We start from the raw sequence: 55,821 nt of genomic DNA, 5'->3' as shown, positions 1-55,821 counted from the left end.
TCTGGCCCTCGACCGGGTGGACCTCGTCTGGCGGGACGGGCCGCTGCCCTGGCTCGCCGTGGCCGCGCTCTGCGCTCTCTTCCTGCGGGCCGCCTTCCTGGGGTCCGTACGGCTCTCGCCCGCGTCGCCCGGCCCGGCCCCGGCGGCCCTGTGGTTCGCGTTCGGCCCGATGCTCCTGCTCGCCGGCATGTACGGCGGCGGCTCGGGTCTCCTGCCGCAGGAGGCCGGGCAGCACAGCGGGGCCTACACCGCAGTGATGGTCGCGTTGCAGGCCGGGGCGTGGTGCGCCGCCGCGGTGTGCGCCTGGACGGCGCCGTGGAACCGGACGGCATGGCACTGGACGGCGGGGCTCTTCCTGGTCGCCGGGGTGGCGGGGACGGAGGCCGGTCTGACCGGCCTCACCGCCCTTGCCGCGACCGTCGCTATCGGCGCCTGCGCCGCCACCATCGGACAGGACACGGGCCCACAGGACACGGGTGGACAGGACACGGGTGGGCGCCCGGAGGTGGCGGCCCGGCGTGCGGGCGTCGCCGTGCTCGGCGGGATGCTCGTGTTCCTGGTGGCGGTCTTCCTCTACTACGCGGCCTTCGACGCCGATCTGGGGTTCCCCAACGCGGTGGTCCCGGTCGCGGTGGCCGCCCTGGTCGCCGTCGTCGCCTTCCGGCGCGGCCGGCGGCACCGGTCCGCCCCCGTGCGGCGGGCGCCGCACCGGTGGGGCTCGATCGCGCTGTCGATCGCGCTGCTGACCGGGCTCGTCACCTGGCAGCCCCTCCCCCCAGAGAGGCCGATCACCGGGAACGAGTTCACCCTCGTGGCGTACAACATCCGGATGGGGTTCGGGCTCGGCGGCCGGCTCGACCTCGACCGGATCGCCGCCTGGGCCGCGTCTCGGCGTCCCGATGTGGTGCTGCTCAGCGAGGTCGACCGGGGCTGGCTGCTCAACGGCGGGCACGACGACCTGGCGCGGATCGCCCGGGGCCTCGGGATGCGCTATCACTTCGCCCCCGCCGCCGACCGTCTCTGGGGCGACGCACTGCTCACCAACCTGCCCGTCACCGAGATCGGCTCCACCCGGCTGAACCGGCACGGCTATCCGACCGGCGCCCAGGCCCAGTCGATCGTGCTGGAGGTCGGCGACCACGAGGTGGGGATCGTCAACACCCATCTGCAGGAGCCGCGGGGCCAGGCGCCCGAGGTCGCGGCGATCGCCCGGCGGCTGGCCGCGGCCGCCCTCCCGCCCGGCGTAGGCGTGGCCGATCCACGGCCGGTGATCGTGGCGGGCGATCTCAACACCACGCCGTCCGATCCCCAGATGCGCGTGCTGGAGGCCGCGGGCCTGACCGATCCGCTGCGGGCGCTCGGCGACCCGCCGACCTCGCCCGCCGACGCTCCCGTGCGGCGGATCGACCACGTGCTCATCTCGAAAGGGCTCACGGCGGTGGCCGCCGACGTCCCCCGGGTGCCGTTCTCCGACCACCTCCCGGTCGTCGTACGCCTGCGGGTGGGGTGATGCGAGGGACGGAGTGGGGTGAGACCAGGGTGAGAACGGAGGCCGCGTCCTACCGAGGCCAACCAGGCGGGATAATCGGCTACATGCGACTTTCTGCCCGTGTCGACTACGCCCTCCGTGCCGCCGCCGAGCTCGCCGCCGCGGGCGAGGGACCCACAACGGTGGGCGAGCTGGCCAAGGGGCAGGAGATGCCCCCCAAATACCTGGAGAACATCCTGCTCCAGATGCGCCGCGCCGGCCTCGTACGCGGTCAGCGCGGGCCCGAGGGCGGCTACGTGCTGGCCCGCCCGGCCGCCGCGATCTCCCTCGCCGACGTGATCCGCGCGGTGGACGGCCCGCTGGCCAACGTCAGGGGCGAGCGGCCCGAGCACGTCGGCTACCAGGGCGCCGCCCAGGCGTTGCAGCAGGTGTGGATCGCGCTGCGGGCGAGCGAGCGGGCCATCCTGGAGGAGGTCAACCTGGAGCAGATCGCCAAGGGCGAACTGCCCGAGAGGGTGACCGAACTGGCCGCGGACCCGGCGGCCTGGGACTCGCACACGCCGGTGTGAGCCGCCCGTCACTGGTCGGCCCCTGATCGACGCGGGAGGATGGCGTGCCGGAGGGTGACTCGGTCTATAGGGCCGCGAAGCGCCTGCGGGAGGCCCTCGACAACCGGACGCTGACCCGCAGCGACTTCCGGGTGCCCCGCCACGCCACCGCCGATCTGCGCGGCCGGGCCGTGCTCACCACGATCCCGCGCGGCAAGCATCTCCTGACCCGGGTGGAGGGCGGGCTCACCGTCCACACGCACCTGCGCATGGAGGGCAGCTGGCGGATCGGCCCGGCGGGCCGGCCGGTGCCCCGGGGCGACGTGGTGCGGCTGGTCCTCGCGAACGCCGAGTGGCAGGCGGTCGGAACCCGGCTGGGGATGGTCGACCTCGTGCCCACCGGCCGTGAGGACCGCGTCGTCGGGCATCTCGGCCCTGATCTGCTCGGGCCCGACTGGGACCCCGCGCAGGCCGTACGCAATCTGCTGCTGGAGCCCGGGCGGACCATCGGAGAGGCGCTGCTCGACCAGCGCGTGCTGGCCGGGATCGGCACGATCTGGCGAGCGGAGACGCTGTGGGCCGCGCGCCTGTCGCCGTGGCGTGCCGTGGGGTCGATCCCGCCGGAGGTGCTGGAGTCGCTGGTCTCGACCGCGCACCGGCTGATCGACGCGAGCAAGGACGCACCGTTTCCGGTGACGAGCGGTGATCCGCGTCCCGGCCGGTCATTGCTCGTGTACGGCAGGGCACGCCGTCCGTGCCGGCGGTGCGGCAGCCCGATCGGCAGGGGGGAGATGGGTCCGCAGCCGTCCGAACGGCTCATCTACTGGTGTCCCGCCTGCCAGCGCCCATAGCGGCGCGAGGGGAACACGAACACGGGGAAAAAGCACAGGGAACAATCGTGATACAGCCCGGCACATGCCGGACACTGTGCCGCGGCACTACGGGTGCCAGGGCAATACCGATCACACACCCGGGGCTGGGCGTCTGGCGTCGGGCACGGCGACACGACCTTGCCACGGGGCGAGGCCCGGGCGGCGGAAGCGCCGTCTACGCGGCGACCATGTCCTTGACCTCGGGGAAGCCGTCGAACTCGGGACCGGCGGGCACGGTCTCGGGAATCGGCAGCCGCTCGTGCTCGGGCAGCTCCGCGAGCATGGGGGCGGCCTGCAGTTCGGCGAGCGCGAACTGGTCGGACACCTCACGCAGCACCTGGGACAGTGGGACACCCAGTGCGCCACAGATCGAGGCGAGCAGCTCGGAGGAGGCTTCCTTCTGGCCGCGTTCGACCTCGGACAGATAGCCGAGTGAGACACGGGCCACGGTGGAGACCTCGCGAAGGGTGCGATTCTGCCGCACCCGCAGCCGCCGCAGTACGTCACCGAGCAGCTGACGCAGCAGGATCATCTGTCGCTCCCTCCCCAGGGGGGGCGCCTTCACGACGCCTCGCACGGTGGGCTCATGTCGCCCCTTCTTCATCTGCCCTTCGTACATACGCCTCGCCGTCATCATTGGTTCGCTCGGCCCCTTCGCCGGGCGTGCGCCTGTCTTGCTCCTCGCCGATGGCTCACGGACCTCACTCACAGCTCCACCGTACCTGTAGAGGGCGACACCGCGGCAGACCGTGGCGAGCATGTTCGCTGGGGACGTAACGCGGTAATCACCCGAGATGTTCCCCCAAATTTGCCTGGAGCACACCTTCCAACAGGTCCAAAGCCTCCCGGCAGGTCGCCTTTCTGATCTCGTCCCTGGTCCCGGTCAAGAGCAGGTCACGGTGCCATAGCCGCTCCCCCGGCCCCGCCAGGGCGATGTGGACCGTGCCGACCGGCCTGCCGTCCTGCGGCTCGGGGCCGGCGACCCCCGTCACCGCCAGACCGTAGTCCGAATCTGTCAGTTTACGCACCCCGGTCGCCATGGCCGCCGCCACGTCCGGGTGCACCGCCCCCTCCCGCTGCAGCAGGCCGGGCGGAACGCCGAGGATGCCCGCCTTGAGGTCGGTGGCGTAGGCGATCACCCCTCCTCGGAAGGCCGCGGAGGCTCCCATGGGCTCGGTCATCGCGGCCCCGATCAGGCCGCCCGTCAGCGACTCGGCCACGGCGGCCGTCGCTCCCCGGCGGACCAGCAGGGACAGCACCTGCGTCGCCACGCTCGTCATCCCGCCACGCTCGTCATCCCGCCACGCTCGTCATCCCGCCACGCTCGTCATCCCGCCACGCTCGTCATGTCGCCACGCTCGTCATACGGTCCGCGCCCTCTTCGCCACCTGCCGCAGCCGCACCGCGCGCACCACGTAGTCGGCGCCGGTCCCCACCGTGACCACCAGGGCGAGACCCATCGCCGTCCACCTGGCCAGGTCGGGCACGGCGGGCACGATGTAGAGCGCGATGGCCACGATCTGCAGGACGGTCTTCACCTTGCCCCCGTAACTGGCCGGGATAACCCCGTGCCGGATCACGAGGAAGCGCAGCAGCGTCACTCCCGCCTCACGAGCGATGATCACGAGGGTGACCCACCAGGCGATGTCGCCGAGGTACGAAAGGCACAGCAGCGCCGCGCCGATCAGCGCCTTGTCCGCGATCGGGTCGGCGATCTTGCCGAAGTCCGTGATCAACGCGTACTTCCTGGCCAGCCAGCCGTCGAGCTGATCGGTGACGGAGGCGAGCAGGAACACCCCCAGCGCCGCCAGTCGCCAGGCCTCGCCCTCGGCGAACAGGAAGACGACGAAGACGGGCACGATCGCCAGGCGGGCGATGGTCAGGGCGTTCGCGATGTTCCAGGTGCTGACGCGGCGGGCCGCCCCCTCCTCGCCGTCGGCGGGCGGCGGCGCCACGGGCGCGGGGGGCGTCACGGGCGCGGGGGGCGTCACGGGAGCCGGTGTCGCGGGCACAGGGGTCGCGGGAGCAGGGGTCACCAGCGCAGGAGGCGCGACGGGGACGGCGGCGGCCGGCGACGGCCCGATCTCCGCGGTCGCCTCCACCGTGGTCTCTACTGAGGCCTCTACCGCGCCCGCCACCTCCACCGGCGGCTCGCCGCGCTCCGTCATGTGCCTGCCTTGATCCGGGCGATCAGGTCGACCCCCTCGGAGTCGACCGCGACCGCCTGCACGATCTGCCCGGGGACCAGGCCGATGCCCTGGACCGTGACCGCCCCGTCGACCTCGGGGCCCTGGTGCGCCGCGCGGCCCTCGTAGCCGCCGTCACCGAGGTCCTCTTCGATGAGCACCTCCAGCTCGGTGCCGATGCGCTCCTCGGCCCGCTGGGCGGTCAGCTCCTCGGCGAGCTCGGTGAGCGTCGCCACGCGTTCGTCGATCACGTCCTGGTCGAGCTTGCCCTCGAAGCCGTACGCCTCGGTGCCCTCCTCGTCGGAGTAGCCGAAGACGCCGATGACGTCGAGCCTGGCCTCCTCCAGGAAGCCCACCAGCTCCTCGAACTGCTCCTGGGTCTCCCCCGGGAAGCCGACGATGAAGTTCGACCTGACGCCCGCCTCCGGCGCGCGCTCGCGGATCTGGTCGAGGAGGTCGAGGAAGCGCCGGGGGTCGCCGAAGCGCCGCATCCGCCGCAGCACCGGCCCGCTCGCGTGCTGGAAGGACAGGTCGAAGTAGGGCGCGATCCCCTCGGACGAGGCGATCACGTCGAGCAGCCCCGGCCGCAGCTCGGCGGGCTGCAGGTAGCTGACCCGCACCCGTTCGACGCCCTCGGTCTCGGCCAGGCGCGGCAGCAGCTTCTCCAGCGCCCGCAGGTCGCCGAGGTCCTTGCCGTACGACGTGGAGTTCTCGCTGACCAGCACCAGCTCCTTGACGCCCTGTCCGGCCAGCCAGGCGGCCTCGGCGAGCAGGTCCTCCGGCGCGCGCGAGACGTACGAGCCGCGGAAGGCCGGGATGGCGCAGAAGGTGCAGCGCCGGTCGCAGCCCGAGGCGAGCTTGAGCGAGGCGACCGGCCCGGAGCCGAGCCGCTTTCGCAGCGTGCGCGGGCCGCTCGCGGGGGCGACGCCCCGCGGCAGCGGGTCCTCCTGGGCGTGGCCGGGGATGTGCGCCTGGGCCGCCGAGCGCTCCACCGGGCTGATCGGCAGCAGCGTGCGGCGGTCCCGCGGGGTGTGCGGGACCAGCGGCCTGCCCGCGAGGACGTCGTCGAGCCGCTCCCCGATCTCCGCGTAGTCGTCGAAGGAGATGACGGACGCCTCCGGCAGGGCGTCGGCGAGCTGCGCGCCGTACCGTTCGGCCATGCAGCCCGCCGCGACCACCTTCGCGCCCGAGTCGGCCGCGGCGAGCAGGGTGTCGATGGAGTCCTTCTTCGCCGAGTCGATGAAGCCGCACGTGTTGACGACGACGACGTCCGGGTCGTCGTCACCGGTCTGCCACCCGGCGGCTTCGAGCCGCGCGGCGAGCTCCTCTGAGTCGACCTCGTTGCGGGCGCAGCCCAGCGTGATCAGCGATACGGTTCGGCGAGAAGACATGATGCGAACTACGGTATCGGCAGTCGGCGATTAACGGGGACTCGGGCCGCCCGCGGCGAAGGTCCGCCGCACCATCTGGCCGTCCTTGCCGGGAGCGCCGAGGTCCCTGCCGTTGACCACGAGCCGCACCGCCCCGGCGTCGGCGATGACCAGTTTCACCCGGTCCCTGGCCGAGTACGTGGTGGTCTTCCCCTCCGGCAGCGTGCCCTCGAAGATCGGCTTGCCCTTGGCGTCCTTCACGGCGATCCAGGACGGCTTGCGCGTGGTGACCTTGACCACCACGAGGCCGGGCCCGAAGGCCTCCTCCAGGCTCCGGCCCTCCCGGGCCCCCTCGTGATGCGCCTGCCCGTGCTGAGCGGGCGCCGGGACCCGTACGGCCGTCGGGCCCGTCCTGTCTCCCGAGCCGCCGAGCATCCGCGCGACGACAACGATCACGACGATGGCCAGGGCGACCGCGACGGCCATCGTCCAGCCGGAGCCCCGGCGCCCCCGCTCGCGCAGCACGGCGGCCCCTCCGAACAGCGCCGACGTCCTGACCGGGGAGTCGCCGCCCGGGTGCTCCTGCGCGTACTGCCGCACGAGCTCGTCCGGGTCCAGGCCGAGGTCGGACGCGATGGTACGGAGGTGGCCGCGCGTGTAGAAGTCGCCCACCGAGAAGTCGTCCCCCTCGAAGCGCTGAATGACGGTCTCGCGGATCCGCGTGCGCTCGCTGAGCTGACGCACGGACAGCCCGGCGCGCTCACGGGCCTCGGCCAACGCAGCACCTACGCTCATCGTTAAGCCCCCTGTCTTCCAGACCGCCCCACAATGCGTAGTTAGTCCCATTCAATCAGCTACCGACTACGAAGGGTAGTCATAGGGGGGCATAGAGTACGCGATGGGGTCCGGACGGCCCCGCTGCGCGGGGTGACGAAGGCTCTAGGACTCGCCGCGCAGGTCGGCGAGAAGGCCGGGCAGGTCGTCGGGCTGGACCAGCACCTCGCGGGCCTTCGATCCCTCGCTCGGGCCGACCACGTTGCGGCTCTCCAGCAGGTCCATCAGCCGTCCGGCCTTGGCGAAGCCGACCCGCAGCTTGCGCTGGAGCATCGACGTGGAGCCGAACTGGGTCGACACGATCAGCTCGGCGGCCTGGACCAGCAGGTCGAGGTCGTCGCCGATCTCCTCGTCGATCTCCCGCTTGACCGCGGCCGGCGCGGCCACGTCCTCGCGGTACTCGGCCTGCATCTGGACCTTGCAGTGGCCGACGACCTCCGCGATCTCCTTCTCGGAGATGAACGCGTTCTGGAGCCGTATCGGCTTGCTCGCGCCCATCGGCAGGAACAGCGCGTCGCCCTGCCCGACGAGCTTCTCGGCGCCCGGCTGGTCGAGGATGACCCGGGAGTCGGCGAGCGAGGAGGTCGCGAACGCGAGCCGGGACGGCACGTTCGCCTTGATCAGGCCGGTGACCACGTCCACGGACGGCCGCTGGGTGGCGATGACCAGGTGGATGCCCGCGGCCCGGGCGAGCTGGGTGATGCGGACGATCGAGTCCTCCACGTCGCGCGGCGCGACCATCATCAGGTCGGCCAGCTCGTCCACGATCACCAGCAGGTACGGGTACGGCTGGTAGACCCGCTCGCTGCCCGGCGGAGGCACCAGCTTGCCCGCCCGGACGGCCTTGTTGAAGTCGTCGACGTGCCGGAAGCCGCTGGCGGCCAGGTCGTCGTACCGCCGGTCCATCTCGCCTACCACCCATTCGAGGGCCTCGGCGGCCTTCTTCGGGTTGGTGATGATCGGCGTGATGAGGTGGGGAATGCCCTCGTACGAGCTGAGCTCGACCCGCTTGGGGTCGACCAGCACCATGCGGACCTCGTCGGGGGTGGCCCGCATCAGGATCGAGGAGATCAGCCCGTTGATGCAGGTCGACTTGCCCGCGCCGGTGGCGCCCGCGATGAGGATGTGCGGCATCTTGGCCAGATTGGCCACGATCGTGCGGCCCTCGACGTCCTTGCCGAGGCCGACGATCATCGGGTGGTGGTCGGCCTGGGCCACCTGCGAGCGCAGCACGTCGCCGAGCGACACGAGGTCCTTGTCGACGTTGGGGATCTCCACGCCGATCGCCGACTTGCCCGGGATCGGGGACAGGATCCGCACGTCGGCCGACTTCACCGCGTACGCGATGTTCTTGGTGAGGGCGGTGACCTTCTCGACCTTGACCGCCGGGCCCAGCTCGATCTCGTACCGCGTGACCGTCGGGCCGCGGGTGAACCCGATGACCTGCGCGTCGATGGAGAACTGCTCCAGCACGCTGGTCAGCGCGTTCACGACCGTCCGGTTGGCCTTGGTCTCCTGCTTGGGAGCGCTGCCCGGCCGCAGCAGCGCAAGATCGGGCACCGTGTAGGGCCCCTCCTGGCTGGACAGGACGAGCTGCTCGACCTTCCGCGGCGCCGGGGTCGGCAGCGGCGGCTGCGGCGGAGCCTTGGGAAGCTCTATCTCCGGCTCGGTGGGCTCGCTCGGCGCGGCCAGGTCGGCGGCCGCGTCGGCCGCCTCGTCCACCAGGCCGGGGACGATCTCCGGCGAGTGCTCCTTCTCCGACAGGACGGGCGTGTCGTACGGCTTGACCCGGTCGCCGCCCTCACCTGCGTCGCCCTGCGACTTGCGGGTGCGCTTCTTCGGCCCGGCCGGGGACCTGCGCGGCTCCCCTGCCCTCTCCGGCCGCTCGAAGAGCATGTGCCGGATCTCGGCGAGGCGCTCGGGGACGCGGTGCACCGGGGTCGCGGTGATCACCAGCAGGCCGAAGCCCGACAGCATCACCAGCAGCGGGATCGTGATGAACGCCGGCAGGATGCTCGACGGCGGCGCCGAGACGATGAAGCCGACCATGCCGCCCGCCGCCGACACGTTGTCCATGCCGTCGGTCGGCCCGCCCGAGGGGTACGGCGTGCCGTGGGCGACATGCACGATCCCGAGGATCCCGGCCAGCAGCGCGGTCCAGCCGATGCCCATCCTGCCGGTCTCGGAGTTCTGGTCGGGGTGGCGCAGCAGCCGCCAGGCGAGCAGCGCGAGGAGCACGGGGACGGCCCAGGTGAGCGAGCCGACCGTGCCGCGCACCACGGCGTCGACGACCGCGGCGAAGCCCGTCGTGGTGTCGCGGCGCCAGGTCAGGGCGGCGAGCACGATGGCGCCGGCCAGCACCGACAGGCCCTGCCCGTCGCGCCGGTGCACGGGGTCGAGGTCGCGGGCGTTCTGCCCGAGCGCCCGGGCCGCCATGCCCAGGCTGTTCGCCACCACCATCCACAGGCCGATGACGACCTTGCCGATCACCAGGAAGACCCAGCTGATCGGGTCGTGTCCGGTGGCGGGCGGGCGCTTCCTCGGCGCGGGCCGGGGCGCCGCCCTGCCTCGGGAGCCCGCCGGGGACCGTTTCGGTGCTGCCGTACGGGACCCCGAGCGCTGCCCGGAGCGGGGCGTGGAGCGCTTGCCGGACCCCTGTCCGGACGTACGGGTGGCCATGATGCCGAAGTTACTCGTAAGGCGCGGAGATGTCCGGAAGGCTCGCCGAGGGGACCGGCGCGCGGGTGGGTCAGTAAGCGCGGCGCTGGCGCAGGGCGGAGCGCTCGATGCGCTCGCGCGCCTCCAGGAGGCAGGAGGCGATCTCCTTCTCCCGATCCGGGGTGAGGCGCGGGATCGGCACCGAGCAGCTGATGGCGTCTCTCGGCGGATCGCTGATCCTCAGCGCCACGCCGAAGCACCGCAGCCCCTCGGTGTTCTCCTCCCGGTCGACGGAGTATCCCTGCTTGCGCACCCGGCGCAGGTCGACCAGCAGCTCCTCGGCGTCCACGATGGTGTGGGCCGTCAGCGAGGGCAGCTCGGCGGGCAGCAGCGCCCGCACCTCCTCGTCGTCCCGGCTCGCCAGGATCGCCTTGCCGAGGGAGGTGGTGCTCGCGGGCAGCCGGCGCCCGACCCGGGAGAACGGCCGCAGGTAGTGGCGCGAGGCGCGGGTGGCGAGGTAGACGACGTCGAAGTGGTCGAGCCGGGCGAGGTGCACGGTCTCCCCCGTGACCTCCGCCAGCCAGTCGAGCGCGTCGTGCGCGAGCTGGACCACCGGGTCCCCGTCGATGTACGTCGCCCCGACCAGCAGCGCCCGCATGCCGATCCGGTACAGCGTGCCGGTGACGTCGGTCTCGATCCAGCCGAGGTCGACCAGGGTGCGCAACAGAGCGTGCAGGCTGCTCTTGGGGTAGCCCAGCTTGCCCTGCAGGTCGGTGAGGCTGTGCAGCCCGGGATACTGCGCGAAGAAGTCGAGCAGCTCGACCGTCCGGAGCGCCGACTTCACATGCGGCACGGGTTCCGCCATTTGGTACCTCCCTGACCCGCCTGTCCGCCTCCTATTGTGAGCCGGTTCCCCAGGAGGCGACCGTACGGGAGGCGATGTAGTCCACATCCAGATCATCCCCCAGCCCGGGGGCATCCGGCATCCGCACCTTCCCGTCCACGAGCGGGTCGACGATCGACCGCAGGTGCGGGGCGGGGGTGTCGTAGTCCGAGTGCGGGTGCAGCAGGCCACGCTCGTACCACCGCCCGCACAGCGTGGCGCCGATCACGGCCAGGGCACCGGACCCGTTGCCGTGGATCTCGCAGTCCATGCCGAACGACTCGGCGAGGTGCACGGCCTTGACCGCCGGGATGATCCCGCCGGAGCCGACCACGCCCACTCTGAGGATGTCGCACGCCCCGGCGGCCACCCACTCGGCCCGGGCCATGTGCTTGCCCCAGGAGGTCTCCGGGCCGAGGATCGGCGTCCTGAGCTGGTCGGCGAGCCACCGGTACGACTGCACCGACGCCTCCTCCATCGGCTCCTCGTACCAGGCGAAGCCGAGCTCGTCGAGGGCGCGGCCGAGGGTGAGGGCCTCGGAGCGGGAGTACCAGTGGTTGCTGTCGAGCATGAGCGCCACGTCCGGGCCGACCGCGTCGCGGACCGCCGCGCACGCCTCGATGTCGCGGTCCACGCCGTACGGCATGGGCGGCATCCAGGTGTGCAGCTTGATCCCGCGGTAGCCGCGGGAGACCAGGTCCTTGGCGAAGGCGGCGTAGTCCTCGGGGGTGGCCAGGCCGCCGGGGATGTCGTCGCCGCACATGGTGCTCGCGTACGCCGGCACCTCGGCGCGGGCGCCGCCGAGCAGCTTCCAGACCGGCAGGCCGAGCCTGCGCCCGGCGAGGTCCCACAGGGCCTGGTCGGCGGCGCTGAGCGCGCGGTCGGAGAGGTTGCCCTGGGCGCCGCGCTGACGGCGGGCGACGCGGTGCCACAGCCGCTCCCGGTCGAGGCTGTCCTGGCCGGCCAGCGCCGGCCCGATGTGACTCGTGATCACCGCCTCCCGTACGGTGTCCGGCGCGGCGAGGCAGTGCCCGGTGACGCCGTCGCTGTCGGTGATCGTGAGCAGCGCCTCCCGCACCTCGCGGGGCGGGCCGGGGTGCCGGTGGCCGTGCCCGTCGACCACCGACCTGGTGACCGTGGTGAAGACCGTGACGCCGACGCGTTCGACGACCGCCATGGAACCTCGCCTCCTCAGAGTTGGGAGGGCCGGTGCGCGGTCAGGGACGCACCGGCCCGGTCCGGGGGTGGCCGCTCAGCCGCCGTTGGCCTTCTTCCATTCGGCCTGGGCGTCGGTCAGCTTCTGCGCCAGGGTGTCGAGGAACTCCTGGGGCTTCATCTGGCCGAGCAGCACCTTCTGGAAGAGGGGCTCGGTGTCGGCCTTGGTGATGGAGGAGAACTGGGGCAGGTAGTAGGGCGGCGACACGACCTGGGTGCTCGGATCGTTCAGCGTGTCGACGGCCGTCTTGAGGTGGTCGAGACCCCGCACCCAGGAGTCGCCCTGCGCGTCGGTGTTGGCCGGGATCTGGCCGGTCTGCTGGTTCCAGTAGCTGTTGCCGTCGTGGGAGACGAGGAACTCCACGAACTTCCAGGCGGCGTCCTTGTGCTCGCTGTTCTTGAACACCGCGAAGCCGTCCACCGGGTTGGCGACGACGGTCCGCTTCCCGCCCGGGCCGGTCGGCAGCGCGAACGCGCCGATCTTGTCCTTGCCATGCGCCTTCACATGGTCGTTGTACGACCCCAGGTTGTGGTGCATCATCGCGATCTTCCCGGTGCCGAAGGCGGCGACCATCTTCGGGAAGTCGTTGGTGACGTCGGCCTCGGGCGTGTCCTTCTTGTACAGCCCGGCCATCCTGCCGAGGAACTCGGCGTTCTTCGGGTCGTTGACCGTGCTCTTCCCCGAGGCGTCGAAGAACTCGCCGATCCCCGAGTAGGAGTACATCTCGGCGAGGATCTGGAAGATCGATCCGGCGCCGCCGCGGATGGTGTAGCCGTACTGGTCGGGCTTCTTCGTCAGCCGGTCGGCGTCCGTGAAGAACTCGTCCCAGGTCGCCGGCGCCTGCTGGAGCTTGTCCTTCAGGTACCAGACCACGTCCATGTTGGAGGTGTTCGGCACCAGGTAGAGCTTGCCGTCGGGCACGGTCCTGCGGACCGAGTCGAGCATCGGCGTGGCCAGCTTGCCGTTCACCGCGCTCTTGGCCAGCCACTCGTCGGCCGGCTCCAGCGCCTGCTGGCCGGTCAGGTTGGCCAGGTACGAGGTGGTCACGCCGCCGACGTCGGGGGTGTCGCCGCCTGCGACGGCCGTGTCGTACTTCTGCTGGACGGAGGCGATCGGGACGCCGACGTACTCGACGTGGATCGCAGGGTTGGCCGCCTCGAACCGCTTGATGAGCTCCTGGTAGATCGGGGTGCGGGCGCCGCCGTTGTTGTCCCAGAACGTGATGGTCGTCTTGCCGGAGCCGTCGCCGGAGCCCGAGCCGGACCCGCACCCGGTGGCGGTGACGGCGAGAACGGCGAGCGCCGCCCAGGCCACCTTCATCTTCATGGTTCCTCCTGGTCAGGAGAGGCTGTGTAGAGCTTGGGGGGATCGCTATCCCTTGACCGCGCCGGCGCTGATGCCGTGCACGAGATAGCGCTGGACCACTGCGAACACGCAGACCACCGGCAGAGCGGCGACGACGCCACCGGCCGCCAGAGCCCCGAAGTCGGCGCTGTACTCCCCGATCGTGTAGCTGAGCCCGACGGGGATCGTGAAGCTGTCCTGCCTGCTGACGAACATCAGCGCGAACAGGAAGTTGTTCCACGTGTGGATGAACGCGAACGACCCGACCGCGATCAGTCCCGGCCGCAGCTGCGGCAGCACGATCGCGAGGAAGCCGCGCAGCCGGCCGCACCCGTCGACCATCGCGGCCTCCTCCACCGTGAACGGCACGGCCGAGACGAACCCGCTCATGAGGATGATCGACAGAGGCAGGTTGAAGACGGTGTCGGCGACGATCAGGCTGCCGAGGCTGTTGATGAGGCCGAGCGTCTTGAAGATCGAGAACAGCGGGATCAGCATCATCGCGCCGGGGACGAACTGGGTGCACAGCAGCACGACCATGAACAGGCTCCGGCCGCGGAACCGGTAACGCGACAGGGCGTAGCCGCCCATGACCGCGATCACCGTGGTGACCAGCAGCGACCAGACCCCGACGATCACACTGTTCCGGAAGAACACCGCGTAGCCGATGTCGTTCCAGACGGTCTCGAAGTGCTCGAACGTGATCGGCCACGGCACCGGGTCGGCCGATCCCGCCGGACGCAGGGCGAAGACCAGCATCCAGTAGAACGGCACGAGGGTGAAGACCAGGTACAGCCCGAGAGGGACGTAGAGCCGCAGCACCCGGCCGGGGTCCCGTCTCGGCCGCCCGCGGCGGGCCGCGGGCACCGCTCGCGGACGCGGGCGGGTCATGACGTCGGCGCTCATCGCCGGAGCCCTCCTCATCGGTCCTCACCGAACCGGCTGAGCCGGAGGTAGAGGACGGAGCAGAACAGCAGGATCACGAAGCCCGCCATCGTCAGCGCCGAGCCGTACCCGAAGTCCTTGGAGTCGACGGCCCGCTGCGCGACGTACAGCGGCAGCGTGGTCGTGACCTGCGCGGGACCGCCGCCGGTGAGCGTGTAGAGCAGGTCGACGTTGTTGAACTCCCAGACCCCGCGCAGCAGCGTGGCCAGCACGATCGCGTCGCGCAGGTGCGGCAGCGTGACGTGGCGGAAGCGCCTGAGGCGCCCGGCGCCGTCCACCGCCGCGGCCTCGTACAGCTCGCCCGGGATGCCCTGCAGGCCGGCGAGCAGGAGGATCGCGAAGAACGGCACGCCGCGCCACAGCTCGGCCACCACCACGGCCGGGAAGACCGTGTCGGGATTGCCGAGGACCGCCGCCTCGGGCTGCCCGAGGAAACGCAGGACGCCGGTGCCCGGCGTGTAGAGCAGGATCCAGATCCCGGTCGTCAGCACTCCGGAGACGGCCCACGGGGAGAACACCAGCGACCGGGCGAGCCCCCGGCCGATGAAGCTTTCATTGACTATCAGCGCCAGCGCCAGCCCGAGGACCAGCTGGAGGCCGATCTCGGCGATCACCCATTTGGCGGTGAATCCCAGGCTGTGCCAGAAAACCTCGTCCTCGAACAGCATGTGCCGGAAATTGTCCAGGCCGGCGAAGCCGTCCGCCCACGGGCGGGTGAGGTTGCGGTGCTGCAGGCTGTAGTAGGCGACGCTGCCGATCGGATAGACGAGGAACGCGGCGATCAGCGCGACCGTGGGTGAGATCAGCAGGTACGGCACGGCCCTGCGGCGCATCGTCGTCACCGGCCCATCTCCTTCGCGACACTTCTCCAGGGGATCGGAACATATTCCTGAACGCCGTTCACACACATGGACGACGACGGATCAACGGTGATATTCCGCACTCGTCCTGTCAAGGACTCGTGTCCTATTCGAGACATTCACTCTTGACACTCCGGCACGCCTTGACCATCACCACAACTCGCCGTACGGTCCGGGTGTTCATGAATATGAATCATGTTCAGAGGGATGAAGGCGCGACCGCGAACGGAGACCGTCATGCCCGCAAGATCCCTGCTCGTGCCCGCCGTCCTGACGCTCACGGCGCTGACAGCGGCCGTCCCGGCGCCTGCGGCGAACGCCGCCGCGATCGATCCCCCGGCGCCCGATCTCGGGCGGCAGACGCTCCCGGCGGGGGACGGCTGGGGCTCGGCCGGCGCCGGCACCACCGGCGGCGCGGCGGCGCCCGCCGCGAACATCCGCGTGGTCACCGACCGCGCGGGCCTGGTCGCGGCGCTCGCCTCCCCCGGCCCGCGGATCATCTACGTCAAGGGCGTCGTCGACGTGGACAAGACCTGCGCGGACTTCGCCACCGGCGGCTACACCCTCGCGGGCTACCTCGCGGCGTACGACCCGGCCGTGTGGGGCCGCGACGCCGAGCCGTCCGGGCCGATGGAGGACGCGCGGGCGGCCTCGGCGGCGGCGCAGACCAAGTACGTCAAGCTCAAGGTGCCGTCGAACACCACGATCGTGGGCCTGCCCGGAGCGACCATCCGGCACATCAACCTGCACGTGGACAAGGCCGACAACGTCATCATCCGCAACATCCGCTTCGAGGACGCGGCCGACTGCTTCCCCCAGTGGGACCCCACCGACGGTGACGAGGGCAACTGGAACTCCCTCTACGACAACATCTCGGTCACCGGTTCGACCCACGTGTGGATCGACCACAACACGTTCACCGACGGGGACAACCCCGACGCGGACCAGCCGGTCTACTTCGGCCGGCCGTACCAGGTGCACGACGGCCAGGCGGACATCACCAGCGCGTCCGACTTCGTGACCGTCTCCTGGAACAGCTTCCGCGACCACGACAAGACGATGCTGATCGGCTCGACCAACAACCCCGCGAACGACCGGGGCAAGCTCAGCGTCACCGTGCACCACAACGAGTTCTACGACAACCTGCAGCGCCTGCCACGGGTGCGGTTCGGCAAGGTGCACGTCTACAACAACTACTACCAGGCGCCCGACGCGGCGACCTTCGTGTACGCACTGGGTGTAGGCGTGGAGTCCCAGATCTACGCGGAGAACAACTACTTCCGGCTCAGCCGGGCCGTGGACCCGGCCGCGCTGCTGTACGACTGGGGCGGCACCGCCCTGACCGCCAAGGGCAACCTGCTGCGCGTCGGCGGAACGGAACGGCCGATCGACCTGGTCGGGGCGTACAACGCGAAGCACGACCCCGATCTCGGCGCGGACGCGGGCTGGACCCCGGCCCTGCACACCGGGATCGACCCCGCCGCGGCGGTGCCCAGGGAGGTCTCCCGGCACGCGGGCGCCGGGAAGATCCGCTGACGTCCGCGCGGGCTCCGCGTCGTCCCCCGCGGCCCGCCTGGGACGTGCCCACCTGAGACGGGCGCGCCTGAGGTGGGCACGCCTCAGGCGGGCAGGCGGAGCCCGAGCTGGACGCACAGCTCAAGCTGGTCGTAGAAGACCTCGCTGCAGCCGATCAGGCCGCACCCGACGTCGATTTCGAACATCCAGCAGGAGCGCACGCTGACCCGCCGCCCGGTGGCCTCGACGACCTCGCCCGTGGTGAGCGGGAACGGGCCGGCGTGCGTGCCGGTGCCCACGGCGGCCACGGCCACGGCCGCCTCCGTGACGATCTTCTGCCACACGGTGACGCGCACGTCGGGGAAGGCATGCCAGACGGACGTGTGGTACGACGCGACCTCCGAGCGGCCCTCCGCGGGCCCGCCGGGCCCCACCGCCCTGGGCTCCGGGCCGTAGCAGGCCATGACCTCCCCGAGGTCGTGGGCGTTGTAGGCGGTGAAATACCGCTCCACCACATCGAGCACGGCGAAACCCCCGTTTCCCGCACATCCGGGAGTCCAGGTTACGTGGGCATACGGCCGTCAGGAGAGGCGCGGGCGGCCGTTCACCCGCTGGGGCACGCCGAGGGGGTTGCCGTCGCGCAGCTCCGGCGGGAGCAGGTCCTCCGGCCAGTCCTGGTACGCCACCGGGGTGGTCCAGCGCCTGATTGCGGCCGCGCCGACGGAGGTGTGCGCCGGGGTGGTGGAGGCGGGCCAGGGGCCGCCGTGGTGCATCGCCCAGCAGACGGCGACCCCGGTGGGCCAGCCGTTCCAGATGAGCCGCCCGGCCAGCCGGCGCAGCACCGGCAGCAGGTCGCGGGCCTCCTCCGGCCCGGCGGCGTGCACGGTCGCGGTCAGCGACCCGGGCAGCCGCCGCAGCACGGCGGGCAGATCGGCGGGGTCGCGGTAGCGGATCACGATCGCCGAGGGTCCGAAGCACTCCTCCCCCAGCTCGGGCAACCCGTCCGCGAACGCTTCGAGGTCCGCGGCGAACACCCGCGGGGTGATGCCGTCCACCTCGCCTCCGCCGGCCAGCACGGTGAGCCGTTCGGCGAGCCTGCCGGACGCCCGCAGGTAGCCTTCCCGGATCTTGGCGGTCAGCATGGGCCCGCCGCTGGTGGTCGCCACCGCCTCGGCTACGGCCTGCTCGAACCCTCCCTCGGCCGGGACGAACACCAGTCCGGGGTTGGTGCAGAACTGCCCCACCCCGAGCGTCAGCGAGGCCGCGAACCCGGAGGCCACGGCGGCGGGATCGGCCGACGGCAGCACGACGACGGGGTTGACGCTGCCCAGCTCGCCGTAGAACGGGATGGGGTCGGGCCGCTCGTCGATGAGCTTCTGGATCGCCTTCCCGCCCGCGATCGAGCCGGTGAAGCCGGCCGCCGTGACCAGCGGGTGCCGGACCAGCGGACCGCCGGCCTCGAACCCGTGCACGAGCCCGAGCAGGTCCGGGTCGGGCAGGGCCCGCCGTACGACGGAGGCGGTGAGGTCGGAGGTGCGCGGATGGCCCTCGTGCGCCTTGACCACGACCGGGCAGCCGGCCGCGAGGGCCGACACCGTGTCGCCGCCCGCAACGGAGAACGCGAAGGGGAAGTTGCTGGCCGCGAAGACGGCGACGACGCCGAGCGGATGGTTCATCCGGCGCACGTCGGGACGCGGCGGCGTGGCGCCGGGGTCGGGATGGTCGATGACCGCCTCGACCCACCCGCCGTCGCGCAGCACGTCCGCGAACAGCCGGAACTGCGCGGCCGTACGGGCGACCTCCCCGCGCAGCCGCGCCTCGGGCAGGCGGGTCTCCTCCGCGGCGACCGGCCACAGCTCCTCGGCATGCTTGAGCAGGGCGTCGGCGACGGATTCGAGCACGGCGGCGCGCTCGGCCGCGGGTGCCGCGCGCCACGCCTCGCCCGCCGCCGCGGCCCGCCGGACCGCCTCGTCCACCGCTTCGTTCATCGGGCTGGTCATCTCATCCCTCCGCCGTGAGATTGTCCACGTCGTAGTGGGGGCCGCAGAACGCCCCGCCCACCACGGAGTGCGGCAGGTCGCCGAGGTCCGGCTCGCCGTGCTCGGCGACGAGCGTATCGGCGAAGACCTCGGCGTCGTCCTTCGGCTCGTAGCCGATGGCCCTGCCCTCCTCCAGGGACCACCAGCGGCGGGTGTTGGCCGACACGCCCCAGACCACGTGGAAGCCGTCGGCCGCCAGCGCCGCCTCGGCCAGCCGCGCGCAGTCGTCGGGCGACAGCCACGTCGACAGCATGCGCACGTCCCTCGGCCGCTCGAAGCAGGAGCCGATGCGCAGGCACGTCACCGCGAGACCGTAACGGTCGTGGTAGAGCGAGCCGAGCGCCTCCTTGGTGACCTTGCTGACGCCGTAGAAGGTGTCCGGGCGCGGGAACAGGTAGTCGGGGGCCTCTCCCTCGCCGCGCGGGGCGAACCCGACGGCGTGGTTGCTGCTGGCCAGCACGACGTGGCGGACCCCGGCCCGCCGCGCGGCCTCCAGCACCACGTAGGTGCCGTTGACGTTGACGTCCAGGATCTGCGCCCAGGGGCGTTCGAGGCTGTGCCCGCCCAGGTGGAGCACGGCGTCCACGCCGTCCATCGCGGCGGCCATGGCCTCCTCGTCGGTGATGCTCGCGGTCACCGCCTCCTCGCCCGGCCCCGCCTCCAGGGGCGTGACGTCGAGCAGACGCAACACGCGCCCCTCCTTGGCCAGCCGGGGTCGCAGCAAGGTGCCGACGCCGCCCGCCGCGCCGGTGATGAGAATACGCATATGCCTCCTGTCGCGATCTGTCCTGGTTTCTGCGCCGATACCACTTTGCAGTTTCACAGTAATGCCCACGTGTTCACAACAACGGGCGCTGTTCGTGTATATGAACCGGGGTGCCCTTCGTGAGACGGCTCCGCTCTTCGTTGACTTCACATTCAGGGCCCGACTAGCGTCAATAACAGGATCAAGAACAGTGTCCACATATGTGGACGGGAGGGCTGGCGGATGCGTCTCGAGGGCGTTCTCTTCTTTCCCGTGACACCGTTCGACCCCGGCGGCGACGTGGCCGGGGACGTACTGGCCCGGCACGTGACGCGCGGAGTCGCGGACGGCGCGGGCGGGGTGTTCGCGGCCTGCGGCACCGGCGAGTTCAACGCGCTGGGCATCGACGAGTACGAGCGGGTGGTGCGGATCTCCGTCGAGTCGGCCGGCGGGCGGGTTCCCGTCCTGTCCGGCGCGGGCGGGCCGCTCCCGTACGCCCGCGAGTGCGCGCGCAGGGCCGCGGCGGCCGGCGCGGACGGGCTGCTGCTGCTGCCGCCCTACCTGGTGAACGCCCCCGCCGAGGGCCTGGTGCGCTATGTCCGCGAGGTCGCGGCGGCCACCGACCTGCCGGTCATCGTCTACCAGCGGGCCAACGCCCGGTTCACGCCCGCCACCGCGGCGGCGCTGACCGGGATCGCGAACGTCACCGGGTTCAAGGACGGCCTCGGCGACGTCGACCTCATGCAGCGGATCGTGCTCGCCGTACGGGAGACCGCCGGGCGGGAGTTCACGTTCTTCAACGGGCTGCCGACGGCCGAGATGACCGTGCCCGCCTACCGGGGGATCGGCGTGAGCCTGTACTCCTCCGCCGTGTTCTGCTTCCTCCCCGAGGTCGCCCTGGCCTTCCACAAGGCCGTGAACGCCGGAGACGACGACCTGGTGCACCGCCTGCTGAGCGGCTTCTACCGGCCGCTGGTCGAGTTGCGCGACCTCGTGCCCGGCTACGCCGTCTCGCTGATCAAGGCGGGCGTCACGCTGCGCGGCCTCGACGTGGGCGGGGTGCGGCCGCCGCTCGTGGACGCGGCCCCCGAGCACGTCGCCCGGCTGGAGAAGCTGATCGCGGCCGGGCTGGACATCGTCGGTTGAGCGGCCCGATGAGGATTCGCGAGATACACGTCACGCCGGTCGCCTTCCGCGACCCGCCGCTGCTCAACGCCGCCGGCGTCCACGAGCCCTGGGCGCTGCGCACGGTCGTCGAGGTCGTCACCGACGAGGGGCTGACCGGCCTCGGGGAGACCTACGGCGACATCGACCATCTCGTACGGGTGCGGGCCGCGGCCGAGGCGCTGCGCGGTCACGACGTCTACGGCGACAACGCCATGTACGCCACGGTGGCCCGCCTCGTCGGCGCCGATGTGGTCACCGACCTGCACGGCCTGACCGGCACCTCCTCCCGGGCCAAGACCGTCGACCGGATCTTCTCCCCCTTCGAGGTCGCCTGCCTGGACATCCGGGGCAAGGCGGCGGGCCGGCCCGTCGTGGACCTGCTCGGCGGCCGGGTGCGCGACTCCGTGCCCTACAGCGCGTACCTCTTCTACAAGTGGGGCGGCCACCCCGGCGCCCCGGAGGACGGCTTCGGCGCCGCGCTCGACCCCGAGGGGGTGGTCGAGCAGGCCCGCCTCCTGATCGGCCGGTACGGCTTCGGCTCGATCAAGCTCAAGGGCGGGGTGTTCCCGCCCGACCAGGAGATCGAGGCGATCCGCGCGCTGCGGGACGCCTTCCCGGAGCATCCGCTGCGCCTCGACCCCAACGCCGTGTGGAGCGTGGAGACCTCGATCCGGGTGGGCCGCGAGCTCGACGGCCTGCTGGAATACCTGGAGGACCCCACCGAGGGCATCGAGGGCATGGCGCGGGTCGCCGCCGAGGTGCCGATGCCGCTCGCGACCAACATGTGCGTCGTCACCCCCGAGCACCTGCCTCCGGCGCTGCGCGCGGGGGCCATCGGGGTGCTGCTGACCGACCACCACTACTGGGGCGGCCTGGTGCGCTCGGCGCACATCGCCACGCTGTGCGCGACCTTCGGCGTCGCGCTGTCCATGCACTCCAACTCCCACCTCGGCATCAGCCTGGCCGCCATGACCCACCTGGCCGCCGCCACCCCGGCGGTGACTCACGCCTGCGACACCCACACCCCCTGGCAGGACGGCCAGGACGTGGTCGCCCCATCTTCGGACGGTAAAGGCGCGCTGCGGTTCGTGAACGGCGCGGTCCCGGTGCCGGACGGCCCGGGACTCGGGGTGGAACTCGACCGCGACGCCCTCGCAATCATGAACGAGCAGTATGAGAAGTGCGGGGTCCGCTCCCGTGACGACACGACGTACATGAGGTCCGTCGACCCGTCCTTCTCCGCTCGGAGGCCACGCTGGTGAACGTCATCTACGCCTACCCCTGGGACATCGCCGGCGACCCGGGCGCCGCCGGCCGCCTGGCGGCGCTCGGCGTCGACGCCGTCGCGCTCGCCGCGTCGTACCACACCACCCGCGCCGCCACCCCCCACCACCCGGCCCACCGGCTGGTCGACGCCCGGCACTCCGCCTGCTACGTGCCCGTACGGGAGGAGGCGTGGAAGGGCGCCCGCCTGGTGCCGGGCAGGCCGTCGTGGATGGACTCCGCCGACCCGTTCGGGGAGGCCAGGGACGCCCTGCGCGCGGCGGGCCTGCCGGTGCGGGCGTGGACCGTGCTGACCCACAACACGCTGCTCGGCTCGGCCAACCCCGACCTGGTCGTCGTCAACGCGTTCGGGGAGAGCTATCCGTACGCGCTGTGCCCGGCGGCGGCCGACGTGCGCGACTACTGCCGCACGCTGGTCCGCGAGATCGTGGAGGCCGGCGACCCGGACGCGCTGATCCTGGAGGCGTGCGGCCCGCTCGGCTTCCGGCACGGCGGCCACCACGAGAAGACCGACGGCGCGGACTGGTCGCCCGCGCAGGTCGCCCTGCTGTCCCTGTGCTTCTGCGCGAACTGCGTCGTGCGGTACGAGACGGCGGGGGTGGACGTGGCCGAGGCGCGGGCGCGGGTGCGCGCGGGCGTGGACGGCCGGCCGGGCTCGGTCGAGGAGGCGCTGGGCGACCTGGCGGACGTCCTGCGCGGCCTGCGCACCGGGCTCGCGGGCGAGCTTCGCGCGCTGCTGCTGGCGGAGGCCAGGGCGGCGCGGCCCGGCCTGGAGGTCGCCCTGCACGCCAGCGCCGACCCGTGGGCGACCGGCCCGTTCGCGACCGTCCCCGAGGGCGTGGACGCCGACCTGCTCGTCGGCAACTGCTGGAACTCCCCGGAGGTGGACGAGGCCGGGCTGCGGGCCCTCGGCCGGCTCGGGCCGCGGGTGGGGGCGTACGTGCTGGCCCTGCCGCCGCGCCCGGCCGACGCCGGGGCGCTGACGTTCCTGGCCGAGGCGTACACGGCGGCTGGCGCCTCCGAGATCCACTGGTACCACGGCGGCCTCGCCTCCGCCGCCCGCCTCAAGGCGATCACCGCCGCCGTACGGCGCTGATCTGTACTAGCAATAATCTGGGCGGCGCTGAGCCGGGCTCAGGTCACGAGGGACAGCCAGCGGTCGTGGGCGCCGTCGAACGGACCGGTCCGGGCGGCCACCGACTCCATCAGCCAGGCGGCCGACCGCTCCGCCTGGCTGATGACCTCCCGCGGGTACGCGTACCGCACCTGGTGGTCGGCGAACTCGTCCTCGTCGTCCAGCAGCACCCGGCCGTCGCGCATGCGCAGGACGTCGAGGTCGAGGTCGGCCATGGTGATCCGGCCGTCACGCCGCACCGGCACCGTCGTGATGTCGCAGTAGATCTCCGCCTTGTGCGGCGGGGCGTTGAACGACGCCGTCCACCACGCGTCGCGCGGGAACAGCATGACGGACGGGATCTCGAAGACCGTCTCCGGCTCGTGCCCCCGCTGGGCGATGGTCTGGGCGGGGTAGCCGGCCCAGACGCCGTGCTCGTCCTCGCCGAGCAGCCGGGCGAAGTGGTGCCAGTGCAGCGCTCCACCGTACTTGCGGTAGACGATCCTCACCTCGGACACGGGCGGGACGTTACGCCACGCCCGTATCCGAGTTCAACGGGATTTGGATTGTGCGCTACACCTCGACGACCACCGGGATGATCATCGGCCGGCGGCGGTAGGTGTCGCTCACCCAGCGCCCCACCGTACGGCGGATGGTGCGCCGGATCTGCATCTCGTCGGCGACGCCCGCCGCGGCGACCTCCTGCAGCGCGGACTCGATCAGCGGGATGACCGCGTCGAAGGCGTCGGGGTCGATGCCCGAGCCACGGGCGGTGATCTCCGGCCCCCCGGTGAGCTTGCCGGTGGTGGAGTCCACGACGACGACGATGGAGATGAATCCCTCGTCGCCCAGGATGCGCCGGTCCTTGAGCGCCACGTCGGTGATGTCGCCCACCGAGGTGCCGTCCACGAAGACGTACCCGCAGGGGACCGCGCCGGCGATCCTCGCCCGGCCGTCGACCAGGTCGACGACCACGCCGTCCTCGGCGATCACGATGTTCTCGCGGGGCACGCCGGTCAGCTCGGCCAGCCGGGCGTGGGCCCGCAGGTGCCGCCACTCCCCGTGCACCGGCATGAAGTTGGACGGCTTGGTGAGGTTGAGCACGTACAGCAGCTCACCCGCCGCCGCGTGGCCCGAGACGTGCACCCGTGCGTTGCCCTTGTGGACCACCCGGGCGCCCCAGCGGTTGAGGCCGTTGATGACCTTGCTGACCGCCGTCTCGTTGCCGGGCACCAGCGACGAGGCCAGCAGGACGGTGTCGCCCTCGGCGATCCTGATCGGGTGGTCGCGATTGGCCATGCGCGACAGCGCCGCCATCGGCTCGCCCTGGGAACCGGTGCAGATCAGCACCACGTCCTCCGGCGGCCACTCCTCGATCTCCCGGGAGTCCACGAGCAGGCCCGCCGGTACCTTCAGGTAACCGAGCTCGCGCGCCACGCCCATGTTGCGGACCATCGACCTGCCGATGAGCGCGACCTTGCGGCCGTGCTTCTCGGCGGCGTCCATGATCTGCTGCACGCGGTGGATGTGCGAGGCGAAGCTGGCCACGATGATCCGCTTCGCGGCGGTGCGGAAGACGTCGTCGATGACCGGCGCGATGTCCCGCTCGCTGGTGACGAAGCCCGGCACCTCCGAGTTGGTGGAGTCGGACATCAGCAGGTCGACGCCCTCGGCCCCGAGCCGCGCGAACGCCCCGAGGTCGGTCAGCCGTCCGTCCAGCGGAAGCTGGTCCATCTTGAAGTCGCCCGTGTGCAGGACGAGACCCGCGGGGGTCCTGACCGCCACCGCGAGCGCGTCGGGGATCGAGTGGTTGACCGCGACGAACTCGCACTCGAACGGCCCGAACGAGCGCCGCTCTCCCTCGATCACCTCGACCTTCACCGGCTGGATGCGGTGCTCGGCCAGCTTGCTCTCGATGAGCCCGAGCGTCAGCCGCGAGCCGACGATCGGGATGTCGCGCCGCTCCCGCAGCAGGTACGGCACCGCCCCGATGTGGTCCTCGTGGGCGTGCGTGAGCACGAGCGCCTCGATGTCGTCCAGGCGCCCGCGTATGTAGTCGAAGTCCGGAAGGATGAGATCGACGCCCGGCTGGTCCGGCTCGGGGAACAGCACGCCGCAGTCCACCACGAGCAGGCGGCCGTCGTACTCGAACACCGCCATGTTCCGGCCGATCTCGCCGAGGCCGCCCAGCGCGACGATGCGCAGGCCGTTCTCCGGCGGCGGCGGAGGCGGGCCGAGTTCGGGATGCGGATGACTCATGCCGCCCCCTCAGCTCGGCGCCGCCCGGTCACGGTCACGCCGCCACCCCCGGATCGTCTGTTCTTCTTCCTGGTCAAGTCGCTCATTCGGCTCCATCTGTTGATCTAATCCACAAGCTTGAGACCCCCTGTGATGAGGTCCTCCCGAAGCGCCGCGATCTGCTCCCGGGTGGCGTCCACCAGCGGAGGCCGGACGTAACCGCCGTCCTGGCCCACCAGCGTCAGCGCCGCCTTGACCATGATCGCGCCCTGGGTGCGCGTCATGATCGCCGAGACCACCGGCAGGAGCCGCCGGTGGGTCTCCAGCGCGCCCGCCACGTCACCGGTGCGGTACATGTCGCACATGGCGACGAGATCGGGGCCCACGACGTGGCCCACCACACTGACGTAGCCGACCGCCCCCACCGACAACCAGGGCAGGTTCAGCAGGTCGTCACCGGAGTAGAACACCAGGTCGGTGCCCGCCATCACCTGCGAGCCGGCGAACAGGTCGCCCTTGGCGTCCTTCACCGCCGTGATGCGCGGGTGCTCGGCGAGCCGGAACAGGCTCTCCGTCGTGATGGGCGTGGCCGCACGCCCGGGAATGTCATAGAGCATCACCGGAAGGCCGGTCGCGTCGGCGACAGCGGTGAAGTGGCGGACCAGGCCCTCCTGCGGCGGCTTGTTGTAGTACGGCGTCACCACCAGCAGACCGTGCGCCCCCGCGCGCTCGGCGGCCCGGGCCAGCTCGACACTGTGCCGCGTGTCGTTGGTCCCCGCGCCCGCGACGACGGTGGCCCGGTCGCCCACGGCCTCGACCACCGCCCGCAGAATGCGGTCTTTCTCCTCGTCGGAGGTGGTGGGGGACTCACCGGTGGTGCCGCTCACGACCAGTCCGTCGTTGCGCTGCTCGTCGACGAGATAGGCGGCGATCCGCTGGACGCCCTCATAGTCGACGGCGCCGTCAGAGGTGAACGGTGTGACCATCGCGGTCAGCGCGCGGCCGAAGGGGGCGTCGGAGGTTCCAGTTGGCGATGCCATAGACCGAACGGTACCCGGATCCGCGCGGGTCATGGACGTCGCCACCCCGATATGTCCCGTCCCGTGACGCCCGCCGGGGACAGAGCCGAGACAGGGCTGGGGACAGAGAAAGAGGCCGCCGATATGTGCTCGGGGGTACACACATCGGCGACCTCTACCGAAGAATCGGCGTTCCTTACGCGGACGTTACACACCATCGCGCGAATTTTTTCCCGGAGGCCGCGAACGGCGGGTCATACCCCGTATGACCAGGAAAGTCGTGGTTCAGCGGTTCCAGGCCCCGGGCAGGCTCAGCGGGCCTCCCCCGTCAGCAGCTTCGTCCACAGGGGCACGATCCTGACGGTGATGAGGCGCTCGGTCTCGCGGACCTTCACCTCGGGCTCCCGTTCGGTGCGGCGGACGAACAGCAGTCCGCCCGCCTGGCACAGCTCGTAGATCGTGGGCTTGCACTCGCAGGTGTGACGCCGCACCCGGACACGGTCGCTGCGAGGGGTCGGTTTCAGCCATGTGATGCGCTCGTGGTCGTCCCAGGCGGGACCCACATGGATGCCGTGATAAGGGGGCGGGAGCGGAATGTCTACACCCGACCCCTTAGCGGCACAATCGCCCATTGGCGGACCTTTCACCAGGCAAAGTTGGGGTCACAGGACACTTCCGTCACTCTGTGTCGCCCGGCGGATACGTCAAGATTTGGAGGACCCGTCACCCCCTCAGGGATGGATTGATGGCAAACTCTGATCCGGTCTACCTGCGCGTAGTCGAAGACATCCGCCGCCAGATCATCGACGGCACGCTCCCACCGGGCGCACCGATCCCGTCGCGGCACCAGATAACCCGGAAGTACAGCGTCGGAGAGACGGCCGCGCGCCACGCGCTGCGGGTGCTCGCCCAGGAGGGCCTCATCATCAGCCGGGTGGGCTCCGGGCACCGGGTGCGGGAGAAACCGATCCTGCTCCCGCTCCACCGCGGCCGCTCCCCCGAACCCCACACCGCCTTCGCCAGCGACATGCACGCGGGCGGCCGGCATCCGAGCTGGAGCTGGCGCAGCGAGCTCGCGGACGCGCCGCCCGACATCGTCCACCGGCTGCGCCTGGGAGAGTCCGGCCCGGTGATGCGGACCCGCCACATCTTCCGCGGCGACGGCAGGCCCCTCCAGCTGCTCACCACGTACGAGCCGATCGAGCCGGGGCAGGGCCAGGGCGCGGAGGAGGGCACCTACGAACGCAGGAGCGCGGCCTTCCGCCTCGCGGCGAGCGGCACCCCCATCACCGAGATCAGCGAGGCCGTGCACGTCCGCGTGCCCCAGCCGACCGAGAGCGATCTGCTGGAGCTGCCCGCCGGCGTGCAGGTGCTCCAGATCGAGCGGACGTACTGGTCGGGTGACCGGCCGGTCGAGACCAGCGACGCCGTGGTGCCCGGTGATCGCTTCCGCCTGGTCTACGGCATTCCCAGCCCCCTCTGACTGTCGGTGCCCGCTGGTACAACCGATCCGGATCCCCCGTCCGGAGGTGCCGATGCGCGTCAAAGACCTGCCCCTGGCCGACCAGCCCCGCGAGAGGTTGCTGGCCTCCGGAGCGGCGGCGCTCGCCGACAGAGAGCTGCTCGCCCTGCTGCTCGGCTCGGGCAGCAGGGGCGTGAGCGCCGTGGAGCTCGCCTCCCAGGTCATCGCCCACTGCGGGGACCTCGGCGAGCTGGCCCGCTCCGAGGCCCACCGGCTGCTCGCCGTGCCGGGGGTGGGCCCGGCCAAGGCGGCCAGGGTGGCGGCCGCCTTCCACCTCGTACGGCGGGCCCAGGCGGAGCCGGAGCGGAGCAGGATCACCTGCTCGGCCGACATCGCCTCGGCCGCCGCTCCCCTGCTGCACGGGCACCCGCGCGAGCGGCTCGTCGTGATCGTCTGCGACGGCCGCGGCGCGGTGCTGCGGCGCTCGGTGCTCAGCGAGGGCGGCAGCGACCACACGCCGGCACCGGTCCGGGACATCGTCACCACCGTCCTCCTCTCCGGCGGGGCCGCCTTCGGCCTCGCCCACAACCACCCGAGCGGATCGCTCGATCCCAGCCCCGCCGACGTCGAGGTCACCGCCCGCCTCCACGAGGCCGCCGACACCGTCGGCCTCCGCTTCCTCGACCACGTGATCGTCACCGACACCGCCTGGCGCCGCGTTCCGTAGCCATAGTACGTCTAGTTGTATTGCCTTGACCAGGACAAGTCTTAACGTCTAATCAGGCATATTCATACAGAGAGGTGCGTAATGGGTCGTCTACGCTTCGAGCGTGCTCGACCACGACGGTGACACCCATCTGTACGTGCAGATCGCCGAGATCATTCGGGAACAGATCCAGCGAGGTGAGCTCGCGCCTGGACGGCCCATCCCAAGTGAGGCCGCCATCCAGACCGAGTTCGGGGTGGCACGGACGACCGCTCGGCGAGCCGTCCACATGCTGCGCGAGGAAGGCCTGATCTACACGGTGCAGGGTGAGGGCACATTCGTCGCCGCACCGGACAGCGCGCCGAGGGAGCCACGCAAGCTTCCGATGTATCGGAAGATCGCCGAGGACATCGTCCAGGAGATCCGGAGCGGAGACCTGCAACCTCGGCGTCCCGTACCCAGCGAGACGGCTTTGGTGCAGAGATACGAGGTGGCACGCGAGACGGTCCGCAGGGCGATGGGCCGTCTTCGCGATCAGGGCTGGGTCTACACCGTCCCTCAACGAGGGACCTTTGTCTCAGCAGAGGACAAGTGGCCGAAGGATTAGTTGTTTCCTTCGTCTAGTCGTCTGACGCCGTCTAGGGTCGACCACATGCTCGACCGCGAGGGTCCGGTACCCGTCTACAAGCAGATCGCCGAACTCATCCACGCACAGATCCGCGATGGCGAGTTGATCGAGGGTGACCCCATCCCGAGCGAGGCGGAGATGGAAGCGGAGTACGGCGTGGCTCGCCTCACGGCACGGCGAGTCGCCCGGGAGCTGAGGGAGCTCGGTCTCGTTCATACTGAGCCAGGCCTGGGTACCTTCGTCGGCGACGGCGTCGTCTACCGCCCCCGCCGGAGACCACTGCTTTACCAGCAGATGGCGAAGGAAATCGCGGAGCGTATCGAGCGCCGGGAACTCAAGGCGAACCGGCCGATCCCGAGCGAGAAGTCGCTCATGCAGCAGTATGGCGTGGCCAAGGCGACGGTGCGGCAGACCGTCAAGTTTCTCCGGGATCAGGGGTATGTCTTCACCGTGCCGCATCGCGGGACGTACGTGTCCTCGCCGGAGAACTGGCCGCAGGGCTGACCGCGCGGAGCTTGGAGATTCACCCTGTGTGATCTGCGCGGCACCCCTAACCTGTCGGGCATGCCACACACCGAGGAGCGCGTCAATCTGAGCAGGGGTCAGCACGCACTGGGAGCGGGACTGGAAGACATCCGCACCATCACAGCCGACATCCACTCGATCTTGGAGGAGATCCGCTCCATGCTTCAGGTCCTGGTTGAAGAGATGCAGGCCCAGAGGGCATGGCGCGAAAAAACGTCGGGCATGCTCGACCAGTTGTTCGCTCGTGTGATCGCCAAGAGTGAGGGCGTCGACGCGTAGCCACTGACGTCGGGCGGCCCCCCGGAACCCCTCCGCGCTTCCTCGGGCATGGGGAGCCGCCCGACGAGTCGTACGTCTCCAAGGCCGCCGCCGAAGGGCGGCGGCACACTGCCGGCTATACGGCGGCAACCGGCGTCGTCCGTGACCGGACGACGGGGCCGTACGCCGAGTCGCGTACGTGCGGGGTCATCCCCCGGTGGATGCCGGAGCGGGCCGTGGGCTGACAGGCTGCGGGCATGCGGAGACGGACGGCATGGCTGATGTTGATCGTCGCGGTGGTCGCCGCTTCGGTGCTCGTCTACCCGTACCTGGGTCTCGACATCGACGACAGCCGCCTCGACGTGGGCGGCAGCGTGCACTACTACGTCCTGGTGGGCCATATCGGGACCGCCGCCGTCGCGCTGGTGCTCGGTCCCCTGCAGTTCATGCCGCGGGTGCGGGCCCGCCGGCGGATCCACCGGATGATCGGCCGGGCCTATCTCTTCGCCGGGGTGCTGCCGTCCGCGGTGGCCGCGATCCCGGTCGCGATGTGGTCGGGCCGCGTCGTGACGCAGATCGGCCTCACGACCGCGGCCGTCCTGTGGCTGGTCACCGGTGGGCTCGCGTTCCGGGCCGCCCGCCGGCGTGACTTCGTGAGCCATCGCGACTGGATGACGCGCAACTACGCGCTGACGTTCCTCGCGGTGACGTCGCGCGTCCTCGTTCCCCTGCTCCTGCTGGCCCAGATCCCCTTCCGCGGCGCCGGGGCGGTGGGAGAGCTCGCGACCTCGGTGATCCCGATCGGTCAGACGCTGGGCTGGATCGTCAACCTGGTCGTGGCCGAAAGCATCATCAGAGGGCGGACTCGCGTACCCGAAGCCCGGCTAGACCGTGTCTGAGGTTCTGCCGCCGACTGATCTCGCGGCGGCGGCGCAGCGGTCCTCGCCGGGCGCCGCCCGGGTGGCGGCGTGCTCCAGCAGCGCCGTGAGGACCCGCCGGTCCTCGGGCACGAGACCGGAGAGCAGTTCGTCCTCGGCCCGGGCGACGCGCGCGTCGAGCTCGGCGAGGACGCGCCGGCCGTGCTCGGTCGGCACGATGCGCCGCGCCCGGCGGTCGGCCGGGTCCTGCCGGCGCTCCACGAGACCGCACCCCTCGAACTTGTCGAGCAGGTACGTCATGACGGTGCGGTCGATGCCCAGGCGGGCGGCGAGCGCGGCCTGTGTGGGCGGGGCCTCGTGCACGACGGCGGAGAGCACCTGGTAGCCGCGCACCCCGTGCGGCAGGTCACGTGAGATGTCCTCCACGCGCGCGCTCCACTCCCGCAGCAGCACGGCGAGGGCCCACCCGACCACGGATCCCTGCGTGGACGGCGCCGGGGAGCCGGTCGGTTCGTGGTCGGTCACATCGTCCACCCTAACCCGGAATACGCTGTCACCTCGATAAGTTGCGTCACATATCGTCTGCTCCACAGATTAGTTGTGACACAGAGAGGCCCGGCGATGACGGACTACGGCCACCAGCCGACCTTCGGCACGTTTCTCACCCCGCAGAACCACGACCCGCAGGAGCCGGTCCGGCTGGCGCGGATCTCCGAGGCGGCCGGGCTCGATCTCGTGACGTTCCAGGACCACCCGTACCAGCCGGGGTTCCTGGACACCTGGACGCTGCTGTCCTGGGTGGCCGCGCGGACGGAGCGGATCACGGTCTCGGGCAACGTGCTCAACCTGCCGCTGCGCCCGCCGGCGGTGCTGGCCCGCGCCGCGGCGTCGCTCGACCTTCTCTCCGGCGGCCGGTTCGCGCTCGGCATCGGCGCGGGCGGCTTCTGGGACGCGATCGAGTCGATGGGCGGCACCCGCCTGACACCGGCCGAATCCGTGACCGCGCTCGAAGAGGCCATCGAGATCATCCGCGGCATCTGGGACGCGGGTGAGCGCCGCATCCTGCGCGTCGACGGGGAACACCACCGCATCGCGGGGGCCAAGCGCGGCCCGGCGCCCGCGCACGACATCCCGATCTGGGTCGGCGCCTACAAGCCGCGGATGCTGCGCCTGGTGGGGCGCGCGGCCGACGGATGGCTGCCCTCTCTCGCCTACCTCAAGGACGGCGACCTGCGGCGCGGCAACGAGATCATCGACGCGGCCGCCGAGGAGGCCGGGCGCGACCCGGCGCGGGTGCGCCGCCTGCTGAACATCGGCGGTGAGGTCACCGAGACCCGCGAGGGCTTCCTGCGGGGGCCGGTCGAGCAGTGGGTGGAGGAGCTGACCGCTCTGGCGCTGGAGGACGGCATCGGCACGTTCGTCCTCGGCTCGGACGATCCCCGGCTCATCCAGGTCTACGGCGAGGAGATCGCCCCCGCCGTACGGGACGCGGTGACGCGCGAGCGAGCCGCCACCGGCACGGTCCCCGCTGCCGCCCGCCGCGGAGCCGCCGCGATCGCGCTGCGCCGCGACGGGATCGACTACGACACGGTCCCGGCGAGCCTCGCGGCCGACGCCGTCGAGCCCGGCGACCGCGCCTACGAGTCGGTGCGGCACAACTACCTGCGCGCGGGGTCGCCCGGCCTGGTGCTGCGCCCCCGGACGGCCGAGCAGGTCGCCGAGGGGCTCGCGTACGCCAGGTCCCAGGGCGTGCCACTCGGCGTGCGCTCGGGCGGGCACGGGATCAGCGGCCGTTCCACGAACGACGGCGGCATCGTCCTCGACGTCGGCGCGCTCGACACCGTCGAGGTCGTCGACCCGGCCACGCGCCGGGTGCGGCTGGGCGCGGGCGCGACCTGGGGCCAGGTCGCCGAGGCCCTGGTGCCGCACGGATGGGCGATCAGCTCGGGCGACTTCGGCGGCGTCGGCGTGGGCGGCCTCGCGACCACGGGCGGCATCGGCCTGCTCGGGCGCCGCTTCGGCCTGACGATCGACCACGTCGTCGCCGCGGAGGTCGTGACCGCCGACGGGCGGGTGCTGCACGCCTCGCGGGAGGAGAACCCCGACCTGTTCTGGGGCCTGCGCGGCGCCGGGGGCAACCTCGGCGTGGTCACCTGGGTCGAGATCGAGGCGATGGAGCTCGGCGAGGTCGTCTTCTCCCAGATGACCCTGGACGCCCGCGACACGGCGGGGCTCCTCGAGCGCTGGGGCGCGGCGATGGAGAAGGCGCCGCGTGAGCTGACGAGCTTCCTGATCCTCTCACCGGCGCGCCGCGGCCAGGACGCTGTCGCCCAGCTCATGACCGTGTACGCCGGCGCGGACACGGAGGCCGCGGTGAGCGAGCTCGAACGGCTCGCCGAGGCCGGCCCACTGCTGGGGCACCAGGGATATCTGCTGCCCTACTCGGGGGTGGTTCAGCCGGCCGAGAGGCACCACACGGGCGGTGGGGACCCCGCCGTACGCTCCGGCCTGGTCACCCACCTCGACGGTGACGTGAGCCGCGCGTTCGGGCGGGTCGCGAGCTCCCGGTCGTCCTATTTCCTGCAGATACGCGCCACCGGCGGGGCCGCGCACGACCTGGCTCCCGACGCGACCGCCTATCCGCACCGGCACCAGAACTTCCTGCTCACCGCCATGGGCGCGGCGCAGCCGGCCCTCGACGCCGCGTGGGACGCGGAGGTCGCGCCGTACACCGACGGTCTCTATCTGTCCTTCGACACCGACACCCGGCCCGAACGGCTGCTCGACGCGTTCGGCGAGGCCGGCCTCGTCCGGCTGCGGCGGGTCAAACGCGCCTACGACCCGGACAACGTGTTCCGCGCGAACTTCCCCGTCGAACCGGCGGACGACGTCAGATGAGGGCCATGGCCCTCTCGGCCAACCCGGCCTGTGCGGTCTTCGGGCTGCCGGCATCGAAGGGGGGCTGGGGGTCGTACTCGATGGCGAGCTGCACGGACTGCGCGGTCTCCTCGTCGCGCAGCGCGGCCAGCAGGGTGAGGGCCATGTCGATGCCCGACGACACGCCGGCCGCCGTCACGATCTTCCCGTCGGTCACCACGCGCTCGCCGACCGGCTCGGCGCCGAACCCGGCGAGCTGGTCGAGCCATCCCCAGTGGGAGGTCGCCTTCCGGCCCGTCAGCAGTCCGGCCGCGCCCAGCAGGAACGAGCCGCTGCACACCGAGGTGGTCCACCGCGTCCGCTCGTGCGCCCGCGCGATCCAGCCCAGCAGCGCGGAGTCGGACAGCGCCTCGATCGTCCCGGGCCCTCCGGGCACGACGATCACGTCCGGCTCGGGCAGGTCGGCGTACGACGCGGTGGCCGCGAGGCTGAGGCTTCCCCGGTCGTCGAGCACCGGCCCCGGCTCGGCCGCGACGAACGTGACCGTGCAGCCGGGCGCGAACGCCAGCACCGTGTACGGCCCGACGGCGTCGAGCGCGGTGAACCTCGGGTAGAGGGGGATCGCGATGTTCATGATCTGCTGTTCTCCTTCGATCGGAACCGGCGGCGGTAGTCGCCGGGTGAGACACGCCAGTGGCGGCGGAAGACGCGGTAGAGGGTCTCGGGAGCGCCGAGCCCCGTCTCCCTGGCGACCCTGTCCAGGGGGTGGGCGGTCGTCTCCAGCAGCCGCCGGGCCGCGTCGGCCCTGCTGCGCTCGACGTACCTGCCGGGCGAGACCCCGGTCTGCTCGGTGAAGACGCGGGAGAAATGCCGCTCGCTCATCCCCGCGCGCCGGGCGAGCGCGGGCACGCTGAGGTCCTCGGCGGGGTTGGCGTCGATGAACGCCTGGATCTCGCGCAGCGGCTCGGCCCGTGGGACGGCGGCCCGCATGGGGGCGCTGAACTGGCTCTGCCCGCCCGGCCGGTGCAGATACACCACGAGCCCCCGGGCCACGTTCCGGGCGAGCCGGTGGCCGTGGTCGGCGGCGACGAGCGCGAGGGCGAGGTCGACGCCCGAGCTGACCCCGGCCGAGGTCCACACGTTCCCGTCCTGGATGTAGATCGGGTCGGCGTCCACCTCGACGTCCGGATAGCGGTCGGCCATCTCCCCCGCCACCAGCCAGTGGGTGGTCGCGCGCCTGCCGCCCAGCAGCCCGGCCTCCGCGAGGACGAAGCTCCCGTTGCAGACGGAGGCGACCCGGCGCGCCCCGGCGGCCAGCCGGGCGACGCCGCCGATCAGGTCCCGATCACCCAGGTGTTCCGGCACGGACAGCCCGCCCACGACGAGCAGCGTGTCGATCGGGCCCGCGACCTCGCCGATCGCGGTCTCCGCGAGCGTGACGATCCCGTTCTGCGCCGGTACGGCCCCAGCACGCACTGCCGTCACCTCGACGCGGTAATCCCCCTCGCGGGCGAGCAGGTTCGCGGTCGAGAAGACGTCCGCCGGCCCGGCCAGATCGAACATCTGGAAGCCGTCGAAGACCACGATGACCACACGCCGGACCGCACGTCGCTGCATGCCCTCGATGCTTCCCGGCGGGCATCGTGGCGTCAACGACACGAACATTGCGTATTACGCCATCGGGCCTGCGCGATCCCGGCGCCGGGCGGAAACCGCGGAGATCAGTGCGTGTCGAGGTGGGCGTCGGTGCGCAGGGCCCTGGCGCAGAGGGTCAGACCCTCCCTGAGGGTGCCGCGCAGCGTGGTGTCTACCTTGGCGAGCATGACCGTCTCGATGTCGTCGAGCGAGCCGTCGCACCGCTGCAGCACCGACACGCCCTCGGAGGTGAGGCGGGCGCACAGCACCCGTCCGCCGGCCGGGTGCGGGTCGCGGCGGATCAGCCCGCGCCGTTCGAGGTCGCGGATGACCAGGTTCATCGCCTGCGGCGTGACGAAGGCGATGCGGGCCAGTTCCGCCGACGACAGCCCGTCACGTGTGCGAAGCTCGCTCAGGGCCATGTACTCCGTCGTGGTGACGCCGTGCCGGGCGAGTGAGTCGTCCAGGTGGGCGCGGATGCGACGCTCCAGTCGGAACACCAGGTAGCTCAGACGGGGCGCAGGAGCGCTCTGCGGGGCGGCCGGAGGGGTGCGGGAGGCGATCACCAGCATGACGATACCTCCCGGCCCTCCGGATGTAAGTTTCGCACTCCTATATCAAGTCACTTGATAGCAAAGTGCTTGATATGCAGCGAAAACTCGATTCTCGCGGACGCGCCCGATCATGGCCCTTCGGGCCATCTCTTGACCACGGGCCATACCTCCTCATATACCGGCTGACGTCATGTTTTGCCAACGCACGGCGCTTCCGGAAAAAGGCGCGCCGGAAAGCGGGACCTCCGCACGTCCAGCAGAGGAGGAGCGAATGAAGCGATTACTCGCGGTACTCGCCGGTGTCTGTGCCGCGGTGCTGTACGCCGCCGTGACCCTGGTGTCCGCGCAGTCGGCCGCCGCGGCCACGCTGACCGAGGTGACGAACTTCGGCGCCAACCCCGGCAACCTGCGGATGTACGTGTACGTGCCGAACGGGGTGCAGTCGAACCCGGCGATCGTGCTGGCCATGCACCCGTGCGGCGGCTCCGGGCCCGGCTTCTACTCGTCCAGCGAGTTCGCGTCGCTGGCCGACCGGTACGGCTACATCGTCATCTACCCGTCGGCTTCCAAGAAGGGCAACTGCTTCGACAACTGGTCCGACGCGTCGAAGGTGCGCGGGGGCCAGACCGACCCGGTGTCGCTCATGTCGATGATCACCTACGTCGAGAACCAGTATCACGGCGACCCGAACCGGGTGTTCGCGACCGGCAGTTCCTCCGGCGCCATGATGACCAACGCCATGCTCGGCCTCTACCCGGAGGTCTTCAAGGCGGGCGCGGCGTTCATGGGTGTGCCGTTCACCTGCTTCCCGAACGAGGCGGCGTACAGCCCGGGCGGCAACTCCGCGCCGTGCGTCGGCAAGACCGCGCAGCAGTGGGGCGACGCCGTGCGCAACGCGAACCCGAGCTACCGGGGACCGTGGCCGCGGATGCAGCTCTGGCACGGCACCAACGACACCGTCGTCGCCTACTCGGAGCTGGAGGAGGAGATCAAGCAGTGGACCAACGTGAACGGCCTTAGCCAGACGCCGACCAGCACGGACACCCCGCAGTCGGGCTGGAGCCGCCGCCGCTACGCCGACTCCTCCGGCGCGGTGAAGGTCGAGGCCTACACCATCCAGGGCGCGGGTCACAGCCTCCCGTCGACCGGGATGGCCGCCGTCGCCATCCAGTTCTTCGGTCTCACGGGCGCCAGCCAGAGCCCGAGCCAGAGTCCCAGTCAGAGCCCGAGCCAGAGCCCCAGCAGGACGCCCAGCTCGACCCCGAGCGTGACGCCCTCCGTGACTCCCTCGGTGACTCCCTCGGACCCGCAGACGGGCGCGTGCCGGGTCAGCTACCGCCCCAACACCTGGAACAACGGGTTCACGGCGGACATCACGGTCACGAACACGGGCGCCGCGGTCAACGGCTGGACGGTCACCTGGAGCTGGCCGGGCAACCAGCAGGTCACCAACGCCTGGAACGCCACGGTGACCCAGTCCGGCACGCAGGTGACGGCGCGCAACGTCTCCTACAACGCCTCGATCCCCGCCGGAGGCAGCACCAGCTTCGGCTTCCAGGGCACCTACAGCGGGACCAACAACGCGCCGGCCGGCTTCACGCTCAACGGCACGGCCTGCGCCAACGGATAGCCCATCGGACACCAGGTGCGTGCCCGCCCCCGGGCACGCACCACCCGCCCGCCGCGTCCTCCGTACGTCAGCTCGTCCCTCAGAGGGCGAGGGTGTCCAGGACGGCGGCGGCCGTCTCGGCGGCACGCGGCTGGTAGTCGCGGGCGAGCGTCTGGAAGACCTGCTCGGCCCGGATCGCGGGCCAGTCCCCGGGCAGGTGCTCGGCCGGCAGGTGCGGATCCTGCCGGACGAGCTGCAGCCAGTCGGTGTGCAGCAGCAACTGCCGGGCGAGGTCGTCCGGCGCCTCCGGCAGGGGCAGGGAGGCGTCCCATCGGGCGAGGAAGGCCCGGTAGCGGGCGGCGATCTGCTCGATGTCGAAGGCCTTGCGGACGAGATCGGCCGCCTCGGTCGGCTTGAACGCCCGGGCGTTCAGCACGGTGACGTGGTCGGCCATGTCGAGGCCAGGGTCGTGGGAGGCCTGGTCAGGGGAGGCGTGGTCGAGGGAGGCGTGGTCGAGGGAGGCGAGGATCTCGGTGACGTCCTTGGCGCCCGGCGCTATCCACAGCCCGCTCTGCAGCAGGCCGAACCCGCCCCAGACGAGCCGGGACCGCAGGTCGTGCCGGGTGCTGCGCCGGCTGTCCGGCAGGGAGAACCCGACCACGGTCCAGGTGCCGTCCCAGTCGCGGTTCACCGCCCCGGTCTCCCACACCCGCCTGCGCCCGTCCTCCAGCACCTCGGCGGCGTGCGGGGTCAGCGCGAAGTACATCTTGCGTCCCCGCCGGTGCCGTTCCAGCAGGTTCCGCTTCACCATGCGGGCGAGCGTCGACCGTACGGCCTCCTCGGAGACACCGAGACGGGCGAACACGTCGATGACGCTGCCCGAGTAGATGGCGGTGCGGCGGTCCAGCGCGTAGATCCCGAGAAAGCTGAACATCAACGACTGGGGGCGCATGGAACCCGCCGTCTGGTCGTGGTCGCCGGTGCTCACAGCAGAAAGCGTAGACGCTTCCCCATGGAAGGCAAATCTTTGACGATGGTCACATAACTGCCATAGATTCGAACGGCGTCACGCTGCCCAATCGAGAGGTGGAGCACATGGATCTGTCGGGCAAGGTGGCCGTCGTCACCGGCGCGGGCCGGGGCCTCGGGCGCGCGTACGCCGAGGCGCTGGCGGCGGCCGGCGCGGCGGTCGTCGTGAACGACGTGGACGGCGACTCCGCCGCGCGCGTCGTGGACGGGATCACCGCGAGGGGAGGCAGGGCGGCCCTGGTCGCCGCCCCGGTCGGCTCCGCCGAGGTCGCCGACCGGCTGGTCGACACGGCCGTGAAGGAGTTCGGCCGGCTCGACGTGATGGTCACCAACGCGGGCATCCTGCGCGACCGGGTGCTGTGGAAGATGTCGGACGACGACTTCGACGCCGTGATCGGAGTGCACCTGCGCGGCACGTTCACCTGCGCCCGCGCGGCGGCGGTCCGGATGCGGGAGCAGGGGACCGGCGGCCGCCTGATTCTCGTCTCCTCCCCCGCGGGCCAGCGCGGCAACTTCGGCCAGACCAACTACGCCGCAGCGAAGGCCGGCATCGTCGCCATGGCCCGCACCTGGGCGATGGAGCTGGCCAGGGCGAACATCACCGTCAACGCGATCGTGCCGGTCGCGGCCACCGAGATGACCCGGACGATCCCGGCGTTCGCCCCGATCATCGAGGAGGCGGAGCGGACCGGCCGGTCGTTCCCCGCGTGGCTGCGCCAGGGCGAGGGCATGGGCACCGTCGAGGACGTCGCCCCGCTGGTCGTCTTCCTCGCCTCGGACGCCTCCGCGGACGTGACGGGCCAGGCCATCGGCATCGGCGGCGACCGGCTCGCGCTCTGGTCCCATCCGAGCGAGAAGTCGGTGGCGTACACCTACGGCGGCTGGTCGGCCGACGCCATCGCCGCCGCGTGGCCGGAGGGCGTCGGCGCCGAGCCGGAGACGTACGGCATTCCCGCGCCGAACGTGCCGGACGCACCGCAGGCACCGGGCACGCCGAAGGGAGGCTCGTGAACGTCGAGGAGCTGGTCGCGATCGACGTGCACACGCACGCCGAGGTGTCGGCCGACGGGCACGCCTCGCTGAGCGCGGAGCTGTTCGGCGCCTCGGAGAAATACTTCAAGGAACATCCGCGGCCGACGATCCCGGAGATGGCCGCCTACTACCGCGAGCGGAAGATGGCGGCGGTGGTGTTCACCGTCGACGCCGAGCACGCGACCGGGCACCCCCGCATCTCCAACGAGGAGGTCGCCGAGAGCTGCGCCGCGCACGCGGACGTGCTGATCCCCTTCGCCAGCGTCGATCCGTGGAAGGGCCGGGCCGGCGTCCGCGAGGCGCGCCGCCTCGTGGAGGAGTACGGCGTGCGCGGGTTCAAGTTCCATCCGAGCATCCAGGGCTTCTCCCCCGACGACCGCATGGCCTATCCCCTCTACGAGGTGATCGAGGAGCTCGGCGCGATCGCGCTGTTCCACACCGGGCAGACCGGCATCGGCGCGGGCGTCCCGGGCGGGGGCGGCATCCGGCTGAAGCACTCCAACCCCATGCTGGTGGACGACGTCGCCGTGGACTTCCCCGACCTGCGGATCATCCTCGCCCACCCGTCCTTCCCCTGGCAGGACGAGGCGCTGGCGGTCGCCACGCACAAGCCGTACGTCCACATCGACCTGTCCGGATGGTCGCCCAAGTATTTCCCGCCACAGCTCGTGCGGTACGCGAACACGCTGCTCAAGGACAAGGTGCTGTTCGGGTCCGACTATCCGGTGATCACCCCGGACCGCTGGCTCGCCGACTTCGACCGGCTCGACATCAAGCCGGAGGTCCGCCCGAAGATCCTCAAGGACAACGCCGCACGCCTGCTCGGGCTCGGCGGGCAGAAAGGGACGCGACAACCATGACGACATCGGCCCACGGGCTCGACGAGATCACCGCGCTCGCCGGCAAGGACCTCGGCCACAGCGGGTGGCTGGAGATCACCCAGGACCGGGTGAACACCTTCGCCGACGCGACCGGCGACCACCAGTGGATCCACGTCGATCCCGAGCGGGCCGCCAAGGGCCCGTTCGGCGCCCCCATCGCGCACGGATATCTGACCCTGTCGCTGGTCATCCCGCTGTTCAACGAACTGCTCGACATCCGCGGCGTGACGATGAGCGTCAACTACGGCCTGGAGAAGGTCCGCTTCCCCAGCCCGGTCAGGGTGGGCGCCAGGATCCGCCTCGCCGCCACCGTGGTGTCGGTGGAGGAGGTCCCCGGCAACGGCGTCCAGATGCTGCTCGACTTCACCGTGGAGGTGGAGGGATCGGCCAAGCCCGCCTGCGTCGCCCGCGCCGTCTACCGGCACTACGCCTGACCACGCGGCCTGATCACGCTGCCCGCGGCCCTTCAGGCCCGTACGGCGTGTTTCGGCGTGCCGAAAGACGGGCGCGAGAGGGCGCCACGGGCGTTCCGGCAGGCGGGAGGAGCACCTCTCTCCGGCCCCCTGGCCAATATTTGGCAAAGTCTTGACCTCCGTTATCGATCTGCCTAACCTCCGGACAGGAAAGCGACACAGCTCGCTCCCCGGACGAGGAGCTCGGTCATGCCAGAGACACCCCCCAGCCAGACCCAGCCCAGCCAGACCCAACTCCGACGCGCGGTGAGCTCCAGCTTCATCGGGAGCGTCATCGAGTACTACGACTTCCTGCTGTACGCCACGGCCTCGGCCGTGATCTTCAACAAGGTCTTCTTCTCCTCCCTCGACCCGCTCGCCGCGACGGTCGCCAGCTTCGGCACGTTCGCCACCGGCTACCTCGCCAGGCCGCTCGGCGGCGTGCTCTTCGGCCACTTCGGCGACCGCCTCGGCCGCAAGCGCATGCTGGTGCTGACCATGACGCTCATGGGTGTCGCCAGCTTCCTGATCGGCCTGCTGCCGACCTACGACCAGATCGGCTCCCTCGCGCCCATCACGCTCGTCCTGCTGCGGATCCTGCAGGGCATCGCCGTCGGCGGCGAATGGGGCGGCGCGGTGCTGATGTCCGCCGAGCACGCGACCAGCCGCCGCGGGCTGTGGGCGAGCTTCACCAACGCCGGCGCCCCGTCCGGCATGGTGCTGTCCACCGCCGTGCTCACCGGCACCGGCGCGGTCATGAGCGAGCAGGCGTTCCTGAGCTGGGGCTGGCGGGTGCCGTTCCTGCTCAGCATCCTCCTGCTGGCGGTCGGCCTGTTCGTCCGGATGCGGGTCACCGAGACCCCGGTCTTCGAGGCCGCCAGAAGCGAGGCCGCAAGAGACGCGGCCGCCTGGACCCCGGCCGCACGGCGCCGGAAGACACCGCTGTTCGACGTGCTCCGCAACCACCCGAAGACGCTGCTGCTCGCGGTGGGCGTCGGGCTGTCCGCCTTCGTGGCCCAGGGCACGCTCACCACCTATCTCATCGCGTACGGCGTGCGGGCCGGCTTCCCCCGGCAGGCGGTGCTCAACGGGCTCACGCTCTCGTCCGCGCTGGCCGTCGTCGGTATCGTGGGATGCGCGGCGTTGTCGGACCGCGTCGGGCGCCGTCCGGTCGTGCTGACGGGAGCGCTGCTGATGGCGGTGTTCGGATTCGTCCTCTTCCCGATGGTGAACAGCGGCAGCACGGCCGTGCTCACCCTCGCCCTCGTGCTGGGCCAGTCGATCCTGCACCCGTTGATGTTCGGCCCGCTCGCGGCCCTGTACACGGAGCTGTTCGCCACCAGGAGCCGCTACACCGGAGCCTCGCTCGGCTACCAGATCGCCGGGCTCGGCGCCGGTCTGGCTCCGTTGCTGTTCGCCCAGCTCGACGCGTCGTCCGGGGGCGGCGGGACCACGACGACCTCCACGATCATCGCCGCGTCATGCCTGCTGACCGTGCTCTGCGTACTGGCCCTGCGCGAGACCAGGGGTCAGGACCTGACCTCGGTCGCGGTGGTCGCGCCCTCCTCCGGCGACGTGCCCGGCGCGGCGAAGCCGTCCTCCGCCTGACGCCGTCCCTCCTACACCGTCCCTGAGATGACGCGAAGGGGTTGCCACCGATGCGGAACGCCGGACTGGGAGGCTGGCCCGCCCGCCGGGCCCAGATGAGCCCGAACCGCACCGCGTTCGTCTTCGCGGACCGGCCGGTCAGCTACGCGGAGGTGCACGAACGGACGACGCGGCTCGCGTCCCGGCTGCGCGAGGCCGGGGTGCGGGCCGGTGACCGGGTCGCCTACCTCGGCCCCAACCACGTCGCCTTCGCCGAGACCCTGTTCGCGACGCACCTGCTCGGCGGGATCTTCGTCCCGCTGAACTTCCGCCTGACGGCGCCCGAGATCGCCTACATGCTGACGGACTCGGGCGCCTCCGTCCTCGTCTACGCCCCGGAGTGCGCGGCGGTCGTCCGCGCCCTGCCCGCCCTGCCGGGCCTCCGTACGGTCGTGGCGCTGGCGTCGCCCGCGCCCGGCGAGACGGAGTTCGAAAGCTGGCTGTCGCAGGGCGACCCCACGCCGATCGACATCCCGGTGGCGCTCGACGACGTCGCCCTGATCCTCTACACCTCCGGCACCACGGGACGGCCCAAGGGCGCCATGCTCAGCCACGCCAACCTCGCGTGGAACTGCTTCCACATGCTGATCGGCGTCGACGTGGCGAGCACCGAGGTGACCCTGGTCAGCGCGCCGCTCTTCCACGTGGCGGCGCTGAACCAGACGCTGCTGCCGACCTTCCTCAAGGGCGGCACGTCCGTGATCATGCCGTCGTGGGACGTCGACCAGTGCTACGACCTCATCGAGAAGCACCGTGTCACCTGGATGTTCGGCGTCACCGCGATGTTCGCCGCGTTCGCCAGGTCGCCGCGGTGGGCCCACGCCGACCTGTCCTCGCTGCGTACGCTGATGTCGGGCGGGGCGGCGATCCCGGTCGCGTTGATCCGCGCGTACCAGGCGCGGGGCCTGACCTTCTGCCAGGGCTACGGGCTGACCGAGACGTCGCCGGGCGCAACCTTCCTGGAGGCGGGCGAGAGCGAGCGCAAGGTGGGCTCCGCCGGAGTGCCGGTGTTCTTCGCCAACGTGCGGGTGGTGCGGCCCGACCTGACGCCCGCGGCGGCGGGCGAGCCGGGCGAGGTGCTCGTGCAGGGGCCGAACGTCACGCCGGGCTACTGGCGGAACCCGGAGGCGACCGCCGCCGCGCTCACCGAGGGCGGCTGGTTCCACTCGGGCGACATCGGCGTCCTGGACGACGAGGGCCACCTCCACATCGTCGACCGGGTCAAGGACATGTACATCTCCGGCGGGGAGAACGTCTACCCGGCCGAGGTCGAGAACGTGCTGTTCGAGCATCCCGACGTGGCGGAGGCCGCCGTGGTCGGGGTGCCCGACGAGCGGTGGGGGGAGGTCGGCCGGGCCTTCGTCGTCCCTCGCCCCGGGGCCGCCGTCATCCCCGGCGACCTGCGGGAGTTCCTCCTCTCCCGGCTTGCCAAGTACAAGATCCCCGTCTACTTCGACATCGTCGACGCCCTGCCGAAGACCGGCTCCGGAAAGATCCGCAAACCCGACCTGCGCGGGCGGCCCCTCGCCGCCGGCACCGAGGAGTGACCAGTGATCGTCACGGAATTCGCGCGCGACCAGTGGTACGTCGCCGCGTACGGCCACGAGGTGGGCCGGCGGCAGCTCGGCCGTACCATCCTGAACGAGCCGATCCTGCTCTGGCGCACCGAGGACGGGCGGGCGGTGGCGATGGCCGACCGCTGCGTCCACCGCAGGTTCCCGTTGTCCGAGGCGCCCAGCCACCTCGTCGGCGACCGGGTGGTCTGCGGCTACCACGGCTTCACCTACGGCCCGGACGGCGTCTGCGTCGCCGTGCCCGCGCAGCAGCGCATCCCGCGTACGGCACGGCTGCGCACCTACCCGGTGGTGGAGCAGGACTCGTTCGTCTGGGTCTGGATCGGCGACCGCGAGCCGGGCGCCACCCTGCCGCCGCGCGCGCCCTGGCTGGTCGCGCCCGAGTACGCCACGGTGTGCGGCATGGAGCCGCTGAACGCGCGGTACGGCCTGCTCGTGGACAACCTCCTGGACCTGTCCCACGAGACCTACCTGCACGGCGGATACATCGGCACGCCCGAGGTGGCCGAGACGCCGATCACGACCGAGGTCGACGAGGACGAGGGCGTCGTCTACGTCAGCCGGCACATGGACGACGCGGCGTGCCCGCCGTTCTACGCCGAGTCGACCGGCATCAAGGGACGGATCACCCGGTGGCAGGACATCGAGTATCACCCGCCGTGCCTCTACCTCCTGCACAGCCGGGTCGCCCCCGTCGGGTCGCCGCCGCCCGCCGCCGACGGCGCCGACCCGCACGCCTTCCACGTCGAGGTCGTCTACGCGATCACCCCGTCGACGGACAGCAGCACCTACGACTTCTGGGCCGTCGCGCGGGACTTCGCGCTCGACGACGAGAAGGTCTCGGACTTCCTCCGGGAGAGCAACCGGACGGTGGTCCTGCAGGACGTGACCGCGCTGAACACGCTGGAGCAGGTCATCGCCGCCGAGCCGGACCGTTACCAGGAGCTGTCGGTGAACATCGACACCGGCGGCCTGGCCGCCCGGCGACTGCTCGCCCGGATGGCCGGCTCCGCCTCCTCGCGGGCCGCCGCCCGATGAACCCGGGCGAACCCGGCGCACGGACGGGCCGCACAGCCAGCACCGGCCGCACCGTCTACCGCATCCGCTGGGTGCCGGGCACCGACCGGCTGCACGCCACCTGCTTCTGCGGCGCGGAACGGGAGTTCGACGATCCCGTGGTCCTGTGGGACTGGCTGCTCGGCCACCCGGAAGGACACCGGGCCCGGCCAGCCGGGGCGGCGAACTCCCCCGCCCCGGCCGCCGCGCTCGTCTGAGCACACGCCGTTCGTTCACCCACTCAGCCGGAGGACCCGCGCGCCATGCCCCTGACGGAACCGGAGCTCGACCTGAAGGTGGCGGACAGAACGCCCGTCGCCGAGGGGGTCGTGCTCCTGCGCCTCGTCCGGCCCGACGGCGGCCCGCTGCCCTCCTGGACGCCGGGCGCGCACGTCGATCTGCTGCTCGCGCCGGGCCTGGTCAGGCAGTACTCACTGTGCGGCGACCCCGGCGACGACCGGGCCTTCGAGGTGGCGGTGCTGCGGGAGCCGATCGGGCGCGGCGGCTCCGCCCATGTGCACGACCGGCTCGCCGAGGGCGACACGGTGCGGGTGCGCGGCCCGCGCAACCACTTCGGCCTCGCCGAGTCACCCCGCTACCTGTTCGTGGCCGGCGGGATCGGCATCACCCCGCTCCTTCCGATGATCGCCGAGGCCGCGCGCCGCCGTACGGACTGGCGGCTGGTGTACGGCGGACGTACCCGGGCCTCGATGGCCTTCGCCGACCGGCTCGTACGGGACCATCCGGACCGGGTCGAGCTGTGCCCTCAGGACGAGACGGGCCTGCTCGACCTGGACGGGCTGCTCGGTGTTCCCCTCTCCGGTGCCCTCGTCTACTGCTGCGGCCCGGAACCACTGCTGAGGGCGGCGGAGGAGCGCTGCGCGTCCTGGCCGAAGGGCGCGTTGCGCGTCGAGCGGTTCACCCCCGCGGCCACGGACGGCGGCGAGGCCTCCGCGTTCGAGGTCGAACTGGCCCTGACCGGGACGACGCTGACCGTGCCGGAGGACCGCTCGATCCTCGAGGTGGTCGAGGAGGCGGGCGTCCCCGTGCTGTCCTCCTGCCGGGAGGGGACCTGCGGCACCTGCGAGACGGTGGTGCTGGACGGCGTGCCCGACCACCGCGACAGCCTCCTCACCGAGGAGGAGCGCGCGGCCGGCGACGTCATGTTCATCTGCGTGTCGCGCGCCCGCTCGCCCCGTCTCGTCCTCGAACTCTGAGCCGCCGTCCGATTGTGAGGCCGTCTAGCGGCAGACGTCGCGGTAGGGCACGTCGGGAAGGTACGTCGGCCAGTCCCGCTCCGGCAGGGTGCGCCCCACCCGGGCGCACACGGCGGCGGCGATCCGCTCCGGATCCACCGGATAGTCGTGCACGCCCCCGGACCCGTCGGCGGCGTACAGGGTGGTGCCGTCGGGGCTGAAGGCGAGGCTGAGGATCTCGCTCCCGTACAGATCGATCGCGGGGCCGAGACGGCGCCCGGCGGCGACATCCCAGAGCTGCACGGTGCCCTCCCCGCCGCCGGTGGCGAGCACCTGCCCATCCGGCGCGAAGGCCATCGCGCCCACCGGCTCCAGTGCACCGTGCAGCACCGGCGGCCGCGGCGCCGGGCCACGAGTGCTCCACAGCATGATCCTGCCCATGCCGTCGCCCAGCGCCATCAGCCGCCCGTCAGGCGCGAACGCGAGATCGCCGAGATCGGAGCCACCCTGTGAGGACGGGTCGTAGTTCCCGCCGAACGGTCTCGCCGAGGCGGCGTCGACGAAACGGCCGGGCCCGGAGCCCGCGGGCGCCATGTAGTGCCCGTCCGGGGAGAAGACGTACGGCCCCGCGGGCTGGGCGAGGCGCACGGTCGTGCGCACCGCGCCGGTCCCAACGTCCCACAAGCGCATCCAGCGCTCGTCCTCCTGACTCGCCGACCGGATCAGCAGGGGGGTCATCTCGGCCACGAGCGTGCGGCCGTCCGGGCTCAGCGCCGCCGATTCCAGTCGCCGGTCCTTCGGCGCCCTGATGGTGCGCGACGCCGTACGGGTGGCGACGTCCCACACCGTGTACGCCCCCGCGCCGTCGCCGGTGAGCAGGTGACGGGCGTCGCGGCTGAACTGGGGCGGATCGGAGCCCGCGGCGTCGGGGCCGGGCTCCGACCCCCGGAGGGGTTCCCCGGCAAAACGGCGCCCGCGGACGTCCCACAGCCGCACCGCATCGGTCTCACTCATCCGGACGGCCAGCAGGCGCCCGTCCGGGCTGAGCGTCGCCGCGTACGGCTTTCCGGGGAGCCCGCCGCCCGCCAGGCGCTGCCCGAGGTCCACGGTGACGACCGACTGGTCGACCAGGTACCTGAGCGAACGCCCGCCGGAGTCGAACCGGACGTCCAAGGCCACTCCGTCGAGCCGGTAGTCCAGCAGCAGATGGCGGTCGGCGACCCGCCACACCTGGATCCGGTTGTCGGCGAACGAGGCCAGCAGCCCGCCCGGGCCGTACCGCAGCATGGGCATGCTCGCGAGGTCCAGGTTCACCGGTCCGGCGGCCGCCAACTGCCCGGGCAGGCGCCGCGCCGTCCCGGTGTCGACGAGGGTGACCGACCTGGCGCCCCGGCAGGCCAGCGTACGACCGTCCGGGCTGAAGGCGAGGGAGATCGGAGCGCCGGGGCAGGCGGCGCGGAACCGGGCGTCCTCGGTCCCGGCCGGCAGTCGCCGGAGGTGGACGCCGGGCTCGCCTCCCTCCACGGCGTACGCCGCGAGCCGCCCCGAGGCCGCGACGGCCGCGTGACCGAGTTCCCAGTGGGGAAGGACGCGGCCACTGTCGATGTTCCAGAGGAACAGGCCCTGGCCCTCGTGCACGACGAGGGTCGCGTCGTCGTCGCCGAACTCCAGGAGCAGGTCCAAAAGCGACCGGCGGTCCTCGGGGTCGGCGGAGTCGCCGGCCTGCGGGTCGTACTCCCGCCTCCGCTTCCCGGTACGGGCGTCCCACACGACCACCTTCGCGCCGAGCGCCGCCGCGAGATAACGGCCGGTCGGACTCAGCGCGACACTCTGCAACACCTGACCGGTGCCTATGCCGGTGTCGGCCCAGCCGCCGGTCCTCCGGCCGGTGCGTACGTCGTAGAGGCGGACGCCGTCGGCGCTGACGCTCGCCAGGACGCGGCCGTCGCCGCTCAGCGCGCGGAGCGTGGTGCCGGTCGCCTGAGGGTCGTGGAAGACGGCGGTCTCGGGCTGGTAAAGGGACGTCGTGAGGGCCGAGCGGGTGTCGGCGCCGGGAGCGAGGCGCCAGCCGGCGACCGTCAGCAGCATCGCGGTGGCCGGATCGGTCGTGCGCAGCGTCCCCGCCTGGGAGGCGACCTGCCGTCCGGTCGCCTGGTCGCGCTGCTCGGCGATCCTGCGGCCCTGGTACGCCGACAGCCCGCCGCCCGCGAGCGACAGCACGAGCAGGACGGCCAGGACCAGCGTGAGCAGCCTGCGGCGGTTGGCGCCCCTCCTGACCAGGGCCGAACCGGCGGCGAGATACTCGCGTTCCAGGGCGTTCAGGGCGAGGTGGCGCCGCCCGCCCGCCGCCCACGCGAGGGCCGCGTCGAGCCGGGCGCCCTGGAGCAGGTCGGCGTCCTTCCCGCCGTCACCGCGCCAGCGACGGGCCGCCGCGGCGAGTTCCATGTGACCGCGCAGGCCGTCGCGTTCCTCGTCGGCCCAGGCGCGCAGGCGGGGCCAGGCCCTGACCAGGGCCGGGCCGGCCAGCGTGACCGAGCCGTCCGCCCCGGCCAGCAGCCCGGCCTGGGCCAGGGCCGCGAGCACCTGTTCGACGGCGGCCCTCTCCTCCGCCGGACGGCCCTCCAGCAGTTCCGCACGGCTCACCCGGCGAGTGGTCTCATCTCCGTTCTCGTCCACCGCGATCATTCGCAGCAGCATGTCCGGGACGACGGCCTGCGCGGCCGGGCCGAGCCCGGCGTACACCTCCTCGGCGAGCATGCCCAGGCCGGGCTCGCGATCACCGTCCCGGCCCAGCAGCCCCGCCTCGGCGCTGCCCAGGGCCAGCAGATCCCCCTGGAAGCCGCGGAACCCGCTGACCAGGGCGTTCAGCAGGTCGCGGGCCGCCGGGCGCTCCTCCGGGTCCTTGCGCAGCCCGGCGGCCACCAGTGGACGCAGCGACTCGGGGAGCATGCTGAGATCGGGGTCGACGGACAGGACGCGGTGCATGACGCCGCCGAGGCTCTCCGCCTCGAACGGGTCGATGCCGGTGGCGGCGAACACGACGACGCCGCCCCAGGCGAACACGTCGGCGGGAGTGCCGGCCCGCCGCCCGGTGAACACCTCCGGCGCCATGTAGGTAGGCGTTCCGGCCACCAGGCCGCTCGCCGTCAGCGACATCTCCAGCGTCCGGGCCACCCCGAAGTCGATCACTCGTGGCCCGTCCGGCCCGAGGAGCACGTTGTCGGGTTTCAGATCACGGTGGATCACACCCGCGTCGTGGATCGCGGCCAGGGCGGTGGCCACTCCGGTGGCCAGCCGGTGCAGGTCGTCCCCGGTGAACCGGCGGCCCTCCTGACGCACGGCCCGGCGCAGGCTCGGCCCCTCCACGTACTCGCTCACGATGTACGGCTGGTCGCCCTCCAACTGCGCGTCCAGCACCCGGGCCGTGCAGAAGGACGCCACCCTCCGGGCCGCCGTCGCCTCCCGCCCGAACCGGCCGCGTAACTCCTGGTCGCGGGCCGCCTCGCCGTGCAGTACCTTCACCGCGACACGACGGCCCCCGGAGTCGTACGCCTCGTACACCACCCCCTGGCCGCCCGCCCCGAGCCGGCCCGCCAGCCAGTATCCGCCCAGCCGCTCCGGGTCCTCCGGCAGCAGCGGCGCCGCCAACGCCATACGCACTCCCCGCCTCTCGGTTCTTTGATGCCGCCGACGGTCCTGAGGTTCACGCGCCGGGAACCGCACGCGACCCCGGGCGTCCGCATGTCAGCGTTGGCGGGGTCCGCCCTCATAGGCGTCGCCGAGCGCCGCGGGGGTCGTGGTAGGTGAAAGCCCAGCGATCCTCGCCGGTCTTCCGGCAGGTGTAGCGGGTGGGGTGGCGTTAGCGGTCGTGGTTGTGGAGGCGACGTGCCGCCGGGAGTTCTCGCATCAGGCGACGGTGCGTCACTCCTCCCCGGAGAACCGCTCCCAGGCGGACTGGCGGGTCATGCCGAGGGCGGCGCCGATCCTGGCCCAGGTGACGCTCCGGTCACGCAGGCGCTGCACCCAGACCCGCAGGTTCTCCTCCACTTGCGCGCCCACGGCCGCGATGCGCGGCAGGAACTCCAGGATCTGCTCGTCGGTCATGCTCTCGGCGTACGGGATCTCCGGGGCCTCGGCGGACTCAGCGGAGTCGGCAGCCTTGGCGGCCTGGGCGGCCAGGATCTCGGCGCAGAGCCCCACGCACTCGTTGCAGATGTGGACGCCGGGACCGGCGACCATCTTGTTCACCTCGGTCTTCGACTTCGAGCAGAACGAGCAGCGGATGTCCTGTTCCGACAGAGAAGGTGCCGGCATGTCGCCCTCCCGGCATTCGTTGTCAGGCGTTTCCTGACGAGTGATCAGAAGACTACGACGTCAGGAACTACCTGACAAGATATCCTGGATCAGCCGGGCGAACGGCGGTTACGCCCGCTCGGGCTGGAGCTCCGCCTCGTACTCGATGTCTGCCGGTGACCGCCGCAGGACGAGGAGCCCGACCGCGAAAGCGGCGACCAGCAGGACGAAGGACACGGTGAAGGCCAGCCGGTAACCTCCGGCCAGGGCCACCACCCCGCTCGCCCCGCCGGCCAGCAGGCCCTCCGTACGCGACGCGGCCAGCGTGGACAGCACCGCGACGCCGGTGGCCATCCCGATCTGCTGAGTCGTGTTGAACAGTCCGGAGACCAGACCCGCGTCGTCGCCGCGCGCACCGGACATGCCGAGCGTGGTCAGCGCCGGGAGCACGAGGCCGCCGCCCATGATGAGCACCATCACCGGGAGCAGGTCGGTCGCGTATCGGGCGTCGACGGGGACGCGGGCGAGCCAGCCCATCGCGCCGATCAGCAGCGCGAGACCGGCCAGCAGGACGCCACGCGCGCCGAAGCGCATGGTCAGCCGGGGATAGACGAACAGGGACACCACCGCGATGGACACCGCCGCCGGAAGCATGGCCAGACCGGTGCCGAGCGCGCCGTACCGCAGCACGTGCTGCATGAAGAGCGCGACCACGACCTGGAAGGCGAACATCGCGCCCAGCGCCAGGACCTGCACCAGGTTGGCCCCGGCGACGGCGCGCGAGCGGAGGACCCGCAGCGGCATGAGCGGAGTGCGGGCGGTCGCCTGACGGACGAGGAAGGCGGCCAGCGACACGAGGGACGCCGCGCCGAACCACAGGACACCCGCGCCGTACCTCTCGATCTGGACCACGGCGTAGATGCCCAGCATGAGCCCGGCCGTGACCAGCAGGGCACCGAGGGCGTCGGCCCCGCCCGACAGGCCGGGCCCCCGCTCCGCCGGCAGCGCCCGGACGGCCAGCACGACGGTGACCACACCGATCGGGATGTTGATCAGGAAGATGTAGTGCCAGCCGAGGGCGTCGGTCAGGACGCCGCCGAGCACCGCGCCCAGCGACGCTCCGACGGCGCCGGTGAAGCCGAACACCCCGAAGGCCTTGGCCCGCTCCCCCGGGTCCGTGAAGGTCGTCACCAGGATCCCGAGCACGACCGCGGTGGCCATGGCGCTGCCGACGCCCTGCAGGAACCGGGCGCCGATCAGCATCGCCGGATCGCCCGCCACCCCCGCGAGCAGGGACGCGACGGTGAAGACCACGTTGCCGGCCAGGAACACGGCCCTGCGGCCGAGGAGGTCGCCGAGGCGTCCGGCCAGCAGGAGCAGCCCTCCGTACGCGATGAGGTAGGCGTTGACCGTCCAGCTCAGGTCGGCGGGCGCGAAACCGAGATCGCGCTGGATCGCGGGCAGGGCCACGGTGACGATGCTGCCGTCGAGGATCGTCATCAACATCGCCGTGGACAGCACGCCGAGTGCCAACCGGCGCGAAGGGGATATGCGCGACATCGGTCGCCTCCTGTTCATGGGGAACAGAAAGGACCGTAGCAGATAGTTTTGTTGCAGACTATCTATCGATGACCGATCATCCTCGCTGGCGTGCCCGGCGTACGGCCTGGGGCGCCTCCGCCGGAGTGCCCAGATGCCCCGTGGCCAGGAGGCTCAACGCCCGGACGAGCACCTCCGCCTCCTCCTTCGGCAACGATTCGAGCGCGGCCCGGTGAACCCCGTCGACGATCTCCTGGCTCCGCTTCGCCACCTGCGCGCCCTTGTCCGTGACCGCGACGATGCGGGCCCGCCGGTCGGCCGTCGACGGGCGGCGCTCGGCCAGACCGGCCTTCTCCAGGGCGTCGATGGTGACCACCATCGTGGTCTTGTCCATGTCGCCGATCTCGGCCAGCTGGATCTGCGTACGCTCCTCCTGCAGCGCGTGGACGAGCACGCAGTGCATCCGCGCGGTCAGCCCGATCTCCGCCAGCGCCGCCGCCATCCGGGTCCTCAGCACGTGACCGGTGTGGTCGAGCAGGAAGGACAGATCGGGTTCAGTCCGCGAGGGCGCCATGGCGGTCATGACCTCAGGTTACCAATTCGTCCGGTTCGGGATTATCTCTCTCGGACCGGCGTCACCGCAGGAGGGACTCCGCCATCGCGCGCATCCCGGCGGCGACCCGCTCGGACTCCCCGGCCAGAAGCAGTCGCGCGACCCCCTCGTTGTGCATCGAGCCGACGAGGACGTGGGCGACGAGATCGGCGTCGAGATCGGGCCGGGCCTCGGCGATCAGCGACGTCACGTGCGCGTGCCAGGACAGGTAGACGGGGTTGTCCGTGAGGCGCCCCTCGGCGTGCCGCCGGGTCGCCAGCGCGTGGTCGTGCGCCGTGATCAGTCTCCCGTTGCGGGCGGCGACCCCGACCACCGCGTCGAGGAAGGCGGCCAGACGATCGCGGGGCGGCGCACCGGGGCCGAGAGGGGGAGGACCGCCGGCGACGGCCTCGCCGAGGGCGTGCACCCGCTCCTCCATCAACGCGCGCATGAGGCCGACCCTGCTGCCGAAGCGGTGGAAGACGGTGCCCTTGCCGACGCCCGCCGCGGCGGCGATCCGCTCGATCGACACCTCGTCCGGAGCATGGCAGCGCAGCAGTTCCTCCGCGGCGCCGAGGATCGCACGCCGGTTCCGCGCCGCGTCGGCGCGTTCCGCACGCTGCTCGCCCATCTCGGCTCCCTGGTGACAACTGGACCTGTGGTCCGTACAGTAGCGGCGACAGAACTTGACCGACGGTCCAGTTAGGAGCGTTCATGCGCGCGATCGTGATGCACAGGACCGGGGACCCCGAGGTCCTCACGCTGGAGGAGGTGCCCACTCCGGTGCCGGGCCCGGGCCAGGTGCTCGTCCGTACGGAGGCCGTGGGCGTGGCCTACTACGAGACCGCGATGCGTTCGGGGCTCTTCCCCATGCCCCGGCCGCTCCCCTCGGTCTTCGGCTTCGAGGCGGCGGGCGTCGTGACCGAGGTCGGCGAAGGGGTGGACAGCGGCCTCATCGGCCGCAGGTTCGCGATCATGAATGCGACCGGCGAAGGCACGTACGCGGAGTACGTCACGGCCGCCGCCGACGCCCTCGTTCCCGTGCCTGACTCCCTGAACGCAACAGACGCGGTGGCGGTCGCCGTCCAGGGCGCCCTGGCGATGACCCTCCTGCGTACGGCCGGCCTCACCGGAACGGAGACCGTGCTGGCCGAGGTGGCGGGCGGCGGCGTCGGCGGCTACCTCACGCAGCTCGCCCGGCCCATGGGCGCCGCCCGCGTCCTCGCCACCGCGGGCAACCCGGCCAAACGCGAGCTCGCCCGGGAGCTCGGCGCCGACGACGTCTTCGACCACACCGACCCCGGCTGGACCGAACGGCTGCGGGAGGCGGGCGGCCCGATCGACGTCGTCTTCGAGTCGCTCGGCGGCGCGTCCGCCGGGCGGGTTCTCGACGCGATGACCCCGGGCACCGGGCGCATGCTGCTGTACGGCCTCCTCGGCGGCCCGCCGGCCGTCACGCCGATGGACCTGCTGCAGCGCGGCCTGACCCTCGTCGGCTGCGGCGGACCGGAGTCATGGATGTCCCGGGTGCTGGCCGCCCGCGCTGAGGTGCTGGACCTGGCGGCCCGAGGTGAGCTGCGCCCCCAGGTCGACTCGGTGCTGCCCCTGGCCGACGCCGCCGAGGCCCACCGGCGCATCGAGGCGCGCACCGCCGTCGGCAAGGTCGTCCTCGTGCCGTGAACAAGCACCGTCAACACAGCGCCGTGAACACAGCACCGTCAACACAGCGCCGTGAACACAGCGCCGTGAACACAGCGCCGTGAGCCCGGCTCACGAGGTGCGGCGGCCGGCCTGGGTGGCGGCGACGCACACGAGCACGGCGAGGGCCGCCGTGACAGTCGCGGCACCGATCTCCTCGTGCAGCAGCAGCCAGGCCCACACGAGGTTGAGCAGCGGCTGCGCGAGCTGGATCTGCCCGGCGCGGGCGATCCCGCCCATGGCGAGCCCGGCGTACCAGGGGATGAACCCCAGGAACATCGACACCAGCGCGACGTACGCGAACCCGGACAGCGACTCGGCCGAGGGCGCCATGGGTGTGGTCACCGCCAGGACCACCGTCACCGGGACCGTGACCGGGGCCGCGAGCACCAGGGCGTACGAGATGACCCGCCAGCCGGGCGTCTCCCGCGCCAGCCTGCCGCCCTCGGTGTAGCCGACTGCGGCCGACAGCAGGGCGAGCACGAGCAGCACGTCGGCCCCGGCGAGGCGGCCGGTCCCCCGCGTCAGCGTGAACACGGTGATCGACAGCGCGCCGGCCGCGCAGGCGGCCCAGAACAACGGCCTCGGGCGTTCCCCCGCCCGCAGCACCGCGAACGCGGCCGTGGCCGCCGGGAGCAGGCCGACGACCACCGCCGAGTGGGCCGTGCTCGCCCCGCTGTTCAGCGCCAGGCCGCTGAACAGCGGGAAGCCCAGCACGACGCCCAGCACGATCAGCACGTACGGCCGCAGGTGCGCGCGGGGCGGCAGGAGGGGCGCACCGGCGGCCCTGAGGCAGATCACCGCGACGACCGCCGCGACCACGGCCCGCCCGATCGCGACGAGGTACGGATCGAACCCGCGCATCGCGAACACGGTCGCCGGCAGGGATCCCGAGAACGACAGGACACCCACCCCGGCGAGCAGGCTGCCCCGCCACTCTCCCCGCCGTTCTCGCTGTTCTCCCTGCCGCTCTCCCCGCCGTGGACCACCGCCCGCTATCGGCCGGACATCGATAGCGCTATCGTTAGATTTCATGAATGACGATAGCAGTATCGTCCGTCTCGCCGCGATCCTCCGTACGGAGACGGAACGGTCGCGGCCGGGTGAGCGGCTGCCGCCGAGCAGGGAGATCATGCGCCGCCACGGCGTCGGCCCGGTGACCGTCTCCCGGGCCATCGCCCAGCTCGCGGCGGAGGGACGGGTGGTCACCCGGCCCGGCGCGGGCGTGTTCGTCGCCCCGGTCCGGCGGCCCGTCGCGGACGCGCCCGACTCGTCCTGGCAGACCGTGGCCCTCGGCGACCGGGTCGTCGACGACTCGGCGGTGGCCGGCCTGCTGGCCCAGCCCGCCGAGGGCGTCGTGCCTCTCACCGGCGG

At 71.7% G+C, this 55,821-nt stretch carries 54 protein-coding genes (2 of these 54 running past the window's edge); 25 read left to right on the top strand and 29 right to left on the bottom strand.

The features are described 5' to 3' along the window. The 3 genes from F5972_RS26325 to F5972_RS26315 all read left to right on the top strand — a co-directional run. Positions 1 to 1,510, top strand: the 3' portion of a protein-coding gene (locus F5972_RS26325; RefSeq protein WP_150936912.1) for an endonuclease/exonuclease/phosphatase family protein. Its footprint begins 452 nt before the window's first position; the window shows 1,510 of its 1,962 coding nt (coding positions 453–1,962); its start codon lies beyond the left edge, outside the window; it ends in the stop codon at positions 1,508 to 1,510. Positions 1,511 to 1,593: 83 nt separating this feature from the next. Then, positions 1,594 to 2,058: an RrF2 family transcriptional regulator gene (locus F5972_RS26320; protein WP_150936910.1), complete on the top strand. Its 465-nt coding sequence runs from the start codon at positions 1,594 to 1,596 to the stop codon at positions 2,056 to 2,058. 44 nt (positions 2,059 to 2,102) lie between these two features. Continuing rightward, a complete protein-coding gene (locus tag F5972_RS26315) occupies positions 2,103 to 2,888 on the top strand; it encodes a DNA-formamidopyrimidine glycosylase family protein (RefSeq protein ID WP_150936908.1) in 786 nt (261 codons plus the stop codon). A 196-nt stretch (positions 2,889 to 3,084) separates the two neighbouring features. Here F5972_RS26315 and F5972_RS26310 read toward each other — a convergent pair whose 3' ends face one another. From F5972_RS26310 to F5972_RS26260, 11 genes are all read right to left on the bottom strand, one after another. Continuing rightward, on the bottom strand, positions 3,085 to 3,441 hold the full coding sequence (locus F5972_RS26310; RefSeq protein WP_111699708.1) for a helix-turn-helix domain-containing protein: 357 nt from the start codon (positions 3,439 to 3,441) through the stop codon (positions 3,085 to 3,087). Positions 3,442 to 3,694: 253 nt separating this feature from the next. Then, on the bottom strand, positions 3,695 to 4,189 hold the full coding sequence (locus tag F5972_RS26305; RefSeq protein ID WP_150936906.1) for a CinA family protein: 495 nt from the start codon (positions 4,187 to 4,189) through the stop codon (positions 3,695 to 3,697). An 81-nt stretch (positions 4,190 to 4,270) separates the two neighbouring features. Next, positions 4,271 to 5,077, bottom strand: a complete 807-nt coding sequence (gene pgsA, locus F5972_RS26300) for a CDP-diacylglycerol--glycerol-3-phosphate 3-phosphatidyltransferase (RefSeq protein ID WP_150936905.1) — start codon at positions 5,075 to 5,077, stop codon at positions 4,271 to 4,273. Then, entirely contained in the window at positions 5,074 to 6,486 is a 1,413-nt protein-coding gene (gene rimO / locus F5972_RS26295; RefSeq protein WP_150936903.1) for a 30S ribosomal protein S12 methylthiotransferase RimO, read from the bottom strand. The genes pgsA and rimO overlap by 4 nt, the downstream gene beginning before the upstream one ends. 30 nt (positions 6,487 to 6,516) lie before the next feature. Next, positions 6,517 to 7,260: a helix-turn-helix domain-containing protein gene (locus F5972_RS26290; protein WP_191910321.1), complete on the bottom strand. Its 744-nt coding sequence runs from the start codon at positions 7,258 to 7,260 to the stop codon at positions 6,517 to 6,519. A gap of 144 nt (positions 7,261 to 7,404) precedes the next feature. Continuing rightward, positions 7,405 to 9,978: a DNA translocase FtsK gene (locus F5972_RS26285; protein ID WP_150936899.1), complete on the bottom strand. Its 2,574-nt coding sequence runs from the start codon at positions 9,976 to 9,978 to the stop codon at positions 7,405 to 7,407. Positions 9,979 to 10,048: 70 nt separating this feature from the next. Then, positions 10,049 to 10,822, bottom strand: a complete 774-nt coding sequence (locus F5972_RS26280) for an IclR family transcriptional regulator (RefSeq protein ID WP_150936897.1) — start codon at positions 10,820 to 10,822, stop codon at positions 10,049 to 10,051. Positions 10,823 to 10,853: 31 nt separating this feature from the next. Beyond that, a complete protein-coding gene (locus F5972_RS26275; protein ID WP_150936895.1) occupies positions 10,854 to 12,017 on the bottom strand; it encodes an enolase C-terminal domain-like protein in 1,164 nt (387 codons plus the stop codon). A 75-nt stretch (positions 12,018 to 12,092) separates the two neighbouring features. After that, positions 12,093 to 13,382, bottom strand: coding sequence for an ABC transporter substrate-binding protein (locus F5972_RS26270; RefSeq protein ID WP_150936893.1), 1,290 nt, complete (start codon positions 13,380 to 13,382; stop codon positions 12,093 to 12,095). 45 nt (positions 13,383 to 13,427) lie between these two features. Further along, positions 13,428 to 14,306 (bottom strand): carbohydrate ABC transporter permease, encoded by an 879-nt coding sequence (locus tag F5972_RS26265; RefSeq protein ID WP_150936891.1) that lies wholly within the window; start codon positions 14,304 to 14,306, stop codon positions 13,428 to 13,430. 14 nt (positions 14,307 to 14,320) lie between these two features. Next, a complete protein-coding gene (locus F5972_RS26260; protein WP_150937133.1) occupies positions 14,321 to 15,178 on the bottom strand; it encodes a carbohydrate ABC transporter permease in 858 nt (285 codons plus the stop codon). Between the two features lie 264 nt (positions 15,179 to 15,442). Here F5972_RS26260 and F5972_RS26255 point away from each other — a divergent pair, with 264 nt between their 5' ends. Next, on the top strand, positions 15,443 to 16,741 hold the full coding sequence (locus tag F5972_RS26255) for a pectate lyase family protein (protein WP_150936889.1): 1,299 nt from the start codon (positions 15,443 to 15,445) through the stop codon (positions 16,739 to 16,741). A gap of 83 nt (positions 16,742 to 16,824) precedes the next feature. Here the strand turns inward: F5972_RS26255 and F5972_RS26250 are convergent, their stop codons facing one another. The 3 genes from F5972_RS26250 to F5972_RS26240 are packed head-to-tail and all read right to left on the bottom strand — an operon-like array spanning position 16,825 to position 19,525. After that, positions 16,825 to 17,244, bottom strand: a complete 420-nt coding sequence (locus F5972_RS26250) for an ester cyclase (RefSeq protein ID WP_150936887.1) — start codon at positions 17,242 to 17,244, stop codon at positions 16,825 to 16,827. Between the two features lie 57 nt (positions 17,245 to 17,301). Then, a complete protein-coding gene (locus F5972_RS26245) occupies positions 17,302 to 18,720 on the bottom strand; it encodes an aldehyde dehydrogenase (NADP(+)) (RefSeq protein WP_150936884.1) in 1,419 nt (472 codons plus the stop codon). 1 nt (position 18,721) lies between these two features. Beyond that, positions 18,722 to 19,525: an NAD-dependent epimerase/dehydratase family protein gene (locus F5972_RS26240; RefSeq protein ID WP_150936881.1), complete on the bottom strand. Its 804-nt coding sequence runs from the start codon at positions 19,523 to 19,525 to the stop codon at positions 18,722 to 18,724. A gap of 222 nt (positions 19,526 to 19,747) precedes the next feature. Between F5972_RS26240 and F5972_RS26235 the strand changes: the two genes are divergently transcribed. The 3 genes from F5972_RS26235 to F5972_RS26225 are packed head-to-tail and all read left to right on the top strand — an operon-like array spanning position 19,748 to position 23,051. Continuing rightward, on the top strand, positions 19,748 to 20,650 hold the full coding sequence (locus tag F5972_RS26235; protein ID WP_150936879.1) for a 5-dehydro-4-deoxyglucarate dehydratase: 903 nt from the start codon (positions 19,748 to 19,750) through the stop codon (positions 20,648 to 20,650). Between the two features lie 8 nt (positions 20,651 to 20,658). Further along, on the top strand, positions 20,659 to 21,933 hold the full coding sequence (locus F5972_RS26230; RefSeq protein ID WP_150936877.1) for a glucarate dehydratase family protein: 1,275 nt from the start codon (positions 20,659 to 20,661) through the stop codon (positions 21,931 to 21,933). Continuing rightward, on the top strand, positions 21,930 to 23,051 hold the full coding sequence (locus tag F5972_RS26225) for a hypothetical protein (protein ID WP_150936875.1): 1,122 nt from the start codon (positions 21,930 to 21,932) through the stop codon (positions 23,049 to 23,051). Before F5972_RS26230 ends, F5972_RS26225 begins: the two co-directional genes overlap by 4 nt. 38 nt (positions 23,052 to 23,089) lie before the next feature. Here F5972_RS26225 and F5972_RS26220 read toward each other — a convergent pair whose 3' ends face one another. From F5972_RS26220 to F5972_RS38375, 4 genes are all read right to left on the bottom strand, one after another. After that, positions 23,090 to 23,587, bottom strand: coding sequence for a DUF402 domain-containing protein (locus tag F5972_RS26220; RefSeq protein ID WP_150936873.1), 498 nt, complete (start codon positions 23,585 to 23,587; stop codon positions 23,090 to 23,092). A gap of 55 nt (positions 23,588 to 23,642) precedes the next feature. Continuing rightward, a complete protein-coding gene (locus tag F5972_RS26215; protein ID WP_150936871.1) occupies positions 23,643 to 25,328 on the bottom strand; it encodes a ribonuclease J in 1,686 nt (561 codons plus the stop codon). A 104-nt stretch (positions 25,329 to 25,432) separates the two neighbouring features. Further along, the gene (gene dapA, locus F5972_RS26210) at positions 25,433 to 26,347 is read right to left on the bottom strand and encodes a 4-hydroxy-tetrahydrodipicolinate synthase (RefSeq protein ID WP_150936869.1); all 915 of its coding nucleotides are present in this window, start codon (positions 26,345 to 26,347) and stop codon (positions 25,433 to 25,435) included. Positions 26,348 to 26,637: 290 nt separating this feature from the next. Further along, entirely contained in the window at positions 26,638 to 26,817 is a 180-nt protein-coding gene (locus F5972_RS38375; RefSeq protein WP_204287057.1) for a hypothetical protein, read from the bottom strand. Between the two features lie 254 nt (positions 26,818 to 27,071). On the opposite strand from F5972_RS38375, the gene F5972_RS26200 reads away from it, so the two are divergent. From F5972_RS26200 to F5972_RS26175, 6 genes are all read left to right on the top strand, one after another. Then, complete coding sequence (locus tag F5972_RS26200) at positions 27,072 to 27,809, top strand: GntR family transcriptional regulator (protein ID WP_150936867.1); 738 nt, start codon at positions 27,072 to 27,074, stop codon at positions 27,807 to 27,809. A gap of 52 nt (positions 27,810 to 27,861) precedes the next feature. Continuing rightward, positions 27,862 to 28,515, top strand: coding sequence for a JAB domain-containing protein (locus F5972_RS26195; RefSeq protein WP_150936866.1), 654 nt, complete (start codon positions 27,862 to 27,864; stop codon positions 28,513 to 28,515). Between the two features lie 103 nt (positions 28,516 to 28,618). Beyond that, entirely contained in the window at positions 28,619 to 29,101 is a 483-nt protein-coding gene (locus F5972_RS26190; protein WP_150936863.1) for a GntR family transcriptional regulator, read from the top strand. A 45-nt stretch (positions 29,102 to 29,146) separates the two neighbouring features. Then, positions 29,147 to 29,626 (top strand): GntR family transcriptional regulator, encoded by a 480-nt coding sequence (locus F5972_RS26185; protein WP_150936861.1) that lies wholly within the window; start codon positions 29,147 to 29,149, stop codon positions 29,624 to 29,626. A 60-nt stretch (positions 29,627 to 29,686) separates the two neighbouring features. Next, positions 29,687 to 29,926: a hypothetical protein gene (locus tag F5972_RS26180; RefSeq protein ID WP_150936859.1), complete on the top strand. Its 240-nt coding sequence runs from the start codon at positions 29,687 to 29,689 to the stop codon at positions 29,924 to 29,926. A gap of 236 nt (positions 29,927 to 30,162) precedes the next feature. After that, positions 30,163 to 30,804 carry a DUF2306 domain-containing protein gene (locus F5972_RS26175; RefSeq protein WP_150936857.1) on the top strand — a complete coding sequence of 214 codons (642 nt, stop codon included), beginning with the start codon at positions 30,163 to 30,165 and terminating at the stop codon, positions 30,802 to 30,804. On the opposite strand, the gene F5972_RS26170 is transcribed toward F5972_RS26175, so the two are convergent. Beyond that, entirely contained in the window at positions 30,790 to 31,308 is a 519-nt protein-coding gene (locus tag F5972_RS26170) for a MarR family winged helix-turn-helix transcriptional regulator (protein WP_150936856.1), read from the bottom strand. The two genes, F5972_RS26175 and F5972_RS26170, sit on opposite strands and share 15 nt — an antisense overlap. 96 nt (positions 31,309 to 31,404) lie before the next feature. Here F5972_RS26170 and F5972_RS26165 point away from each other — a divergent pair, with 96 nt between their 5' ends. Further along, positions 31,405 to 33,681 carry an LLM class flavin-dependent oxidoreductase gene (locus F5972_RS26165; RefSeq protein ID WP_150936854.1) on the top strand — a complete coding sequence of 759 codons (2,277 nt, stop codon included), beginning with the start codon at positions 31,405 to 31,407 and terminating at the stop codon, positions 33,679 to 33,681. Here the strand turns inward: F5972_RS26165 and F5972_RS26160 are convergent. The 3 genes from F5972_RS26160 to F5972_RS26150 all read right to left on the bottom strand — a co-directional run bounded on the left by F5972_RS26160 (position 33,674) and on the right by F5972_RS26150 (position 35,867). Next, positions 33,674 to 34,294, bottom strand: a complete 621-nt coding sequence (locus F5972_RS26160) for a DJ-1/PfpI family protein (protein WP_150936852.1) — start codon at positions 34,292 to 34,294, stop codon at positions 33,674 to 33,676. The two genes, F5972_RS26165 and F5972_RS26160, sit on opposite strands and share 8 nt — an antisense overlap. Next, entirely contained in the window at positions 34,291 to 35,277 is a 987-nt protein-coding gene (locus tag F5972_RS26155; protein ID WP_150936850.1) for a GlxA family transcriptional regulator, read from the bottom strand. Before F5972_RS26155 ends, F5972_RS26160 begins: the two co-directional genes overlap by 4 nt. A 104-nt stretch (positions 35,278 to 35,381) precedes the next feature. Next, on the bottom strand, positions 35,382 to 35,867 hold the full coding sequence (locus tag F5972_RS26150; RefSeq protein WP_150936848.1) for a MarR family winged helix-turn-helix transcriptional regulator: 486 nt from the start codon (positions 35,865 to 35,867) through the stop codon (positions 35,382 to 35,384). A 253-nt stretch (positions 35,868 to 36,120) separates the two neighbouring features. Here F5972_RS26150 and F5972_RS26145 point away from each other — a divergent pair, with 253 nt between their 5' ends. After that, a complete protein-coding gene (locus F5972_RS26145; protein ID WP_150936844.1) occupies positions 36,121 to 37,479 on the top strand; it encodes an extracellular catalytic domain type 1 short-chain-length polyhydroxyalkanoate depolymerase in 1,359 nt (452 codons plus the stop codon). Between the two features lie 79 nt (positions 37,480 to 37,558). On the opposite strand, the gene F5972_RS26140 is transcribed toward F5972_RS26145, so the two are convergent. Continuing rightward, positions 37,559 to 38,446, bottom strand: a complete 888-nt coding sequence (locus F5972_RS26140) for a PaaX family transcriptional regulator (protein WP_225311877.1) — start codon at positions 38,444 to 38,446, stop codon at positions 37,559 to 37,561. Between the two features lie 107 nt (positions 38,447 to 38,553). On the opposite strand from F5972_RS26140, the gene F5972_RS26135 reads away from it, so the two are divergent. From F5972_RS26135 to F5972_RS26100, 8 genes are all read left to right on the top strand, one after another. Next, entirely contained in the window at positions 38,554 to 39,498 is a 945-nt protein-coding gene (locus tag F5972_RS26135; RefSeq protein WP_191910320.1) for an SDR family oxidoreductase, read from the top strand. After that, positions 39,495 to 40,379 (top strand): amidohydrolase family protein, encoded by an 885-nt coding sequence (locus tag F5972_RS26130; RefSeq protein ID WP_150936840.1) that lies wholly within the window; start codon positions 39,495 to 39,497, stop codon positions 40,377 to 40,379. The genes F5972_RS26135 and F5972_RS26130 overlap by 4 nt, the downstream gene beginning before the upstream one ends. Continuing rightward, positions 40,376 to 40,834, top strand: coding sequence for a MaoC family dehydratase (locus F5972_RS26125; RefSeq protein ID WP_150936838.1), 459 nt, complete (start codon positions 40,376 to 40,378; stop codon positions 40,832 to 40,834). The genes F5972_RS26130 and F5972_RS26125 overlap by 4 nt, the downstream gene beginning before the upstream one ends. Before the next feature lie 228 nt (positions 40,835 to 41,062). Beyond that, entirely contained in the window at positions 41,063 to 42,460 is a 1,398-nt protein-coding gene (locus tag F5972_RS26120; protein ID WP_150936836.1) for an MFS transporter, read from the top strand. A gap of 50 nt (positions 42,461 to 42,510) precedes the next feature. Further along, positions 42,511 to 44,046: an acyl-CoA synthetase gene (locus F5972_RS26115; protein ID WP_150936834.1), complete on the top strand. Its 1,536-nt coding sequence runs from the start codon at positions 42,511 to 42,513 to the stop codon at positions 44,044 to 44,046. Between the two features lie 3 nt (positions 44,047 to 44,049). Then, entirely contained in the window at positions 44,050 to 45,111 is a 1,062-nt protein-coding gene (locus F5972_RS26110) for an aromatic ring-hydroxylating dioxygenase subunit alpha (protein WP_225311875.1), read from the top strand. Then, the gene (locus tag F5972_RS26105) at positions 45,108 to 45,347 is read left to right on the top strand and encodes a hypothetical protein (RefSeq protein WP_150936832.1); all 240 of its coding nucleotides are present in this window, start codon (positions 45,108 to 45,110) and stop codon (positions 45,345 to 45,347) included. The genes F5972_RS26110 and F5972_RS26105 overlap by 4 nt, the downstream gene beginning before the upstream one ends. A 45-nt stretch (positions 45,348 to 45,392) precedes the next feature. Further along, positions 45,393 to 46,346, top strand: a complete 954-nt coding sequence (locus F5972_RS26100) for a PDR/VanB family oxidoreductase (protein ID WP_150936830.1) — start codon at positions 45,393 to 45,395, stop codon at positions 46,344 to 46,346. Positions 46,347 to 46,370: 24 nt separating this feature from the next. Here F5972_RS26100 and F5972_RS26095 read toward each other — a convergent pair whose 3' ends face one another. The 5 genes from F5972_RS26095 to F5972_RS26075 all read right to left on the bottom strand — a co-directional run bounded on the left by F5972_RS26095 (position 46,371) and on the right by F5972_RS26075 (position 53,380). Then, on the bottom strand, positions 46,371 to 49,979 hold the full coding sequence (locus F5972_RS26095; protein ID WP_150936828.1) for a serine/threonine-protein kinase: 3,609 nt from the start codon (positions 49,977 to 49,979) through the stop codon (positions 46,371 to 46,373). A 267-nt stretch (positions 49,980 to 50,246) separates the two neighbouring features. Next, a complete protein-coding gene (locus tag F5972_RS26090; RefSeq protein WP_150936826.1) occupies positions 50,247 to 50,639 on the bottom strand; it encodes a ClpX C4-type zinc finger protein in 393 nt (130 codons plus the stop codon). Positions 50,640 to 50,747: 108 nt separating this feature from the next. Further along, entirely contained in the window at positions 50,748 to 52,178 is a 1,431-nt protein-coding gene (locus tag F5972_RS26085) for an MFS transporter (protein WP_225311873.1), read from the bottom strand. A 76-nt stretch (positions 52,179 to 52,254) separates the two neighbouring features. After that, positions 52,255 to 52,740 carry a MarR family winged helix-turn-helix transcriptional regulator gene (locus tag F5972_RS26080; protein ID WP_150936825.1) on the bottom strand — a complete coding sequence of 162 codons (486 nt, stop codon included), beginning with the start codon at positions 52,738 to 52,740 and terminating at the stop codon, positions 52,255 to 52,257. 52 nt (positions 52,741 to 52,792) lie between these two features. Then, complete coding sequence (locus F5972_RS26075) at positions 52,793 to 53,380, bottom strand: TetR/AcrR family transcriptional regulator (RefSeq protein ID WP_150936824.1); 588 nt, start codon at positions 53,378 to 53,380, stop codon at positions 52,793 to 52,795. 83 nt (positions 53,381 to 53,463) lie between these two features. Here F5972_RS26075 and F5972_RS26070 point away from each other — a divergent pair, with 83 nt between their 5' ends. Then, positions 53,464 to 54,429 (top strand): quinone oxidoreductase family protein, encoded by a 966-nt coding sequence (locus F5972_RS26070; protein ID WP_150936822.1) that lies wholly within the window; start codon positions 53,464 to 53,466, stop codon positions 54,427 to 54,429. A 90-nt stretch (positions 54,430 to 54,519) separates the two neighbouring features. Here F5972_RS26070 and F5972_RS26065 read toward each other — a convergent pair whose 3' ends face one another. Beyond that, complete coding sequence (locus F5972_RS26065; RefSeq protein ID WP_150936820.1) at positions 54,520 to 55,482, bottom strand: DMT family transporter; 963 nt, start codon at positions 55,480 to 55,482, stop codon at positions 54,520 to 54,522. Between F5972_RS26065 and F5972_RS26060 the strand changes: the two genes are divergently transcribed. After that, on the top strand, positions 55,481 to 55,821 hold the 5' end (the start) of the coding sequence (locus F5972_RS26060; protein ID WP_150936818.1) for an aminotransferase-like domain-containing protein. The gene runs 1,066 nt beyond the window's last position; 341 of the gene's 1,407 nt are visible here — the first part of the coding sequence; the start codon lies at positions 55,481 to 55,483; the stop codon falls past the right edge of the window. The two genes, F5972_RS26065 and F5972_RS26060, sit on opposite strands and share 2 nt — an antisense overlap.

The sequence above is a fragment of the Microbispora cellulosiformans genome, from assembly GCF_008728085.1.
Taxonomy (GTDB): domain Bacteria; phylum Actinomycetota; class Actinomycetes; order Streptosporangiales; family Streptosporangiaceae; genus Microbispora; species Microbispora amethystogenes.
Note: the sequence above shows the minus strand (reverse complement) of the source record. Positions and strands in the feature narration are given on the sequence as shown.

What these genes read in the sequence shown, in the direction of transcription:
- F5972_RS26320 (WP_150936910.1), top strand. Translation starts at nt 1,594, where the DNA reads ATGCGACTTTCTGCCCGTGTCGACTACGCCCTCCGTGCCGCCGCCGAG.
- F5972_RS26310 (WP_111699708.1), bottom strand. Translation starts at nt 3,441, where the DNA reads ATGATCCTGCTGCGTCAGCTGCTCGGTGACGTACTGCGGCGGCTGCGG.
- F5972_RS26305 (WP_150936906.1), bottom strand. Translation starts at nt 4,189, where the DNA reads ATGACGAGCGTGGCGACGCAGGTGCTGTCCCTGCTGGTCCGCCGGGGA.
- pgsA (WP_150936905.1), bottom strand. Translation starts at nt 5,077, where the DNA reads ATGACGGAGCGCGGCGAGCCGCCGGTGGAGGTGGCGGGCGCGGTAGAG.
- rimO (WP_150936903.1), bottom strand. Translation starts at nt 6,486, where the DNA reads ATGTCTTCTCGCCGAACCGTATCGCTGATCACGCTGGGCTGCGCCCGC.
- F5972_RS26290 (WP_191910321.1), bottom strand. Translation starts at nt 7,260, where the DNA reads ATGAGCGTAGGTGCTGCGTTGGCCGAGGCCCGTGAGCGCGCCGGGCTG.
- F5972_RS26285 (WP_150936899.1), bottom strand. Translation starts at nt 9,978, where the DNA reads ATGGCCACCCGTACGTCCGGACAGGGGTCCGGCAAGCGCTCCACGCCC.
- F5972_RS26280 (WP_150936897.1), bottom strand. Translation starts at nt 10,822, where the DNA reads ATGGCGGAACCCGTGCCGCATGTGAAGTCGGCGCTCCGGACGGTCGAG.
- F5972_RS26275 (WP_150936895.1), bottom strand. Translation starts at nt 12,017, where the DNA reads ATGGCGGTCGTCGAACGCGTCGGCGTCACGGTCTTCACCACGGTCACC.
- F5972_RS26270 (WP_150936893.1), bottom strand. Translation starts at nt 13,382, where the DNA reads ATGAAGATGAAGGTGGCCTGGGCGGCGCTCGCCGTTCTCGCCGTCACC.
- F5972_RS26265 (WP_150936891.1), bottom strand. Translation starts at nt 14,306, where the DNA reads ATGAGCGCCGACGTCATGACCCGCCCGCGTCCGCGAGCGGTGCCCGCG.
- F5972_RS26260 (WP_150937133.1), bottom strand. Translation starts at nt 15,178, where the DNA reads ATGCGCCGCAGGGCCGTGCCGTACCTGCTGATCTCACCCACGGTCGCG.
- F5972_RS26255 (WP_150936889.1), top strand. Translation starts at nt 15,443, where the DNA reads ATGCCCGCAAGATCCCTGCTCGTGCCCGCCGTCCTGACGCTCACGGCG.
- F5972_RS26245 (WP_150936884.1), bottom strand. Translation starts at nt 18,720, where the DNA reads ATGACCAGCCCGATGAACGAAGCGGTGGACGAGGCGGTCCGGCGGGCC.
- F5972_RS26240 (WP_150936881.1), bottom strand. Translation starts at nt 19,525, where the DNA reads ATGCGTATTCTCATCACCGGCGCGGCGGGCGGCGTCGGCACCTTGCTG.
- F5972_RS26235 (WP_150936879.1), top strand. Translation starts at nt 19,748, where the DNA reads ATGCGTCTCGAGGGCGTTCTCTTCTTTCCCGTGACACCGTTCGACCCC.
- F5972_RS26230 (WP_150936877.1), top strand. Translation starts at nt 20,659, where the DNA reads ATGAGGATTCGCGAGATACACGTCACGCCGGTCGCCTTCCGCGACCCG.
- F5972_RS26215 (WP_150936871.1), bottom strand. Translation starts at nt 25,328, where the DNA reads ATGAGTCATCCGCATCCCGAACTCGGCCCGCCTCCGCCGCCGCCGGAG.
- dapA (WP_150936869.1), bottom strand. Translation starts at nt 26,347, where the DNA reads ATGGCATCGCCAACTGGAACCTCCGACGCCCCCTTCGGCCGCGCGCTG.
- F5972_RS26200 (WP_150936867.1), top strand. Translation starts at nt 27,072, where the DNA reads ATGGCAAACTCTGATCCGGTCTACCTGCGCGTAGTCGAAGACATCCGC.
- F5972_RS26195 (WP_150936866.1), top strand. Translation starts at nt 27,862, where the DNA reads ATGCGCGTCAAAGACCTGCCCCTGGCCGACCAGCCCCGCGAGAGGTTG.
- F5972_RS26185 (WP_150936861.1), top strand. Translation starts at nt 29,147, where the DNA reads ATGCTCGACCGCGAGGGTCCGGTACCCGTCTACAAGCAGATCGCCGAA.
- F5972_RS26180 (WP_150936859.1), top strand. Translation starts at nt 29,687, where the DNA reads ATGCCACACACCGAGGAGCGCGTCAATCTGAGCAGGGGTCAGCACGCA.
- F5972_RS26175 (WP_150936857.1), top strand. Translation starts at nt 30,163, where the DNA reads ATGCGGAGACGGACGGCATGGCTGATGTTGATCGTCGCGGTGGTCGCC.
- F5972_RS26165 (WP_150936854.1), top strand. Translation starts at nt 31,405, where the DNA reads ATGACGGACTACGGCCACCAGCCGACCTTCGGCACGTTTCTCACCCCG.
- F5972_RS26160 (WP_150936852.1), bottom strand. Translation starts at nt 34,294, where the DNA reads ATGAACATCGCGATCCCCCTCTACCCGAGGTTCACCGCGCTCGACGCC.
- F5972_RS26155 (WP_150936850.1), bottom strand. Translation starts at nt 35,277, where the DNA reads ATGCAGCGACGTGCGGTCCGGCGTGTGGTCATCGTGGTCTTCGACGGC.
- F5972_RS26150 (WP_150936848.1), bottom strand. Translation starts at nt 35,867, where the DNA reads ATGCTGGTGATCGCCTCCCGCACCCCTCCGGCCGCCCCGCAGAGCGCT.
- F5972_RS26145 (WP_150936844.1), top strand. Translation starts at nt 36,121, where the DNA reads ATGAAGCGATTACTCGCGGTACTCGCCGGTGTCTGTGCCGCGGTGCTG.
- F5972_RS26135 (WP_191910320.1), top strand. Translation starts at nt 38,554, where the DNA reads ATGGATCTGTCGGGCAAGGTGGCCGTCGTCACCGGCGCGGGCCGGGGC.
- F5972_RS26125 (WP_150936838.1), top strand. Translation starts at nt 40,376, where the DNA reads ATGACGACATCGGCCCACGGGCTCGACGAGATCACCGCGCTCGCCGGC.
- F5972_RS26120 (WP_150936836.1), top strand. Translation starts at nt 41,063, where the DNA reads ATGCCAGAGACACCCCCCAGCCAGACCCAGCCCAGCCAGACCCAACTC.
- F5972_RS26115 (WP_150936834.1), top strand. Translation starts at nt 42,511, where the DNA reads ATGCGGAACGCCGGACTGGGAGGCTGGCCCGCCCGCCGGGCCCAGATG.
- F5972_RS26105 (WP_150936832.1), top strand. Translation starts at nt 45,108, where the DNA reads ATGAACCCGGGCGAACCCGGCGCACGGACGGGCCGCACAGCCAGCACC.
- F5972_RS26100 (WP_150936830.1), top strand. Translation starts at nt 45,393, where the DNA reads ATGCCCCTGACGGAACCGGAGCTCGACCTGAAGGTGGCGGACAGAACG.
- F5972_RS26095 (WP_150936828.1), bottom strand. Translation starts at nt 49,979, where the DNA reads ATGGCGTTGGCGGCGCCGCTGCTGCCGGAGGACCCGGAGCGGCTGGGC.
- F5972_RS26090 (WP_150936826.1), bottom strand. Translation starts at nt 50,639, where the DNA reads ATGCCGGCACCTTCTCTGTCGGAACAGGACATCCGCTGCTCGTTCTGC.
- F5972_RS26085 (WP_225311873.1), bottom strand. Translation starts at nt 52,178, where the DNA reads ATGTCGCGCATATCCCCTTCGCGCCGGTTGGCACTCGGCGTGCTGTCC.
- F5972_RS26080 (WP_150936825.1), bottom strand. Translation starts at nt 52,740, where the DNA reads ATGACCGCCATGGCGCCCTCGCGGACTGAACCCGATCTGTCCTTCCTG.
- F5972_RS26075 (WP_150936824.1), bottom strand. Translation starts at nt 53,380, where the DNA reads ATGGGCGAGCAGCGTGCGGAACGCGCCGACGCGGCGCGGAACCGGCGT.
- F5972_RS26070 (WP_150936822.1), top strand. Translation starts at nt 53,464, where the DNA reads ATGCGCGCGATCGTGATGCACAGGACCGGGGACCCCGAGGTCCTCACG.
- F5972_RS26065 (WP_150936820.1), bottom strand. Translation starts at nt 55,482, where the DNA reads ATGAAATCTAACGATAGCGCTATCGATGTCCGGCCGATAGCGGGCGGT.